The 48,484-nt window shown below is 39.7% G+C and carries 49 protein-coding genes; 23 read left to right on the top strand and 26 right to left on the bottom strand.

Annotated elements, in window-relative coordinates:
- Positions 1–96: 96 nt before the first annotated feature.
- Positions 97–648, bottom strand: coding sequence for a rhodanese-like domain-containing protein (locus JWG41_RS11495; RefSeq protein ID WP_205270074.1), 552 nt, complete (start codon positions 646–648; stop codon positions 97–99).
- A 106-nt stretch (positions 649–754) separates the two neighbouring features.
- On the opposite strand from JWG41_RS11495, the gene JWG41_RS11490 reads away from it, so the two are divergent.
- Together JWG41_RS11490 and JWG41_RS11485 are read left to right on the top strand one after the other, a co-directional pair.
- Positions 755–1,267, top strand: a complete 513-nt coding sequence (locus tag JWG41_RS11490; RefSeq protein WP_205270073.1) for a peptidylprolyl isomerase — start codon at positions 755–757, stop codon at positions 1,265–1,267.
- Positions 1,268–1,306: 39 nt separating this feature from the next.
- Complete coding sequence (locus JWG41_RS11485; protein ID WP_205270072.1) at positions 1,307–1,471, top strand: hypothetical protein; 165 nt, start codon at positions 1,307–1,309, stop codon at positions 1,469–1,471.
- 18 nt (positions 1,472–1,489) lie between these two features.
- Here JWG41_RS11485 and JWG41_RS11480 read toward each other — a convergent pair whose 3' ends face one another.
- Together JWG41_RS11480 and JWG41_RS11475 are read right to left on the bottom strand one after the other, a co-directional pair.
- Positions 1,490–3,343, bottom strand: coding sequence for a monovalent cation:proton antiporter-2 (CPA2) family protein (locus JWG41_RS11480; protein WP_205270071.1), 1,854 nt, complete (start codon positions 3,341–3,343; stop codon positions 1,490–1,492).
- Entirely contained in the window at positions 3,336–3,878 is a 543-nt protein-coding gene (locus JWG41_RS11475; protein WP_205270070.1) for an NAD(P)H-dependent oxidoreductase, read from the bottom strand. The genes JWG41_RS11480 and JWG41_RS11475 overlap by 8 nt, the downstream gene beginning before the upstream one ends.
- Positions 3,879–3,905: 27 nt before the next feature.
- Between JWG41_RS11475 and JWG41_RS11470 the strand changes: the two genes are divergently transcribed.
- Positions 3,906–5,588: a DedA family protein gene (locus JWG41_RS11470; protein ID WP_232373949.1), complete on the top strand. Its 1,683-nt coding sequence runs from the start codon at positions 3,906–3,908 to the stop codon at positions 5,586–5,588.
- Positions 5,589–5,641: 53 nt separating this feature from the next.
- Here JWG41_RS11470 and JWG41_RS11465 read toward each other — a convergent pair whose 3' ends face one another.
- From JWG41_RS11465 to JWG41_RS11455, 3 genes are read right to left on the bottom strand one after another with little or no spacing between them, the layout of a single operon-like run.
- Positions 5,642–6,043, bottom strand: a complete 402-nt coding sequence (locus JWG41_RS11465; protein ID WP_205270069.1) for a DoxX family protein — start codon at positions 6,041–6,043, stop codon at positions 5,642–5,644.
- A complete protein-coding gene (locus JWG41_RS11460) occupies positions 6,044–6,901 on the bottom strand; it encodes an alpha/beta fold hydrolase (protein ID WP_205270068.1) in 858 nt (285 codons plus the stop codon).
- Positions 6,902–6,906: 5 nt separating this feature from the next.
- Positions 6,907–8,181, bottom strand: coding sequence for an adenylate/guanylate cyclase domain-containing protein (locus JWG41_RS11455; protein WP_205270067.1), 1,275 nt, complete (start codon positions 8,179–8,181; stop codon positions 6,907–6,909).
- 126 nt (positions 8,182–8,307) lie between these two features.
- Between JWG41_RS11455 and JWG41_RS11450 the strand changes: the two genes are divergently transcribed.
- On the top strand, positions 8,308–8,679 hold the full coding sequence (locus tag JWG41_RS11450) for a tetratricopeptide repeat protein (RefSeq protein ID WP_205270066.1): 372 nt from the start codon (positions 8,308–8,310) through the stop codon (positions 8,677–8,679).
- 59 nt (positions 8,680–8,738) lie between these two features.
- Here JWG41_RS11450 and JWG41_RS11445 read toward each other — a convergent pair whose 3' ends face one another.
- The 12 genes from JWG41_RS11445 to JWG41_RS11390 form a co-directional block, all read right to left on the bottom strand.
- Positions 8,739–9,614, bottom strand: a complete 876-nt coding sequence (locus JWG41_RS11445) for a ferredoxin reductase domain-containing protein (protein ID WP_205270065.1) — start codon at positions 9,612–9,614, stop codon at positions 8,739–8,741.
- A gap of 101 nt (positions 9,615–9,715) precedes the next feature.
- Positions 9,716–10,270, bottom strand: a complete 555-nt coding sequence (locus tag JWG41_RS11440; protein WP_205270064.1) for a hypothetical protein — start codon at positions 10,268–10,270, stop codon at positions 9,716–9,718.
- Positions 10,271–10,350: 80 nt separating this feature from the next.
- Positions 10,351–11,199 (bottom strand): flagellin N-terminal helical domain-containing protein, encoded by an 849-nt coding sequence (locus tag JWG41_RS11435; protein WP_205270063.1) that lies wholly within the window; start codon positions 11,197–11,199, stop codon positions 10,351–10,353.
- 172 nt (positions 11,200–11,371) lie between these two features.
- Positions 11,372–12,217 (bottom strand): flagellin N-terminal helical domain-containing protein, encoded by an 846-nt coding sequence (locus JWG41_RS11430; RefSeq protein ID WP_135575347.1) that lies wholly within the window; start codon positions 12,215–12,217, stop codon positions 11,372–11,374.
- A 330-nt stretch (positions 12,218–12,547) separates the two neighbouring features.
- Complete coding sequence (locus JWG41_RS11425; RefSeq protein WP_205270062.1) at positions 12,548–13,378, bottom strand: LIC_10740 family protein; 831 nt, start codon at positions 13,376–13,378, stop codon at positions 12,548–12,550.
- On the bottom strand, positions 13,353–14,348 hold the full coding sequence (locus JWG41_RS11420) for an N-acetylmuramoyl-L-alanine amidase family protein (protein WP_408611750.1): 996 nt from the start codon (positions 14,346–14,348) through the stop codon (positions 13,353–13,355). Before JWG41_RS11420 ends, JWG41_RS11425 begins: the two co-directional genes overlap by 26 nt.
- A gap of 80 nt (positions 14,349–14,428) precedes the next feature.
- Positions 14,429–16,045 (bottom strand): DEAD/DEAH box helicase, encoded by a 1,617-nt coding sequence (locus tag JWG41_RS11415; RefSeq protein ID WP_205270060.1) that lies wholly within the window; start codon positions 16,043–16,045, stop codon positions 14,429–14,431.
- Between the two features lie 8 nt (positions 16,046–16,053).
- Positions 16,054–16,857 carry a class I SAM-dependent methyltransferase gene (locus JWG41_RS11410; RefSeq protein ID WP_205270059.1) on the bottom strand — a complete coding sequence of 268 codons (804 nt, stop codon included), beginning with the start codon at positions 16,855–16,857 and terminating at the stop codon, positions 16,054–16,056.
- Complete coding sequence (locus tag JWG41_RS11405) at positions 16,854–18,956, bottom strand: tetratricopeptide repeat protein (RefSeq protein ID WP_205270058.1); 2,103 nt, start codon at positions 18,954–18,956, stop codon at positions 16,854–16,856. The genes JWG41_RS11410 and JWG41_RS11405 overlap by 4 nt, the downstream gene beginning before the upstream one ends.
- A 7-nt stretch (positions 18,957–18,963) precedes the next feature.
- Positions 18,964–19,386: a transcription antitermination factor NusB gene (gene nusB, locus JWG41_RS11400; protein ID WP_084597385.1), complete on the bottom strand. Its 423-nt coding sequence runs from the start codon at positions 19,384–19,386 to the stop codon at positions 18,964–18,966.
- Positions 19,383–19,850 carry a 6,7-dimethyl-8-ribityllumazine synthase gene (ribH, locus tag JWG41_RS11395; protein ID WP_205270057.1) on the bottom strand — a complete coding sequence of 156 codons (468 nt, stop codon included), beginning with the start codon at positions 19,848–19,850 and terminating at the stop codon, positions 19,383–19,385. Before ribH ends, nusB begins: the two co-directional genes overlap by 4 nt.
- A 23-nt stretch (positions 19,851–19,873) precedes the next feature.
- Positions 19,874–20,026: a hypothetical protein gene (locus tag JWG41_RS11390; protein ID WP_205270056.1), complete on the bottom strand. Its 153-nt coding sequence runs from the start codon at positions 20,024–20,026 to the stop codon at positions 19,874–19,876.
- A 106-nt stretch (positions 20,027–20,132) separates the two neighbouring features.
- On the opposite strand from JWG41_RS11390, the gene JWG41_RS11385 reads away from it, so the two are divergent.
- Positions 20,133–20,570 (top strand): SET domain-containing protein, encoded by a 438-nt coding sequence (locus JWG41_RS11385; protein WP_205270055.1) that lies wholly within the window; start codon positions 20,133–20,135, stop codon positions 20,568–20,570.
- A gap of 64 nt (positions 20,571–20,634) precedes the next feature.
- Here JWG41_RS11385 and JWG41_RS11380 read toward each other — a convergent pair whose 3' ends face one another.
- From JWG41_RS11380 to JWG41_RS11370, 3 genes are all read right to left on the bottom strand, one after another.
- Complete coding sequence (locus JWG41_RS11380; protein ID WP_205270054.1) at positions 20,635–20,841, bottom strand: hypothetical protein; 207 nt, start codon at positions 20,839–20,841, stop codon at positions 20,635–20,637.
- Positions 20,842–20,909: 68 nt separating this feature from the next.
- Positions 20,910–22,496: a glycoside hydrolase family 57 protein gene (locus JWG41_RS11375; RefSeq protein ID WP_205270053.1), complete on the bottom strand. Its 1,587-nt coding sequence runs from the start codon at positions 22,494–22,496 to the stop codon at positions 20,910–20,912.
- Positions 22,496–23,239 (bottom strand): DUF4912 domain-containing protein, encoded by a 744-nt coding sequence (locus JWG41_RS11370; protein WP_205270052.1) that lies wholly within the window; start codon positions 23,237–23,239, stop codon positions 22,496–22,498. The genes JWG41_RS11375 and JWG41_RS11370 overlap by 1 nt, the downstream gene beginning before the upstream one ends.
- A 103-nt stretch (positions 23,240–23,342) precedes the next feature.
- On the opposite strand from JWG41_RS11370, the gene hpf reads away from it, so the two are divergent.
- Together hpf and JWG41_RS11360 are read left to right on the top strand one after the other, a co-directional pair.
- Positions 23,343–23,630 (top strand): ribosome hibernation-promoting factor, HPF/YfiA family, encoded by a 288-nt coding sequence (gene hpf, locus JWG41_RS11365; protein ID WP_205270051.1) that lies wholly within the window; start codon positions 23,343–23,345, stop codon positions 23,628–23,630.
- On the top strand, positions 23,566–24,510 hold the full coding sequence (locus JWG41_RS11360) for a hypothetical protein (RefSeq protein ID WP_232373948.1): 945 nt from the start codon (positions 23,566–23,568) through the stop codon (positions 24,508–24,510). Before hpf ends, JWG41_RS11360 begins: the two co-directional genes overlap by 65 nt.
- A 3-nt stretch (positions 24,511–24,513) precedes the next feature.
- Here JWG41_RS11360 and JWG41_RS11355 read toward each other — a convergent pair whose 3' ends face one another.
- From JWG41_RS11355 to JWG41_RS11340, 4 genes are read right to left on the bottom strand one after another with little or no spacing between them, the layout of a single operon-like run.
- Positions 24,514–25,068 (bottom strand): LIMLP_12425 family protein, encoded by a 555-nt coding sequence (locus tag JWG41_RS11355; RefSeq protein WP_205270076.1) that lies wholly within the window; start codon positions 25,066–25,068, stop codon positions 24,514–24,516.
- Between the two features lie 4 nt (positions 25,069–25,072).
- A complete protein-coding gene (locus JWG41_RS11350) occupies positions 25,073–25,678 on the bottom strand; it encodes an RNA polymerase sigma factor (RefSeq protein ID WP_004784002.1) in 606 nt (201 codons plus the stop codon).
- 59 nt (positions 25,679–25,737) lie between these two features.
- Positions 25,738–27,561, bottom strand: a complete 1,824-nt coding sequence (gene mutL, locus JWG41_RS11345) for a DNA mismatch repair endonuclease MutL (protein WP_205270050.1) — start codon at positions 27,559–27,561, stop codon at positions 25,738–25,740.
- Between the two features lie 41 nt (positions 27,562–27,602).
- Positions 27,603–27,977, bottom strand: a complete 375-nt coding sequence (locus JWG41_RS11340; RefSeq protein ID WP_205270049.1) for a Fur family transcriptional regulator — start codon at positions 27,975–27,977, stop codon at positions 27,603–27,605.
- Between the two features lie 104 nt (positions 27,978–28,081).
- On the opposite strand from JWG41_RS11340, the gene JWG41_RS11335 reads away from it, so the two are divergent.
- From JWG41_RS11335 to JWG41_RS11325, 3 genes are read left to right on the top strand one after another with little or no spacing between them, the layout of a single operon-like run.
- The gene (locus JWG41_RS11335; RefSeq protein ID WP_205270048.1) at positions 28,082–28,561 is read left to right on the top strand and encodes a flavin reductase family protein; all 480 of its coding nucleotides are present in this window, start codon (positions 28,082–28,084) and stop codon (positions 28,559–28,561) included.
- 9 nt (positions 28,562–28,570) lie between these two features.
- A complete protein-coding gene (gene purL, locus JWG41_RS11330; RefSeq protein ID WP_205270047.1) occupies positions 28,571–30,817 on the top strand; it encodes a phosphoribosylformylglycinamidine synthase subunit PurL in 2,247 nt (748 codons plus the stop codon).
- Between the two features lie 32 nt (positions 30,818–30,849).
- Positions 30,850–32,136 (top strand): hypothetical protein, encoded by a 1,287-nt coding sequence (locus JWG41_RS11325; protein ID WP_205270046.1) that lies wholly within the window; start codon positions 30,850–30,852, stop codon positions 32,134–32,136.
- Here the strand turns inward: JWG41_RS11325 and JWG41_RS11320 are convergent.
- A complete protein-coding gene (locus JWG41_RS11320; RefSeq protein WP_232373947.1) occupies positions 32,124–32,876 on the bottom strand; it encodes a penicillin-binding protein activator LpoB in 753 nt (250 codons plus the stop codon). The genes JWG41_RS11325 and JWG41_RS11320 overlap by 13 nt on opposite strands.
- A 237-nt stretch (positions 32,877–33,113) precedes the next feature.
- Between JWG41_RS11320 and JWG41_RS11315 the strand changes: the two genes are divergently transcribed.
- From JWG41_RS11315 to JWG41_RS11255, 13 genes are all read left to right on the top strand, one after another.
- On the top strand, positions 33,114–33,491 hold the full coding sequence (locus tag JWG41_RS11315) for a hypothetical protein (RefSeq protein ID WP_135575387.1): 378 nt from the start codon (positions 33,114–33,116) through the stop codon (positions 33,489–33,491).
- A gap of 430 nt (positions 33,492–33,921) precedes the next feature.
- Positions 33,922–34,527 carry a hypothetical protein gene (locus JWG41_RS11310; RefSeq protein ID WP_205270045.1) on the top strand — a complete coding sequence of 202 codons (606 nt, stop codon included), beginning with the start codon at positions 33,922–33,924 and terminating at the stop codon, positions 34,525–34,527.
- 1 nt (position 34,528) lies between these two features.
- A complete protein-coding gene (locus JWG41_RS11305; protein ID WP_205270044.1) occupies positions 34,529–34,786 on the top strand; it encodes a DUF8156 family protein in 258 nt (85 codons plus the stop codon).
- A gap of 16 nt (positions 34,787–34,802) precedes the next feature.
- Complete coding sequence (locus JWG41_RS11300) at positions 34,803–37,094, top strand: DNA polymerase domain-containing protein (protein WP_205270043.1); 2,292 nt, start codon at positions 34,803–34,805, stop codon at positions 37,092–37,094.
- A gap of 545 nt (positions 37,095–37,639) precedes the next feature.
- The gene (locus JWG41_RS11295; RefSeq protein WP_205270042.1) at positions 37,640–38,416 is read left to right on the top strand and encodes a PDDEXK family nuclease; all 777 of its coding nucleotides are present in this window, start codon (positions 37,640–37,642) and stop codon (positions 38,414–38,416) included.
- 195 nt (positions 38,417–38,611) lie between these two features.
- Positions 38,612–39,616 (top strand): nucleoid-associated protein, encoded by a 1,005-nt coding sequence (locus JWG41_RS11290; RefSeq protein WP_205270041.1) that lies wholly within the window; start codon positions 38,612–38,614, stop codon positions 39,614–39,616.
- A gap of 933 nt (positions 39,617–40,549) precedes the next feature.
- The gene (locus JWG41_RS11285) at positions 40,550–41,551 is read left to right on the top strand and encodes a DUF6602 domain-containing protein (RefSeq protein ID WP_205270040.1); all 1,002 of its coding nucleotides are present in this window, start codon (positions 40,550–40,552) and stop codon (positions 41,549–41,551) included.
- Between the two features lie 205 nt (positions 41,552–41,756).
- The gene (locus tag JWG41_RS11280; RefSeq protein WP_205270039.1) at positions 41,757–44,192 is read left to right on the top strand and encodes a hypothetical protein; all 2,436 of its coding nucleotides are present in this window, start codon (positions 41,757–41,759) and stop codon (positions 44,190–44,192) included.
- Between the two features lie 213 nt (positions 44,193–44,405).
- The gene (locus tag JWG41_RS11275) at positions 44,406–45,392 is read left to right on the top strand and encodes a DUF4062 domain-containing protein (RefSeq protein ID WP_205270038.1); all 987 of its coding nucleotides are present in this window, start codon (positions 44,406–44,408) and stop codon (positions 45,390–45,392) included.
- Positions 45,393–45,765: 373 nt separating this feature from the next.
- Positions 45,766–46,248, top strand: a complete 483-nt coding sequence (locus JWG41_RS11270) for a hypothetical protein (protein ID WP_205270037.1) — start codon at positions 45,766–45,768, stop codon at positions 46,246–46,248.
- Positions 46,249–46,455: 207 nt separating this feature from the next.
- The gene (locus JWG41_RS11265; protein ID WP_205270036.1) at positions 46,456–47,064 is read left to right on the top strand and encodes a hypothetical protein; all 609 of its coding nucleotides are present in this window, start codon (positions 46,456–46,458) and stop codon (positions 47,062–47,064) included.
- Between the two features lie 37 nt (positions 47,065–47,101).
- Entirely contained in the window at positions 47,102–47,590 is a 489-nt protein-coding gene (locus tag JWG41_RS11260) for a hypothetical protein (protein ID WP_205270035.1), read from the top strand.
- A gap of 329 nt (positions 47,591–47,919) precedes the next feature.
- Positions 47,920–48,366 carry a hypothetical protein gene (locus JWG41_RS11255; protein WP_205270034.1) on the top strand — a complete coding sequence of 149 codons (447 nt, stop codon included), beginning with the start codon at positions 47,920–47,922 and terminating at the stop codon, positions 48,364–48,366.
- The last annotated feature ends 118 nt before the right edge of the window (positions 48,367–48,484 follow it).

Raw genomic sequence — 48,484 nt, 5'->3', positions numbered from 1 at the left:
ATTGGAAACGGCTTCAATGATATCTGATAGAACTTGGCCTTGGATCATGAGATTGTATTTTTAAAGGGCTCCTAAATTGAAACTAATCATAAAAACTTAAAGGGCTTCCTGTTTTTCCGGTGGATCACTCACAAGCGGAAGGACAGTTTTTTTTACATCCAGTAAGGGGCCTAGTTCATAGATTGATTCGTATCCGTATGCTTTGAGAGAGTTGTAGGTAGAAAGATTCAAAGAGGCCGCAGGACTTTTGGCAGCAAAGGCTTCTTGGTTTCCTTCAAAGTTGTTATTACAATAGATAAGGATTTTTGATTTTTTTTCAGGAATGGCCTCAGCTAAAGATTCTTTTGTGAACTCGGTAAAAGGAAGATTCTTCGCTCCCTTAATATGTAAAAGATGAAACCGGTTTTCGCTACGGGCGTCGAGTAAAACAACACCTTCTTCCGACATTAATTTCAAAAACTGTTCTTCTGTTAGGCGATGAGTTTCTCTCTCCCCTTCGGAACGATTCACTATTCGTTTGAACTCACCGTAATTGATGAGTTTGTTTTCGATTGGTACTGGTTTGGATTTTATTTTCTTCTTTTTAGAAGATTCCGAAACGAGGGGGATTGTGACCAGTACCAGTAAAATCAATACGAACTGCTTCATAAGGGAATCTCCTATTTAACGCATCTCAAAGTATACTATTGGATGGTAAGGAAACTCAAACCTTTTTTCGACTTGCCAGGGGAATTGAGGAAATTGTGATACATCAATGAGCGCATTGAGAGCAATTATCAAAACAAACAAAGGCGATATTCGTATCGATTTGTTCCCAGACAAAACACCAAATACCGTAGCCAACTTCGTCAATTTAGCCCAAAGGAATTATTACAACGGACTTAAATTCCACCGAGTCATTGCAGACTTTATGGTACAAGGTGGATGCCCACAAGGGACTGGAACTGGTGGACCTGGTTATAAATTCAGAGATGAGTTTGATTCTAGTTTGAAACACAACAAACCGGGAATCCTTTCCATGGCCAATGCAGGTCCTGGAACCAATGGAAGTCAATTTTTTATTACCCACGTTCCCACTCCCTGGCTCGATGGAAAACACTCTGTCTTCGGTGCAGTAGTGGATGACTCAGACCAAGAAGTAGTGAACAAAATTAGCCAAGGCGATATCATGGAATCTGTCACCATCGAAGGGGACGTAAGTTCTGTTCTAGCTGTGGCAAAACCATTTTTGGATGATTGGAACCAAATCCTAGATTCTAAAAAATAAAGGTTGATTCTGTCCTTTGGTTTCAAAAGTCTAATTACTATGAAACCAAAAGGAAAAGAAAAACAAGTCACCCAAATCAAATTGGCTTCTAGAATGATTTTTTCTATGAAACCAACGAAAATCAAAGCATCTAAAAAACTCTATTCTCGAAAAAAGAAAGAAGACCATTCGGGAATAGAGTTTCTGCTTTCGCTTCTTTCTTAACCCAAATCCCCAACCTTTTTACCTTTCCATCTCACTCCAAGAATCTCTTTCCAGTTCCTCTTCCTGACCTAAGTCCACAAGCATCAATCGTTCCAGTTCTGCGTTTCTCTGTTTGGCAAGACTCATGTACTGCACACGGTCTCTTCTAAGTTCAAAAAGTTCATCGAAGGTATCATCATCATGTTTGAGAAATAGATTCTTTGCTTTTTCTGCTGTATGGGATCTTGTGCCGAGTAGTTTTAATACATCTCTTCCCATAACGACAGCGGTTTCTCTGGTTTCGCGGTAGATATGTTGCACTCCCATTTCTTTTAAATCATAAGCCCCTTCTCTATCTCCGGCCCTGGCTACAATTTGAATTTTAGGATAGTGTTGACTGACATTGCGAATGAGTTCGGCTTGTTTTTCTGGATTGTCGAGAGCCGCCACAAGGATCTTGACATGTTCTAAACCTGCTGATTCTAATAACTCAAGCCTTGTTGGATCTCCAAAGTAAACTTTAAACCCAAATCGACCAAGCATCTGCACTCGGTCAGCATCATAATCCAAAATGGTGATTCCAATTCCATTGGACCGAAGGAAACGACCGAGCATGTTTCCAAACCGTCCGAACCCACAAATGAGCACCGGGTTTTCTTGTTTATGAATGTCCTGGGCCGTTTGTTTTTTAGGAATTTTGGATTCTAAAAATCCAAAAAAAGTTTTTTCGTATAACAAAAGTAGTATGGGAGTAAGAGCCATACTCACTGCCACAGAAGCCACTAAGATGATAATGGTTTCCTCATCCAAAATTCCAAGTCCTTCCGAATAACCAAAAAGCACAAAGGAGAACTCTCCTACCTGGCATAATGCCAAGGAAAAATAAATGTTTTGGTCCAAGGGAAGACGAAAGACAAGCCCAAGTAAAAATAAAACCAGGGCTTTGATGAGGATGATTCCGAAAACAATTCCTAAAACCTTAGTGGGACTTTGCATCACCACAGGGAGGTCCATCGAAGCACCCACACTTAAAAAAAACAATCCGAGAAGAAGTCCCTTAAAAGGTTCAATGTTACTTTCTAATTCATGACGAAACTCACTACTCGCAAGTACAACCCCGCCAAGAAAGGTGCCTAGGGCCGCCGATACACCCACAGCTCCCATAAGAACAGAGATGGCAATGACGAGTAACAAACTAGCACCGGTAAAAATTTCACGATTTCCTGACTTGGCAAGCAAACGAAAGAATGGGCTTAAAACATATTTACCCACGAGAATGATTCCAATCACAACGGACAATACGACCAATGTTTTGGCATATCCAGGTAAATGTTCGATAAGAGAATGATGTTGTGAAGCATCAACTTGACTGGATTCACTTAACATAGGAAAGATGGCAAGAATCGGAATCACAGCCATGTCTTGGAAAAGAAGGACAGAAAAAGCAGCTTGGCCAGAAACAGATTTCATCAGCCCTTTTTCCTTTAAAGTTTGTAAAACAATGGCTGTGGAAGAGAGAGATAAAATGAGTCCTAGGGCAAGAGCCGGTTTCCATTCGAATCCAAATCCAAAACAAAAAGCGGCTGTGATAACGGTTGTGAGAACAAGTTGTAATCCCCCAAGCCCGAGTAACCAAAACTTGAGTCGCCAAAGTAGATCTAATTCTAATTCCAATCCGATGGCAAAGAGCATCATCACCACACCAAACTCAGCGAAGTGTAACATATCTTTGCCTTCTGTTCCCACAAAACCAAAAACAAAAGGCCCGATGACAATCCCCGCAATCAAATATCCGAGAACCGAGCCAAGACCAAGTCTTGTCGCAATCGGCACCATGATGATGGCACTGGTGAGATAAATCAAAGCCTGAACAAAAAAACTAGACTCACCCATAAATACCACCTAACAAGTTGTTTATAAAATTTAAATACCGATTGGATTCTTTTTGTAGGTCCAGTTCATTCAACTGGAAAGTCCCTTGGACAAGAAATGGTGCCAGATAATCCATACCACATAATTCAGCGGTTCTACGAAACGGAAGTAGGAAATCCTCTGTTGCATATCCATGGAATCCACCTTTCGAATAGGAATCTTTCGATCCTCCTGTGGTTATGACTTGAATCCATTTTTTTCCCACAAGTTGATTCCCATCCACCCCATAAGCCCATCCATCTTCCAAAACCATATCCATCCACAATTTCATGAGTGGAGGACAACTATACCAATACAAAGGATGTTGGAATAAAATAATATCGTGGTCTAAGACCAAATTTTGTTCTACCTTTACATGGATTGAAAAATTAGGATACTCTTCATATAGATCATGTAATGTGATCGCATCAGAACTGGGAATCGAATCCAAAAGCATTTGATTGGCTTTGGATTTCTCCAATGTGGGATGGACAAGCAAAATCAAAATTTTAGGCATACGGGACAAATTCACAAAAACCATAGATTGGTAAAACGTAAAAAAAATAGTTTTCCATTGACTCTCGTTGTAAATTTCTTTCAAATTTCTTCTGTGACAATACTTTCGCTTTTTTTCTCTACCTTTGTTTCAGAAGACCTGACTTGTATTGCCGCAGGACTCCTTACCAAAGAAGGAAAACTATCCTTACACTTAGCCATTTTCGCCACAGGACTTGGCATTTTTGTGGGGGATTGCCTTTTATATTTTGGTGGATACCTTGTTAGGCGAGGAATCGTAAAATGGAATTTTCTTTTAAACCTTCCCCAAAAATGGGAATCCACAAAAGTTATCACGAATTGGAAACTCCATTATAGAAAGTCGATTTTTCTTTCTCGATTTTTCCCAGGGACGAGGCTTCCTCTTTATTTCAGTAGTGGTTTTTTTGCCCTTCCCTTCTTTCCTTTTTTCTATATCAGTTTTTTTGCCGTAACCGTCTGGACAACCGCCTTTGTTTTTTTGGTCTATCTTTATGGAAATTTAGTCAGTTTGTATGGAAGTCCAAGTCCTTCGATTTTTTTCAGTGCCTGTGTTGGTCTTAGTTTTTATCTCCTCTATAAAATCCTAAACATTGCCGCAAATCGTACAAAGATAGAAAACTTTTGGATCAGAATTAAAAAAATCAATCGCTTGGAATTTTGGCCGGCTTCCGTATTCTACCTTCCCTTAATCCCCTATCTCCTCTATTTGGCTCTTCGTTTCAGGGGCTTCCGTTACATCACAGCAGTCAATCCGGGAATCCTTGCTTCAGGAATTGCGGGAGAATCCAAATCAGAAATCCTAAACCTCATTCCTAAGGAAACGGTAGCAAAGTTCCAATACATTTCCCAAAAAGAAACTGACCCTGAAAGTAAAATTCAAAATTGGATCCAAAGAGAGAAACTATCTTTTCCCATTATCGCCAAACCAGACAAAGGTGAAAGAGGATTCTTAGTCAAAAAAATCCATTCCATAGAAGAATGCCGCACCCTCCTCCAAACTTATCCCTTGGATTGGATCTTTCAAGAATATATAGAAGGGCCTTTGGAAGTGGGTGTTTTCTACTACCGCCACCCAAGAGAGAAACAAGGCCATATTTTTTCAGTCACAGATAAAATCTTTCCCGAGGTCACAGGAGACGGTGTGAGCGATCTAAAAACACTGATCGCAAATCATCCCCGATTTAAATTTCAAAAAGAAACTCATTTCAAACACAACAAACAAAAGTTAGATAAAATTTTATCTGTTGGCGAAACCATTTCCATTGGTTCGATAGGAAATCATATCCAAGGTTGTATGTTCCAAGACGGGAGTCACTGGAAAACAAAAGAGATGGAATCAAAACTAATCTCTATCGCCGATTTGATTCCGGGATTTTATTTTGGAAGGTTTGACATTCGGTTTTCGGACTCCCGCAAGTTTCAGTCAGGACTTGGTTTTAAAATCATAGAATTAAATGGGGCCACAAGTGAATCCACAAATCTCTATGATCCGAAGTTTTCAATCCGAGAAAGTTATTCTATTTTATTTCGCCAGTGGAAATTGTTATTCCAGATTGGTTCTGCCAATTACCAAGCAGGCACTCCCTTATTTCCTTTTACAGATCTTTACCGTTTGGTAAAAAACCATAACAAATACCGGGAAACTTTCTCTGACAAAGATGAATTAAACGGATTAGCAAAACTTAAATAGAAATTTTAGAAACAGGATTCGGAACCAAAACTTCTAGGCTGATCAAACAAAACCTAATCAAAAAAATCTTTTAGATAAGGAATCTGTTTTCTTTCTCTATATAAAAGATATGTAGATAAAGATAAGACTACGAGAGCCAAAATAAAAAGAAGTCCACCATCATTTTGTACGACAATTCCCAAAAAAACAAAATGGGACAAAATGGCACCTAACATCAAATTGAATCCCAGTGCGGCCCCAAGCCATACAAAACGGGGAACTAATAAAAACAAAACACAGAATGTCTCCAAAACAGCAAGCCCATACCTTCCCCAAGGTTCCATTCCCATCACGGAAAAAATAAATTTAGATTCTTCGGAACCGGAAAACTTAAAATACAAGGTTTGTCCAATGATAATGACAGCCAACAAACGAGCCCCATGAAAAAGAATACGCTGAATTTCCGGTAATTTCACCTAAAGAACCTCCGATAAAATGATTTCTTTGATTTCTTTAAAATTGGTCCAGGGAATGAAATGGTTTTCTCCCTTTAGAATTCGAATCCTATATTTAATGGCTGGTTTCCATTTCGTAAAGTAATAAACATTCTTTACAGATACTAATTGGTCCTCATCCCCATGTACAGAAATGACTTCTAAATTACGATTTTTGATGGGACTTGCAAATTGGACCAAATCAGATTTTAATGTATACATTTCCTCATTGCTATGGATCCAAGACTCCGGAAGGAACCACTGGATGGCAGAGAGACTCGCCATATGATTGTACCAATGTAACTCTTCTAATTCTGGATCCATAGGTGCCGAAAGTAGAATGCTCTTCCAAACCATTGGATAGGAACTGTCTTTTTCCATCGCAAAAACCAAAGCCACTGGTCCTCCATAGGAATGACCCAGAACCATCCCCTCTTCAAAAACCAATCCTTCCTTTTTCAGATATTGAAGAAGAGCGGAATGGATGGCCTTCCCTTGCAAAAAAATATTGGGAACAGAAGTCTTATGGAAAGAATTTCCATAACCCAACCGGTCCGGTAAAAACATACAGAATTCTTTTTGTAAATCTTTGTCTTTTAAGTAGGATTCAAAATCAGAAGCCGAACCAGGAGAGCCATGAATGAAAAGAAGAAGTTTCCTTTTGTTTTTACATTCATTGGATAAAAAATAAATCTCTCCCTCTACGGAAGGAGATCGGAACTCATAAATTCGCTCCCCTCCTAAAGAAGAGGAGGACCCGCAAAATAGAGAGGAAAGAATCGAAAGATAAATAAAAGAAATTTGTATCCGATACCAAACGAGGTGATTATGGGTGCACATCACACTCAAACAAACAAAGCTCCCGACTCATAAAGGCGTTTAAAAAGATCATTCGGTAATTTTGGATTGATTGTATCTGCATACTCGGGTAAAAAACCTTTGACTAAATACATCTCAATATCGGCCTTATTTTTAATTGAGACAAGTCCGCGAGATTCACATTCAAAGAAAGATTTTACTTCTTCGTACACTTGTGCCGAGATATTTACCTCTCCACTCACCCCTGAACTTTCCAGGCGGCTTGCCGTATTGACAGTATCTCCCCAAACATCATAAGCAAATTTATCAATACCAACCACACCCGCTACGAGTGGGCCCACATGAATTCCCAAGCGAATTTCCCAAAATTCCCTACCACGTAGTGCATGGATTTCCTTTTGTTCGGCCATATAGGATTGGAAAGCAATGCCACATAACACAGAATCAACGGCATTCGTTTTGTTTTCTTTGGGTATTCCACCCACGGCCATATAAGCGTCGCCAATGGTTTTGATTTTTTCTAAATGGTATTTTTTACATAAACGATCGAATTCACGAAAAATTGTGTCTAATTCTCCAACAAGTTCTTCGGCATTCATCTTCTCTGCAATTTTTGTAAACCCAGCCATATCACAAAAAAGAACGGAAGCAGATTCATATCGTTTGGGAATGACCCTTGCTTCCTTTTTTAATTCTTCGGCAATGGGCTCTGGTAAAATATTTAATAGTAAAGATTCTGATTTTTTCCTTTCTACATTTAGGTTTCGACTCAGAATAAAAATCAAAATTCCTGTTAGGATTTGAACAAAAAGGTAATTCCCTCCTGCATCCAAATAACGATCCAAATCGGTTTCATACGTTGTCACCCAATCTCTGTGATAAAACTCAACCGTATACAAAGAGGCTGCTATCAGAATATAAATCGAATAAACAATAAAGACATTGTGGTTTCTAATAAGAATGAGCGCGATGACAAGGGCCGGAATCAAATAATAATGATTTCCTCCGAGAGATCCTCCGTTAAAGAACCACATAGAAGAAAGATAAAAAAGAATGGTTAAATTAAAAGGCCAATACAATGAAAAATAAATACTCTTAACTCGGCTCAAATAATACATAACAAGCATTAGGAGTCCAGAGCCAACATTAAGAGCAATGAGGATCAAATAATTTTCTAAATACAGAACTCCAAATACCCCAAACAAATTGAGAAGGCCATTTACGAGAGAAACCGTATTAAACAACCGGTGTTCTAGAGAGTGTTTTTTAGGATCTCCGAGAAAGAGATATATCCATTTCATTGTAATTGGCTAGTTTCTCCCTTCAAACGAAGGGGATTCAACCTTTTTTCTTGGCCACTCGGATTTCGTTATCATTCTCAGGTTGACATTCTGTCTTTGAGATTAGAATGATTTGAATTATTTATCATGGATGCAAAAGAAATCATCAAAATTCGGGAACAAGCAGAACTTGCAAGAAAAGAAGGCAGAAACGACGAAGCCATCACCCGTATGAAGGAATATTTGAGTTTGGTGCATCCGTCTTTTACTCAGCAAGCATGGTTTTTCATTGCAGAAATCCTTTTTGAAAAAAACCAAATAAAGGAAGCTTTAGCTCATTGCGATGAGTCTTTACGCATTATGAAGGATTTTATCCCTGCAGTAGAACTTAGAATTAAAATTTATAAATCCATGGGGAAGGATTCTGAAGCAAAAATAGACCAAACAACAATTGCCGACTACGAAGCCAAAGAAAAAGCAAAGTGGGATGACCCTGATCATTACTATCATTATAAGTAATCATGACCAAGGTGATTTAAATTCCTTTTCAGAACCTCGAATTGGATTGTAAGGCTTATCTAATAGCCAAACGCATTGACTGGTTCTAATTTACAAGCATCTGCTTGTAAGGAAGCCGTTAGACTAGGATTGACTGCTGCTGCTTGGATGGCTGAACTTGGTTTGTTACAACTACTCACTTCAGTCATAATAGAAGTTAGGTGCCTAGAATACTGGGTCTCTATCACTGCATAGTTCGCAATTTCATTTTTGCATTTTCTAAAAGACTTCATTGTGTAATAAGTATCATCCCCAATATCGGAAATCGATTCAAATATCGAAGGAGTATAAATTAAAGAGATCACCGACTCCAAGGCACTCACACTGACTGTTTCATTGCTGTAACGTCGAAAACGGATGTATGCTGGAGATGTGCATTGAAAGGCAAGACAAGAACCTGCGTCCACTGAAAGAGAAAATCCAACATAGGAAGAGACAACGCTACCGGATAAATCAGCAGTTCCGCAGACAGAGTTTGTTGTAAATTTACAACTGGCACTTGCCGAAGTAGTTTCTGTTTTTAGAATTTTTACAGTATACGATGCGTAGGCAGCAGCCGGATAAGACCGGAAATAATACGTTCCATTAGAAGGAACCGATAAATCCAAATAGGATGTTCCTGTTGGCAAACTGAAATTGGCAGCTGCAGTGGGACTCGTAAACCCAAGAGTAGCTGTGTTTTCAGTAGGGCAAGTATAAGTAGAAGTGGCAGAATTAGAGAAAGCATTCAAAGAAGCAGTCAAAACACTAGACAAACTCACCAAACTTAGATTTGATCGATGTTCCTCGAGTTGCTTCTTCGCTTGTTTTCCCTGAATCCCCGTTGGAGAATAAAAATTTGTACAATGAATCAGAAAAATGAATACAAAAGAAAACAGATTTATTTTTTTCAACATAACGCATATTTGTTGTATCTAGGTTTTTCGTCAACCATTTCTCGTTAGGTGTAAAATCAAAAACTGTTTACTACAACTATATATTTTAATATTAGAAAGAATCAAAGGTGACAATGCCCAATACTCACATCCCGCCATTGCCAAGCATTCATACCCGAAGCTGCTTCCAATTCGACCTCACTCAAACTAAAAGAACTCGCCGATGCATCCAACAATTCGAAACTCCAGGTAAATCTGTCCCCGCTAGAAACAGAAAGAGAATCTGGGCAATTAGAAATCCCCGAATACCCCTTCGGTTTGTATTTTCTTCCATGATTGTCTATCAGTGTAACGTTTTCGATGATCGTACAAACTTGTGACCTTTCCAAAAATTCTAATTCGAAGGTGGTCGTAGATTTATTTTTACAAATTTGGTTGATTCTAACTTTATTTTGATGATCCACTCCCAAATAACAGCAGTTCCCGGGCTTTGTCACCATCTGTTTTTTCGTTGGATTTTTTTTAGGGTTTTGGCCAAATTCGTTGATCGCAAAAATACTAATTTTAGCAAACAATACAAGGATAACAATTGTTAATATTTTGAAATTTTTCATAGAGAACCACTCGATCCTTTTTTTTGGATCTAAAATAGGATTCAATAATAATTTTTGATCCATTCGGAAACAAAAAAGCCCCTCCCCGAAGTGTCCTTCGAGAAGAGGCAACCGTCTTAAGGCAACTCTTGCCTTACTACGACTTAGGCGTTATTCAAAAGTCGTAATACAGAATTTGACCGAAGACTGGCTTGCGCTAGCATTGCCGTACCGCTTTGCACGAGAATTTGTTTCGTCGTGAGCGCTACCATTTCTTCCGCCATATCTGCGTCCCTAATCCTTGATTCGGATGCTTGCATATTTTCGTATGCACCCATGAGGCCTTTTGCAGTACTTTCGAGCCTATTTTGATAAGCTCCCATATCTGCTCTCTGCTTCATGATCTTAGTCAAGGCGAAGTCCGCTTTAGCAATCGCTTCGTCTGCTTTTCCAGGTGTAGAAAGAGCAATCTTAATCGCACCTTCTGACATCTTTAGAGCTTTCGAAGTCATAGTTCCAATGTAGAAACGCTCTCTTTGCTTTGCGTTTGCTCCCATGTGAAACCACATCGACGCCTTCGTTGACTTTCGAGCGAAGTCTCCTTCAAACAGTTTCATTTTATTGAACTCTGCTTGCGAAGCAATTCGATCGATCTCATCCACCAGCGCAGATACTTCTACCTGCACGAGCTGCCTGTCCTCAGGTGTGTAGATTCCGTTCGATGTCTGGATCGCAAGGGTCCGGATTCGTTGGATGATTTCCGCCGACTGGTCGAGGAAACCCTCTGCAGTCTGGATGAAACTCAATCCATCTTCCGTATTCCTTTCGGCCTGACGTAAACCACGAATTTGAGTTCGTAGTTTTTCCGAAACAGCAAGACCAGAAGCATCATCACCGGCAAGGTTAATCCTTTGCCCAGTGGAGAGGTTCCTCATGGTCTTATCTACATCCCATTGTGTAAACTTGAGAGCACGATGTGATTGAATCGCACTCATGTTGTGATTGATAATCATTGGCCTACACTCCTTTGTGTATAACCAAGAACGGTATATGTTTCGTTCTTAGCCGGACAATCCCTGTCCGGTGTCAAGGATGAGCTTTCATTTTGCCACCTGGCAGGGGAAAGCCGGCTGATTATCTAATTACAACTCTTCAGTTACACTAACCACTCACTTCGTTAGGTCATTAACGAAGGAGAGAAAGAACTCCTTGTGGACGAACATTCGCCTGAGCTAACATAGCAGTACCAGATTGAACTAAAATCTGGTTCTTTGTGAAAGCCACAGTTTCTTCTGCCATATCCGCATCACGGATCCTAGACTCGGAGGCTTGGGTATTCTCATAAGCGTTCATGAGCCCTTTTGCAGCATGCTCAAGACGGTTAAAGTAGGCACCTAAGTTTGCTCTTTGTTTGCTAATGCGTGTTAACGCAGCATCCAAAGTTCCGATCGCATCGTTTGACTTGTCAGCTGTTGACAAAGACAAGAGATCTCCACTTTGGCCTTTAAGATTAAGTGCACGTGCAGTCATTGTTGCAATGAACACTCTTTCTCTTTGGTGTTGGTTTGGTCCTAAATGGAACCACATGGAGGTTGCTCTTGATCCGCGAGCAAAATCACCTTGAAGTAAATTCATTTTATTGAATTCTGCTTGAGAAGCAATTCTGTCCACTTCGTCGATAAGTTGTGAAACTTCGACTTGGATCATTTGTCTATCTTCGTCAGTATAAATACCGTTAGACGACTGAATTGCAAGTGTTCGAATTCTTTGAATGATATCATTCGACTCTTGCAAAAACCCTTCCGTTGTTTGGATCAGGCTCATACCGTCTTCGGTATTTCTCTCTGCTTGTCTAAGACCATTCACCTGCGTTCTCATCTTTTCAGAAACGGCGAGTCCGGATGCATCATCACCTGCTCGGTTGATTCGCATACCAGAGGATAGTTTCTCCATATTTTTGGAGACTTCCTCGTTTTGAAACTTGAGGACGCGATGTGAGTTGATCGCGGCTAAATTGTGGTTTATGATCATGGGTTTCCTCCTTGAAACTTGATCTGGCAAACGAGAGAATCCCTTCTCTCGCTTTTTTTTGTGTCTGGCTTTCAGGCCCCATTGGTGCCTAAAATCTCTATTTGTTCCCTTTGTATGTCGGTGATCGGATAAAAGAAATTAATTCGAAGAAATGGGGGTGTTTCGGGCGTTTTTCGCGATTTATTGCGGTTTTTGGAGGGATTTTGTCGACTTTAGCGTTTTATTTTTTTTAAAAAAAAGTTCTACTTTTCCCGTTACGAAGATCGGCAAATTCCCATTTTCCATAAGCGAATTTTGGAAAATGGGAGAAATTGTTCGGGTTACCCCTATTTAGGGGCGGCTTGAGAGGGGGGAGATGGTTTCCCAGTGGTAAACCGAATTGGCTTCCCCGGAAAATTTGTGTTCGATTGTTTTTAGGTCTTTGAAGTTTTCAAATAAACTTGCGTTTAACGCACGTAACGTGGACTCCATTGCCTGGATCCTACGTTTGTTCAAAACTTCTTCTGGTTCTTTAGGGCCTGTTTCTGTTCCACCCGTATAATACGTGATGGTATCGACAGGAGCATTGGCATTTTCGTCTTCTGCGTCAGCATCCGCTTCATCGGATTTCGTACGAGGCAGTCTGTATTTCTCCATAACGTCTTGTAAGATGGAAACATTCCAATCCACAACGAGTTTATTTCCCTTTTCCACAAACCAGGTTTGTTTTAATGCAAACCGAATGTCCAAAAGTTTTTTAGGAGAAAACAACTTTCCATCTTTGGCCAAGGCTTCCACAGAATCAAAGTAAGGTGGGGAACCCACTTCACCAACAAGTTGGTAAATAAAGGCTTCCGTTTCTTCTTGTTTCAAAACCTTTCTATGGATGGGGATTTGTTCCCCTTCTCCATTCGAAATAAAAATCACTACCGGCTCTCTATGATCTAGAGAGGGATAGGAATACAGTTGGAAAGGAAGAAGCAAACGAAATGGGTTTTGTTCGGCTAAAATAAAGAAACTAAAGAAGATAAGAAGAGAAAACCAAGACGCAAACAAAAATATAAAATCGCGTGTGAGTTTGGTTTCTCCGGTTCCGATTTTATAAAATCGAATGATAAGAACTTTTAAGATTTCTTTCAGGGAACGAAGATATTCTTTAATCTTTTGAAGATGCGTATTCATGAATTCCTTTGATAACACTGCGTGCAATTTTCTTTTGGTAGTTTTTATCCCGCAGTCGTTTGCTTTCTTCAGGGTTTGTCAGATACCCCATTTCCACAAGTACCGCAGGCATAAGGCTTCCTCGCAAGACGGAAAAATCTGCCTTTTTCACACCCCGAGAAGGAATGTCAGGGCTTAGGGCTTTTTCATACTGGTCGGCCACAGCCGTCGCCAATTTCCGAGAACGCCTTTGGGTGACACTGGACAACATCTGAGACTGGATCTGGGAGACAACTGGGTTCTTGTGTTTTCCCACATAACGATTTTCCAAAAGGGCCGTCTCCCGAGCGGCTTCCGTACTCGGACTTTGGGAAAGATAATACACTTCAAAACCCGCTGCTTTGTCGGAGAGAGAAGCATTACAATGGAAACTGAGGAAAACCACATCGCGGGTATCATTCAAAACTTGGTTGGCGAGTTTGGAGCGGTCTTCCAATTCCACAAAACTATCGTTTTTGCGAACCATCTGGACTCGGATTTCGGGATAGTATTTGCGAAGGTATAAATAGGTATAACGAGCCACACCGAGACTCACGTCCTTTTCGAAGTAACCGGTAGGGTCAGAGGTGCCAGGATCCTTTCCCCCATGCCCTGCATCGATCACAATGGCTTTCACATTGATATTTCGTTTGGGGACAGGGTCTTTGGGAACGAGAACCCAAAGTTCTGTATCTTTGAACTGGTAACGCACATCATAGGAAATGAGATTGAGCAAAATGGCTTCGACAAGATCCAAAGGAAGATAGACATCTTCCTCCTTTTTCAAAATAGGTTTGGGAATTTTGTAAATTTTACCATCCAGAGTGTAAAAACTGGACCCTAGTCGAAACTGGAGATTCCCTTGGGGAGTGAAGACTGAGCCTACTCTCGTAAACTTTTTTAGTTTGGTGGAAAGTTCGGGCATAATCGATTTGAGATCAGAAAATGCCACATAGTTTCCCTTTCCGTAGAGCGGAAGTTTGGCGACCTCCGCTGTTAAGAAACTAGGGAAAAAACAAAAACAAAAGAGGACTAATCCTTTTTGAAGATAGAAAGAATTCGCTGCCAAATCGATTGTTTCTGTTTTTTAGATTTTTTGACTTCGTTGATATCAAAGAGATTTCGTCTTGGATCATTGTTCTTTTGGTTTGATCTTCCCGACTGATTCTTCTTATGCGGCTGTTTTCCTTTTCCATCTTTCGGATGGTGGCCATGTTTCATTTCATGGTGGGTCATTTTGGCTGGATGTTTGTGATCCTCACCACCGCCTGGATTCTGTGGGTTTCCATGCGGATGAGACATCTTCGCCGGTGGGTGGTGTTTGTCGCCTTTGCCCTTACCGCCACGACCCCGGTCACTGCCGCCAGACCGATCCCCTCGATCTCCCCTGTGTTCGCCACCGCGTGTTGGTTTCCCACCACGACCGCCGCGTTCGCCTCGCCCTTCTCTGTCTTGGTATTTCTTTTCTCCAGGAATGGCTTCATCAGCAAATACAGGAGTGAACTCACCCTTAGGAAATTCTAAATACTCTTCACGAATTTCGGATGTTGGAATTTTAGAATTCAAATACTTTTCAATTCGTTCCAGTTCCGTATAATCGGTTTCGGAACAAAATCCAATGGACTGGCCTTTTCTTCCCGCACGAGCTGTCCTTCCAATCCGGTGCACATAGTTTTCTGCATCTTGGGGAAGGTCATAATTATACACGACATCGATGTTTTCAATGTCGATCCCGCGGGATGCCACATCGGTCGCAATTAGGTATTTGTACTTTCCTGCTTTGAAATCGCGTAGAAGCCTAATTCGTTTCTTTTGGTCGAGTTCCGAAGAAAGGCCAGTGGCTGTAATTCCAAATCTACGAAGAGTAGAAACAATCTTTGGGATATTCATTTTGTAGTTGGTAAAAATGATTCCAAGACCTTCGATCTCATTGTGTAATAATGAATTCACAAGATAAGGGAGTTTTTCCTCTCTTCCCAAATGAAGTAAAGACTGGTCAATCCGTTCTGTAATGACTTTTTCCGGATTGATATGAACTTCAATCGGTTCATTCAAATACTTACTAGCAAGACGAACCACTTCGTAACTGAGAGTGGCACTAAATAACAAAGATTGTTTTCTGTTTTTACATTTGTGGAAGATGTATTTGAGATCTTGAACAAATCCCATATCGAACATTCTGTCCGCTTCATCTAAAATCACTACTTTGATATTTTCCAAGGAGAGGCCATGATTTTTAACAAAGTCAATGAGCCTTCCCGGTGTTGCAACGATGATACAAGCTTTGTTGCCGAGCGCTTGTTCTTGGGATTTGTAATCGGTTCCACCAATGATGGTAGCCACACCGAAGTCTGTGAATTCCAAAAGTTTTTTGGCTTCTTCTGCGATTTGTATGGTCAGTTCTCTTGTAGGGGCAAGGACGAGTGCATAAGGTAATGCTTCCTCTTCTTCTGCCGACAAAAGTCTGTGGAGTGTAGGAAGTAAGAAAGCCATAGTCTTTCCAGTTCCGGTTTGTGCAAGGCCAGTGAGGTCTTTTCCTTCCATCGCGAAAGGAATGGATTTGGCTTGGATGGGTGTGAGCTCTGTGTAGCCGATTTTATCTAAGGCTTTAGTGAGAGACTCATGAAAGGGTAATTCGTTAAATTTCATAATGGATTTCAGTGTTTTAATTTTCTGGCTGTCAGTTCGATGGTATCACCATAAGCAAATGAGTTTGCATACAGTCGATACAGCCATTCGGGGAGTTTGCCACGAGGACTTAAGTCCCGGTAGGAGTGATACGACATTGGTCTAACATAGTTCACCTCGAAGCCGAGGATTGACAAGAGTTTTTTCAAAGAGTGGACAGAGTAGTCAAAAAAGTGGTCAGAAGGATGGGTGGCAAACCACGCACTCGGATTCGTTTGGAAACTAGGTCCAAAACTGGAAGGAACCGCCAAATAGAGAAACCCACCCGGTTTTGTCCAAGCCTGGATCCGCTCCCAGATTCCATCAATTTCCTCGATATGTTCGATCACAAAAAAAGCAGCCACTACATCAAAAGTTTCTTTCCATTCGTTGGTAGGAATAGCGAGAACCGACTTCTTTTCTACATCCAAGGAAAGCTTTGCCTTCGCATATTCCACTTCCTTGGGAGAGAGTTCGAGCCCTTTGGCAAGGTAACCGGCCTTCTTTGCCTCATCCAAAAAAAATCCCGCCGCAGAACCAATCTCTAAAAGGGAAGATCCTTCCGCTTTGGCCCCTACTTTCTCCAGAACCGAAAGCCTACGTTCTGCCATGGCCCGGAGGTTTGGTTCATCTTCGTAATAGGACTTTTTGTATTGGTTGCTGTATTCTTCCATAAAGTAACTGTCCCCATATTCGCGGACTTTAGCGGGAAGATACCGAAGAACGCCTGTAAGCCTGCATTCTTCATAAAAGTCGGGAAATTTTTTATGGGGGAGAAATTGGAATAAACTCAAAAATAAGTTCTCTTTTTGGATTCGAGAGATTTCTCATACTGCGCCCGGGCAGCCCTTTTGTTTTCATAAGCTTCCGATAGACTCGGGTTCAAATCAATGGCTGTTTGGAAACTGGATAGGGCTTTTTTAAATTCCCCATTTTTGAAATAACAAACTCCCAAATAATTATGAGCTTTGGAAGAAACACTCGGTGTGACATCCGAACGAGTGATCACTGTTAATTCTTCGATCGCCTTTTCCCGATCCACAAGGGATCCCGAATCAATGAGGATTTTGGAAAGTACAAGTTTTGACTCCATATCTTCCGGATCCATATGGGTGGCACGAAATGCCTCTTCTTTCGCCCTTTTGGAAAGTCCGGAGTTACCGCTATTGGCGTAACTTAAGGCCAGTTTTCTATGGGCGAGTTTGATTTCTTTAGGGTCCTTACTGTTTTCCAAAACATAAACTAACACCTTTTCTGCGGCTAGATAATTTTTGGTTTGGATGTACACATCAGCCAGTTTCAATCTGGCTTCATAAAGTTCTGGTTTCCAAGCAATGGCCTCTTCGAATTCGGCTATGGCTTCGGAATAAAAACGATTTTCTAAATAGTAATCCGCAATGGCAAGCCTAGACTGCGCATGGTTCGGATCCAGGGCCTGCGACTTTCGAAGAGACTCAATCGCCATAGTTGGTTTTCCGGCATGCAAATAAGCCAGACCTAGATTGTAATAGGCCGATTGGTTTTTCGGATTTAAAGCAAGGGCCCCTTCAAAGGCCGTAATACTTTCGGAATACCTTTCCATTTCATCGAGGATGATTCCAAGATTCACATAAGCGGTTTCTGAATAGCTATCTCCCGGTGTTAGGCGGATGATCCGACGAAATAACCCTTCCGCTTCCACGAGTTCCCCTTTTTTGTAATAGAGTTCTGACAAAGCAAAAAGGGAATCCACGTCTGAGGGTTTTAATAACAAAGCTTTTTGTAAGGCAGTGATGGCCATATTAGTTTGGCCCATGGAAAGAAAGGCATCCGCAATGTACCGGTAGACTTCTGGTTCATTGGCATTGGAATCAAGGGCTTTTTGGAAGTATTTGGCTGCCTCTTCTGGAACTTTTTTCTTTAAATACACCAAACCTAAGTTATAGTAGGATTTGGCATCGTTTGTTTTCAAACGAATCACTTCTCGGAAATAATACTCGGCACGGTCATAGTCTTCTCTTTGGTAGAAGATGGTTCCGAGGTGGCCATAGGACAAAACGGCCGTTTGGGAATTGGGAGCTGTCTGTACTACCTTTTGAAACTCGGAAATGGCCTCGGCCATATTTCCTTGTTTTAAATAACTAATCGCTAAGTTATAAGTGAGTGTCACATCACTTGGCGCAAGCGACTGCCCTTCTTTATAGGCGTCAATGGCGCTTGCCGGATCTCCAATCTCTTGGAACAAATTCCCTTGCAAAAGAGAAACTCGGTAGTCATTCGGGGCAATCTCTTTGGCTCTCTGGGCTGCACGCCTTGCTTCTTCAAACTTTCCGGCATGTTTGAAAGCGAGAGATAAATTGTAATAAGCAAAATAGTTTTTGGAATCGTATTGGATGGCTTTTTCCAATCGTTCAATGGAATTCACATAACGACCGGCTTCATCATACATCACACCAAGCACAGTTAAGGCGATCGATTTGTCTTCGTCGCTTCCCGGAGAATTCAGGAATTCTTCACAAACCGTTCCCACTCGGTTCACATAGCGGTTGTGGTAGGCATTCAGGCAAGCCGCGAGTTTGGGATTTACGGAATCATCAGGAAGGTAAGGTTTATCAACAAGTAAGTCGAGGGCTTTTTTATCACGAGGAAGGTTTCCGATTGCTCTTGCGATCTCTTCGGGATTCTTTTTTTTCTCTAGATACCACCAGTAACCGGCGGTTAAAAATCCAAGGACGAGGAAAACAAGAAAACTCCAAAATAGAAACGACAAAACCGGACGGCGCGCCGTGGTCTCTGATTCGTAAGTTGTTTCTTTTTCTCGACCCAGGTTCCGTAAGTATGGATCTTCCTGGTAATAACTTGGCTGTGAGGATTGTTCCTCAATGCGAAACCGGTTTTTTTGGATGGGATCCATGATGCTCTTACTGGGGTTTGTTCGCTACGATCTCCTTCTTATAGAAGGCATCAAGTAATCCGTTGATAAACTGTGCTGATTCTTCAGTTTCAAATTCTTTGGTAAGTTCCACCGCTTCATTGATGACAACGGGGGCAGCAAGGAAAGGTTCCTTTTGCAAACTAAGAATTGATAAACGCAAAATACAGCGGTTGACAACGGAAATACGCGAAAGTTCCCAATTCTCCGAATACTTCTTGATTAGAGTATCGATGTTTTTTCGATTTTCGACCACTCCTTTCACAAGAAAGACAGCATAATCCTTTTCTTCTCTAGTGATTTTTTTATCGTACCAATCGAATTTCATAGCCCGGTCCGGATCGGTTCCGACCAGGTCGATTTGGTAGAGGCACATCAGGGCAAGACTTCGCCCGCGGTGTCTAGAACTCATCCGATCTCTTTGAAAAGATTGGCCATTTCGATGGCAGTGGTAGCGGCTTCATACCCTTTGTTTCCAGCCTTGGTTCCGGCTCTTTCGATGGCTTGTTCGATGGATTCAGTGGTGATGACCCCAAAAATCACAGGAACCGATCCATCGGCAACGGATCCTACTTTGGCGGCTTCCCCAGAAACCAAATCATAATGAGAAGTGGCCCCGCGAATCACAGCACCTAAGCAAACGATTGCAGAGAATTGGTATTTTTTAGATTGTAAGACACGTTTTACGGTTTGTGGGAGTTCGAAAGCACCGGGCACATAGATGACGGTGACATCACTTTCAGCGATCCCATGTTGTCTGTACGCGTCTTTTGCCCCTTTCAGTAGGGACTCAGTAATAAATTCATTGAACTTCGAAACGATGACACAGTGTTTTTGTCCGTTTCCAATTCTTGAGCCTTCCAATGTAGCTGTCATGTATCCAAATTCCTAGGGGGTTGTTATTTCGCAAGACGAATGACAAGGGTAATCTTTCCGTCTGGATTTTCCACGACTTCGAACCCGTCTCTTTCCAAAGCTTTTTTCGCTCGGTAGATGGCCAGATTCACAACATTGGATTTCTCATCCGTCGGTTTTTGTGGTTCTTGGATCATAAGCCCCCCTCTTACCTTTAAAGTTCGGAGTGCGGACTATACAATCTTAAATGCCAATGGCTTTACAAGGTAGAATTGTTTTCCTCTTATGTCATATAGGAAGAAAATGAAGAAAAAGAAATCCGTAAAGAAGGTCAAAAAAAGAAAACCGGTAGTGTATACCGAGAGTGACTTTATTGTGAAACCTTCCTCTGTTCCCAATATCGGAATGGGACTATTCACCAAACAAACATTATACAAGGGAGATACCGTAGGTTTTTACATGGGTAAAATCATTACCGATGAACAAGCGGAATCGAACAAATACGTAGATTCAAAATACCTACTTTGGATTTGTAAAGACTGGTGGATTTATGGTGAAGGTCGCGAGTCCAATTACACCCGTTATATCAACCACTCCTCAAAACCCAATGCGGAACTTGTCACCTCTGTGAGATGGAAAACGGCTAGGTTTAAAGTTTTAAAAACCATCCCGGATGGCGCGGAAATTTTCTTTGATTATGGAAAGGACTACTGGGACAACGTCGACTTCAAACCGAAGTGATGAGTGGACAAGCCAAAGGAATTCTTTGGCTAAAAACCAAATAAAAAACGAGAAATACGGCCTCTTAGAGGAGACCGTGATCTGAGAAGGATGATTTGGAAGTGGACTTGCCGGTCTCGGCAGCTTCCAAAGCGTCCATGTACTGAATGACCGAATCATCCATACGGAAGACCCCTTCCGTGTTTTCTTTGTGCATCACCCGGCAAACCAAAAAGTTCACAGCAAAGAAAAGGAGTGTAAGAACCAAGGGAAAACGATACCTTCGTGACATAGAAACCCTCCGATTAGGACAAGCCTCTTACCGGGAACTCCCTAGGCAAGAAATTTACGAAAAGAATTCTAGTAGAAATCTTCGATTCGGATGTCAGGGAACGCATTGTTCTCTGTTTCGGCCGCCAAAAGGACTCCTTCGTCCACAGCCCCTAGAAGCATCTCCTCCAAAGCCAAAAAGAGATTGGTGTGAACATTCGTACGCCGGACCGCATAGTCCACCATGGTTCCTGTTTTCATAATAAAAGCCCAATCACTGCTTTGCAAAAGAAGGAGTTCCCGACCCATTTGTTTTAGGATCCGTTTTTGCACGTCCGTTCCCGACCCAAATTCATGGGCCCTTTTGTGCATCCGGATGCTCATTCCATGGATGAGAGGATAGATCCAATCGTTGGTTGGATTCAGCCACACTTCCCCATACCCATTTTCTCCCCAACTACTCATCTTCATCTCTACAGACTGGACACGTGGGAGAGAACGGGCAGCCTCCATAGGATGAGAGAGCTTAATTGTGTTTTGGTTGAAGTGGATTTTTTTAAATAGGAATTCGATAAACTGCGGGCCTTCATACCACCAGTGTCCATAGAGCTCAGCATCATAAGGCGAAACAATCACCGCCTGTTGTTTGTTTGTTTCGTACAAACTTTCCGCTTGGTGGATGCGGTTTCGTAAAAAATCTTCGGCATGGCTTCCGGCCGCTTCCATCGCCCAGTCCGGATGGTAGTACCCTTTGTCCGAGGTTTTTCCTGTGATTCGAAAGTATTTGATACCAGTATTGATCCGCACTCCATTCGAGTTTAGGTAGGGAGAGATTTCTTCCCAAGGCAGATCATGTCCAATGTCACGGTAGTACTCTCTGTACCGAAAGTCTCCCGGATACCCATCAATCGAACTCCAAACCTGTTTGCTACTTTCGGGATCGCGACCAAAAGCAAAGACCCCATGTCCCACTTCAACCGGAGCATAAACTCCGAACTTAGGCCTGGGGCTTCCATGAGTGATCCCGTGAGTGTCGACAAAGAAGTACCGAAAACCTTCCCGGTCGAGCTCCTCTTCGAGTTTTTGTGTGTATCCACATTCCGAAAGCCAAATCCCTTTTGGGTCACGTCCCCAAATCCGCCGAAAGGTCCTTCTCCCATTTTTTAATTGGGAACGAAAGATCGAACTTTCTGAATCATAAAAAGGAAGAAAGGCGTGAGTGGCCGGGCTTGTCATCACTTCCAGCTCCCCTGATTCCACAAAGGGCAAAAACAGTTTGGTTAAGTCCCCACCCTCTTCTTCAAAGATAGATTCCGTATCTAAAAAATGGTCTAAGTATCTTTTCGAAAGATAATTCAAATGGGGATCTTTTAGGGTGCGTTTGGTTTCGCTTCTGGCAAGAGTGATTAGATTTTTAATGTACTTACGAAACCCATTTTGCAAATAAGAGTCGGTTAGCATAAGCGAAAGTGTCGGAGTAAAGGACATGGTGATCCGAAACCGAACCGATTCCTTTTTTAAATTCCGAAAGACTCGGATCAGAGGGATATAAGTTTCGAGGATGGCTTCGTTCAGCCAATTTTCTTCGATAAAGGGTGTAGGATACCCGGGATGTCTAACAAATGGTAGGTGGGCATGCAAAACAAATACCAAATGCCCTTTGACTAAATGATGCATTACAAAAGTCCCTTTCCTGACCCCGATCCGTTCCCCCACCGCGACTGCGATTGGTTTGGGTCTGCATTGGGTTCGCCAGAAGTTACCTTACGTGGGTTCACATAGAACTCGGAGGAGTCCCCATCTTTAAAATAATACTCATCACTTCCAACAGACTTGGCAACAATCCCCATCTCAATCCATTTGGGATGGATCCACTCTTTGTCCAAACGAAAGGATTCGGTCCCCCCGGGGAGATCCTTTCCGGAAGAATGGAGAGTTGAGATTTCTCTTTTATCAAAAGAAACAAGGATTGAGGTTTGGATATCTCTCACGGGGAACATAAATTTCAAATAATAAGATTCTGTATAAGGAGCTAAATCGTAAAAATCGGTACGTTCACTTCCGAAAATATTTTTGTATTCTACCTTCAGTCGAAAATGCAAACCATCCGTCGAATTGGTTTCTAAATCATGTAAAAGATTCTTTATGGTTTTTGCAGAAAATTTCCAAAACACAAAGGCTTCTTTGGGAGTGCGGACAAGAACGCGGATCAAATCTTCCTGTGGGAATTCTGGATGTTTGGTGAATTTGGAATCGTTGTAAAGGGATTTTAGAGCTGTAAGTGGTGGAGACGGACTTGTTTTTTCGGCGACTTTTTTTTCCGCCTTGTTTACCGATTTCTTTTTTGCAGCGACAACTGATGTTTTCTTTTTAGGGGCAGATTTTTTTTTGGGCCCCACTTTCTTTTCTTCACTTGCCATCCTCCAAGCTTAAAGACGAGAAAGATCCACCTTCAATTCTTTTTTATTTGACGTTTGCTTTTTTTCCAAAATACTATATATCCATACCAAATTGGGACAAACTATGAAAATCAATTACACCTGGAAACACTTAGACCGTTCAGAAGCTGCCGAAAAACATGCTGATGAAAAACTAGAACGAGTTACAAAATACGTTCAAAAGATCGTATCCTGTGAAGTATCATTTGAAGCCATTCATGGGGAAATCCACTCTAACATGAAGTTACACGCCGACGGCAACAATTTCAACGCACACAACCAAGACAAAGATGTATATGTTTGTATTGATGGATTGGAAGATAAAATCCTCTCCCAAGTCAGCAAACACCACGACAAAAAAAGCCAACACTAACACACTCATGATTCAGAAGTCGGAAGAAGCACTCACCTACCTTTCTAATGGTGAGTTTGAAACTGCTAAATCACTTTATTCCGTACTTCTGGATCGAGATCCGGAGGACATTGCTTCCATCAGCGGATATTATATTTCCAGCTTTTGGGATCATAGACTTGATTTAATTCTAAAAACAAGGGAAGGAAAAGAAAGAGGGAAACTCCTCCTCGAACTCTTCTCTGACTTTGAATCCGAGATCCGCAAACGTGGGTTTCAAACCACAGATAGTTTTTTTGCCACCCAAGACTGCATTTTAAAAGAAGCCAGAGACCACTTAAAACTTGCCTACCAATGGGAAGGAGCCAATGCTCTCGACAAAGATTTGTTACGTGATCTTGCGGCCGGTCTCATCAAAATCAAAGATTACACAATGGCTTTAGAAGTATTACTTTATGGAGGAAACAAACAATCTCCAGTCCTACTCTATTTTTTAGCAGAGACCCAAGTGATGACGGGAAACGAAAAAGAAGGGATGGAAAACTACCGGAATGCTTTTTTGAATGATCCCCAACTCTTTCCCCATACCATGGTTCGTTGGCCACCGCTTCTCACTCTCATCCAAAAGGCAAGTGAGATCACGGAAAGAGAAGAAGAGATGAAAGAACTCGTTCCTGTCCTTGCTTGGCGAGAAGGTGTCTTTCGTCCTTCTATCAAAAAGGATGAGGCCACCATTCAAATCTGGTTTTCGGAACTGAAACGATTGGCTGATAGTAAAGAAAGAAGTGGTGGGTCGTTTCGCCTGGATGCAAGGATCGAACAGTTGGCACTGGCCATCTTACATTCTGCTGACGACATCCGTTCTCGGGATGCCGTCCAATTTGCAAAAGGATTTGTTTAGGATCTATCTTTCGACAGATTCAATGAGGAGTCGAAGTTCGTCTGCAGCAGACTCCCTTCCTGTTTTTTCATAATACAATTCTAATTCACGAAGCCCATACACTGCCCCTGGAGCAGAACGCAAATGATCGAGTAACACTCGTTTTTGGTAGGATTCACCGAGGTCGATGCTTGTTGGTTCGTTTTGGTAGTTGTTTTGTTCGATGACAACTCCCGCAGTATCGTTACCAGCAAGAGATGGTTCTTGAGAACTGCGGCTTACCAGCACAAACACTAGGCTTAAGGCCATCACAGCAGAAAAGGAATACTGAACCGTTCGGTTTTCGATTAAATCTCGGAAAGTGAAGGAGATCTTTTGGTTGGGTTTGTCGATGGAGACAGATTCTAGGAGGTTCAGAAGGCGGGTGTCGAAGTCGTTTGACATTCGCGGAAGGATGGTGTCTTCCTTTACCTTCACATGTTGGAAAAGGGAACAAATCTTATTTTCCAGAACCACGGTGTCCGTCTCTTCTGGAAAGAGACCTGGATATTGTGAACGAAACCAATCTTTTAAACTCATAAACTTATTTTTCAAAGAACCCTTCTCCCTTTTCGTCTTTCTGGATGAGGTGCTTCAAAAACTCCTTGGCCTTGAAGAGACGACTCTTAACCGTACCTACATTACATTCCATGATCTCAGCAATTTCGTTATACGAAAGATTTTCGAAATAACGAAGTTCCAAAACCTGTTTGTAGGAATCTTCTAAGAGTGCGATCTTATCCATTAGATAACGAGACTCTTCAGAAAGTTCCAATTTTTTTTCATATCCGACACGAGAATCCACAAATTGGTTATCTCCCGAGTCATCCATGGGTTTTTCCCTACCTCTTTTCTTCTTGGCGAGCAAATCCTTGGACTTATTCACCACAATGCGGTAGAGCCAGGTATAAACCCCTGCTTCGGCACGGAAGTTTTGGATGGATTTATAACCGGAAATGAGAGCGTCTTGGACAATGTCTTCCGCATCGTCTCCATCTTTTACCATGGAAACGGCCTTACGGAACAATCGTTCCCGAAATGGAGACACTAAGGTCATGTAGGCAGTAGGATCCCCTGCTTTGATTTTTTGGAGGAGGATTTTTTCCTTCTCCCGCAGGGTCATATTTTTGCCTTCTAGGGGGCGTGGCATCAGGCCTAGAATTTCGAATCCTAGAATTCTATCAATGTTTTTCGGTGCTTTCTTGCGATCTAGATCCGGTGAAACATAGTTTCTAGATCTTTTCTTGTGAGTTTGATGAGAGTGGGCCTGCCATGAGGACAAAGGGATGGATTTTCGCAGTACGACAATCGTTGCAAAAGTTCCCCAATGATGGGGTCAGAGACCTGGTCTCCTTTTTTAATCGCAGACCGACAAGCCACGCATTTGGCCATTTCATCATAGAGTTCTCTTTCTTCCGGGTCTTTGTGTTTGAACCTTTCCCATAAATCCAAAATGGTTTCTGTTTCTTTCCCCGGATCAATATAAGACGGCACTTCTCGTATGAGAACTGTCCCTCCAGAAAATGGTTCCAGGGCGATTCCCAGTTCTAAAAACCGATGCCTTTCTTCTATCATCTCTTCTGCTTCTTCTTTGGTGAGTTCCAATCGGATAGGAGTGAGAAGGCTTTGTGATTTGTAGGCTTTTGATTTTAGATCCCGAAGGACTTCTTCATACCGAATCCTTTCGTGGGCCGTATGTTGGTCGATGATATAGAGTCCGTCTTCCGCTTCGGCAAGGATAAAGGTTTCAAACAAAACCCCATAATGTTTTTTGGGAACAAACAGATTGTGTTTGGTGAGATTTTCACCTAATAAGTGCAAGTTGGTTCCAGCCCCAACTCCTTCGAGAGAAAATCCTTCTCTCCCTTCAATGGTGGTAGGACCAATGAGCGAGTCCCCATCGGTCTGCTGGCTCCCAAACTGACTCCCCTGCCCAAATCCAAAACCAGGGCCCCCATACCGGTTCCCAAGTCCTGAAGTTTCCCCTTCTCGTCCATAAGGGATAGGCATCGAAAGCCTTCGACGCATTTCCAAAAATTCTACCGGAGTGGAAGTTCGCAAAACTTCTGTGATTCCTTGGAAAAGAATTCCCGTGATGGTTTCTTCTGATAAAAACCGAACTTCTTTTTTTTGAGGATGGACATTCACATCCACAAACTCACGAGGGAGATCAAAAAATAGATAGGCATAAGGAAAAGCCCCACCCGGAAGGAGTTCCCCATAACAACGTTTTAGGATTTGGGCCGAAAACTTCAGTTCCACCGAACGGTTGTTCACAAAGAAAAATTGTCCCGTGCGGGAAGATTTATAAAAATCGGGATGAGAGATCCATCCCCGAAGTGTCATTCCATTCCGGCTGGAATGAATGGGCAAAAGATGGTCGCGTAAATTTTCCCCATAAACAGATAACACACGTTCTAGGCCATCTTCCGGAACGACATTCAAAACTTCCTTTCCATTCTGCAAATACCGAAACCCAATATTTGGCTCCGACACCGCCATCGTTTGAACTCGGGTTCTATTTTTTTTCTCTTCCCCGGTTTCAGTTTTTAAGAATTTCCGCCTAACTGGCGTATTATAAAATAAATCTTTGATTTCAATTTTGGTTCCCTGAAAAAATGGGATCTCAATTTCTTCCACCACCTTTCCTTCTTCTACTGTCACACGGTAAGCCGTGCGGTTTCCCGATGTTCCTGATTCCAAAACCATTCGCGAAACAGAAGCAATGGATGCGAGAGCTTCCCCTCGAAACCCAAAAGTGAAAAGATGTTCTAAGTCATGGAAGTCTTGGATTTTGGAAGTGGCATACCGTTTGATGGCAAGAGGCAAATCCTCTTTTTGGATTCCATGTCCATTGTCGGAAACAAGGATCCGGCCGAAACCTGCGGAGTCAGTGGCGATTTCAATCTTTGTGGCACCCGCATCGACGGAATTTTCGATGAGTTCCTTAAGAATCGAATGGGTGGATTCAATCACCTCTCCGGCGGCAATTTGATTGATCAGGTCCGCCGAAAGTGAATGAATGATGCCCATAGGACAATCATTGGATAGGGAAGATCCCTATCCAGAAAAAATTACAGCGAATGGCAGGAAGAACAGGTTCCGGAAACCACAATGTCTACGTGGTTTGCTTGGAATCCTAAACCTTCCCAATCCGTGTCGGCGCTGAGTTTTAGGGGAGCAACATCCAAAACTTTTCCGCATCCACTACAAAGTAAATGGGAGTGGTCTTCCAAAAAGGCATCATAACGAACTGAGTCCGATTCGATATTCAGTTTGTTTACCATTTGATTGGCGACCAGATATTCCAAAGAATTGTAGACCGTTGCGAAACTAATTTTGTCTGCTTTCCCGCGAACCGATTCAAAAACCATCTTTGCTGTGGGGTGGTCTTTTCTTTCTTTTAAGTCGTTAAAAATAAGTTCTCTGTGTTTGGTGAGTGCTTTCATACGATTCCCTTACCTCTACCTCACTTGCAAATAATCACAGGGTCAAATGGAAATTGGTTTTTAGAATCTTTCGAGAAATTGATATTTGTCAATAAGGAGGCTTTATGCCCGCATCAATCGACCAGTTCAAATCCTCTCTCTCTGTTTGGGCGAGTGGAGTTTGCGTAATTACTTATGCATCTTCTAGTAAAAAAGGAGGAGTCACTGTTTCTAGTTTTTCCTCTGTTTCCTTAGAACCGCCGTTAGTTTTATTCTGTTTGGCCAAAGACTCTCACGCCAAAGAGGCCATCGAAAATGCCGGAAACTTTGCCGTGAATATTCTTTCTGTCGAACAAAAACAAATTTCCGCTGATTTTGCTTCTGGTTCCCTGGACAAAGCGGCTGTTTTGGAGGGATTAAACCCCGAAACACTCACCACAGGTGCCCCCATTTTGCGGGATTCATTGGCCTCACTCGACTGTAAGGTGAACCAATGCATCGAGGCTGGAGACCATTGGATCTTCATTGGTCTTGTGGAAGCAGTGGTCACGAAGGAAGGTTCTCCCCTCCTCTACTTCAATCGCAATTATAGGGAACTCGTTTAAGGAAACAGTATGGAAAAAGAGAAAGTGAATCTGGAAGATGCCAAAGAACATGGACTTACAGAAACTGAATTTGTAGAGATCCAAAAAATCTTAGGAAGAATGCCCAACTCCACAGAACTGGGGATTTTCTCGGCCATGTGGTCGGAACACTGCTCTTATAAAAATTCAATTTTAAAATTAAAAACCCTTCCTACGAAATCGGACAAACTCCTTGCTGCGGCCGGAGAAGAAAATGCCGGAGCTATGGACATCGGTGACGGCCTTGCTGTTGTATTCAAAATCGAAAGCCACAACCACCCCACCGCTGTAGAACCATACCAAGGGGCAGCCACTGGAGTGGGTGGAATTATGCGAGATATCTTTACTATGGGTGCTCGCCCCATCACATCCCTCAACTCACTTCGGTTTGGTGATCCAAAAGAACCACGTAACAAATATTTGCTGACTCGTGCTGTCAAAGGGATTGGTGATTATGGTAACTCTCTCGGGATTGCTGTGGGTGGGGGGGAATTATTCATCCATCCTACATTCACAAAAAACCCTCTAGTGAATGCCATGACAGTGGGAATTGCCCGCCACGACCAAATGGCTTCTGCTTCTACCAAAGGAATGGTGGGAAACAAAGTTTATATCGTAGGAGCGACAACAGGCCGAGACGGAATCCACGGTGCAAGTTTCGCCTCCAAAGACCTAACGAAAGAATCCGAAGAAAAAAGATCTGCTGTGCAAGTGGGAGATCCCTTTATGGAAAAACTTCTGATGGAAGCCTCCCTCGAAGCCATCCAAAAGAATCTCCTTGTGGGCATCCAAGATATGGGGGCTGCAGGAATTTCTTGTGCTACTTCGGAGATGAGTGCCAAAGGAAAAACCGGAATGGATGTGGACTTAAACAAAGTTCCGCTCCGCGAATCCGATATGAACGCTTATGAAATTATGTTATCTGAATCCCAAGAACGGATGCTTGTCATTCCAGAAACGGGAAAGGAAGAGGAACTGGTATCCATCTTCCACAAGTGGGGACTGAACGCTGTAGAAATTGGAACAGTGACAGATGACGGAATCCTTCGGATCAGAAAAGATGGATCCCTCAAAGCAGAAATTCCAGCAGACTCCCTCGTTCTTGGTGGTGGGGCTCCGCGGTATGTGAGAGAAGAAAAAAGACCAGCTTACCTAGATGAGGTGGTGAAGTTTGATCCCAAAAAAATCCCAGACTTACAAGCAGATACTGTCTCCCAAACCTTAAACAACCTTCTCTCTTCTCTCAACATCACTTCCCGTAGACCACTCTACGAACAGTATGATACCGAAGTTGGCCTTGTGAAAGTGGTCGAACCCGGCGAAGACGGGGGACTTGTTCGGATTCCTGGAACCAAAAAAGGAATCGCTGTTGCCACAGACTGTAACTCTCGTTATACGTATCTAAACCCTTATGAAGGGGCACAAATTGCCGTTTGTGAATCCGCAAGAAACGTAGCCTCCACAGGGGCCGAACCTTATGGGGTTACAAACAACCTAAATTTTGGAAACCCCTACATCCCAGAAAACTATTACATCTTCAGTGAATGTGTGCGTGGACTTGGGGATGCGTGCCGTTTCCTTGGGCTTCCTGTCACTGGTGGTAACGTATCCTTTTACAATGAATCACCCGAAGGACCCGTTTTCCCGACACCTACCATTGGTATGGTGGGAGTGATTGATGATGTTGCCAAAGGCCTCCACACCTACCCTCGCACAAAAGAAACGGTAAATTATGCCCTAGTTGGAGAATTCAAACCTTCCATCTCGGCATCGGAATACCTCTATCGTTTCCATGGTTTGGATACTGGTAAAATCCCAGAAATTTCCCTCGCCAAAGAAAAGGCAACCATTGATACCCTTATTGATTGTAGAAAAGAAGGACTTCTCACTTCCGCCAAAGATCTGTCACTCGGTGGCCTCCTAGTAGCACTTGCAAAGATTGTGATCTCAGGAACCCAAGGATTGGAAGTCAACCTAGAAGGATTACAAACAAAGTTCCCACGTTTCGACGAACTTTGTTTTGGTGAAACAGGAGCTTCTTTTGTTGTGAGTTTCCTTGCTAAGGATGAAGAAAAAGTAAAAGCCAAATACGAAAAGGCGGGACTTTCTTTTTATCAATTAGGTAAGTCCAATTCCAAATCTTCCCTTTCCGTCAAAGGAAATGGATTTCAATGGGAATGGACAACTAAGTCTTTAGAAACAGAATTTGAAGTGGGACTTAAAAGTTATTTCGAATAGACAAAACTAAAATTACAGAGAGGATAGGCCGGATGCGCCTGTCCTTTCTTTTCCTTGTTTTTACTTTATTTTGCATTCAGTGTACAAGTATCGCCAAACGACAGGAATATGAAGACTCCCTCCGAGCCTACAAAAAAGCCAACCTAGACAAAGCCATCGAGTATCTCCCGACAGAGGAACGAAAAGGATTTATTTCCGTTTTAGAAAGGGCCCATTTGGAATTTCTAAAAGGGGGATCCGATTACAAAAATCTTGAAAAAATTGCGAATGAGAGTAAGGAACGCCTTCGTTTCAGTGCCTCACGTTCTCTAAAGTCCTTTTTCTATATGGAAACCGAAGAAGGATACTATGCCTCCGAAGCAGAAATCATTTACTTACACATCCTACTTGGACTTTATTATGTAAGAGCCGGGGATTATGAAAAAGGAAAAATCCAAGCACGTTATGCGGGGAATCTCTTAAGTGGGGAATGGAGTGCGGAAGGACAATTTGATGACCCCACCTTACGTCTATTACTTGCCTCCCTCTGGCTTACCACGGACTCTATTGAAGAAGCAAAAGTAGACTTTCGAAGAGCAAGCCAACTAAAACCTCATTCGGCTACCTTACGGGCGATGGCAAACGATAGGTACGCACCGAACGAAGAATTCATGCTTATCTTTGGTGGACCCGGTGCGGAACCAGAAATGGATCCTTCAGCCCACTTAAATTTTATCCGAGGCTTACGAAATCTAAAATTCCGACAAACAGGCAAACAATCTCAACTAACACTCATAGATGTTTCAGGAAAAACCTCTCTCGTTTTAGAAAAAGACACTTTAGGTTGGTATGAACGCCACCTCATCCGAGACAATGAAATCTCAGAACTCATCCAAGACTCCAAATACTTCCAATTGGTATCAGCCAGTGCTTTAAAAGAAGGAACCAAAGGAACGGTCAAGGTCACAGGTGCCATACTTGCGAGCGGCACCATTGTAGCACTCGGTGCGGGGGTTGTGTATGGAGGGGCAGAAATACAATCTAAAGAACTGGCGGGAGTCGGAGTTGCAATCATGATCGCCGGTTTTAAATTGGGTGCGAAATGGATCGAAACTTCCTATGATGATGCCAGAAGGAATATTAGAAAGGATTTAGATATTTCCGATGAATACCGTTATGTTCGATTCTTTCCCGAATATGTTTGGATTGGAAAATCGAAAGCGGCACTCACCAACCCCCAACTCATACTGAGCCAAGAAACCCTTCCCTATGTTTTAAGTCCTGCGATGGGAAAACGCAAAGTTCGGTTTGGTTTTTTCCCGGACAATCAAAGGCCATAACCTTCCACCCGACTCGTTTTTAAAAAATTGGTTTGTTCCGACCAAACGATTTGGTTTGTTTCCAAACTCACAAGAAATAGTGTGACTGTGATGTATTGGATGCGAGACCCTGCTTCATAATTCACAACTTCATTGATCTCACCTTTAATTCGGTGCGACGGTGATTTGAACTTTCCAACCGCCAAACGAGAATCAGCTGATACCATTCCCGTTTTCCCAAAGGCCATCTCTGTTGCCGCCTCTTCTCTGATAGATGTATCCACAAAAGGAACCTTATCTTTTGTGAGTTGGTTTAAAATTTCATTGGTAATGAGTTTGGTATCAATATGTTCTGATGTGGAATTTTGCAAAGACTTCCATTCCAAATACCCGACCTTCAAATCCTTTTTGTAGTAAGTGGATAAAGAATGACTCATATTCCGAACCGTTTCTTTAACCTCTACAACTCCCCACTGTTTGGTGGCCTTGGCCTGGTCTGTTTTCTGATAGGAAACGGTAGAACAACTAACAAATAAAAACGAAATTAAGAACGAGAGGAATAAAATACGCATTGGGGAGAGTTTGGTGGGGGTTCGGGAGTTTGGCAAGAAAGAATGTGGGTATGGTGCTCCCCGCCCGATTTGAGGGTGGGGAACTAGACCCGCCACCCAATGGTTTTCCTTTACCACGAATGCCCAAAACTTGCCACCACCAATCCAAATCTTCCGATTTTTATTTGAAAAATGTTCATACTTTCGCATGGTTTTCTTTTTTTCAGGGCGCCTCCGATCTGTTAGCGGGCGAAACATTAAACCTATCGGGACCGGGCCACTCCGGGATCCGCTTTTCGCTCCCGTCCTCCGGCGCTTCCCGCCAAAGGACCAAGCCCTTCGTCTCCCTGGCGCGGAACTTAGGTCGTTATTTCAAAATTTGGCAGTCGCTCGTCAAAATATTGTCTTGAAACTTTCTCTTTTCTTTCCAAACTACTGGATTAACTTATGGGTAAATTTTTAATTCGATTCAGCTTTCTCCTCGTCCTCCTCGCCATTTTGTTCGCGGGTTACACTTGGCTCACACTCCAATGGAGTTATTCCGAAGGAGACCGTGCGGGTTACATCCAAAAACTTTCTAAAAAAGGTTGGGTTTGCAAAACTTGGGAAGGGGAAATGGCCCTTGTCACAATGCCAGGAACAATGACTGAAAAGTTCTACTTCAGCATTCGGGACGAAGCCATTGCAGACCAATTGAATGGATCCATTGGCAAACGAGTGGTTTTAGAATACGAAGAACATGTCGGAGTTCCCTTTAGCTGTTTTGCGGAAACCAGTTATTTTGTAACCGGTGTCAAAACCGTCCAAGAAGTCCCTCCTCTATAACTCGATAAGTTCCTTCCTATCTAGATATTTCCCTGTAATGTCTAGATAGGCCATCTTCCCCCAGTCCAACTTTCTTTTTCGAAATCATCACATCCGTGGATAGGAGCCCTTCACTCGAAAGTCTTACGCGTTTTTAAAGGCCTAGGGCATCCGACCAATTTCTCTGTTTGCATCGATCCCCCCACACTCATTCCAGAACTCCCTTCCTAAATACCCGCACCACACCGATAGTTTTTGTGACCCAAGCATTTTAAAAGAAGCCAGAGACCACCCTTCCCTCTCCAAGACGAAAACCCAGTTTCGAATTCCCTAACATCACTATATCCTCCCTATTGAAAAGGTAAGTGAGTTTCCTTTTTCAGTGGGTAAAAAAGGAAACTCGGGTGCAAATTCCACTTTACATATTTTTACTATACATATAATTAGTATAATGATTCTCGCGGAACAAACCCATACTTCTACGAATGTCTATGAACCCATCCAAAACTGGAATGGGAAAGATCTCGGCCTCCTCACTGGAAACAGAGGAATGTATCGGATTGCTCATTTTTGGCAGTATGCCTTAGTTTGTTCGGGTTTTCAGGTTTTTAATTTGGATTGTGCCATTCGTTTCAATCCCTTTACCATCGCAGAGGAAACACGAAAACAGAATTTGGCCCCAGAACCATTTTTGGAACAAATCCAAATTCAAAGGGCCTTCACTCCCTATCAGATTTTGGATGCACTCCAAAAGATGCTAAGTTCAAAAGAAGAAAATACCGTCTATTTCTTACTCGCTCCCTGCAAACAATTTTTAGATGGAGATGTCAAGGATGACGAAGGTTTGTTTTTATTGAATTTAATGTTAGAGTTCATCAAACAATTTCCTTCTGAAAATGTTCCACTACTCATTATTGAATCTTGGAAATATTCACATAAAAATTTTCAAATCTTTTTTCCAAAACTATTACGGACAACACAGAATCTATGGGAACTTAAAATGGAAAAAGATTTTTCTCGCATTCGTACAAGAAAAACTTCCATTACAGGACATTGATATGGGAAGAACCATAACACCCTACTCTCGCCAGATGTCACAGATAGAAGAAAACCTATCTGACTTTCGCAAAGCACTTCGAAAATCTGACCAAGAAATATTTGATGGCCTAATCCGAACGGCCAAATTACAGGTGCAAGCTGGTGTTATGGCATCCCTACCTTACCCCATTGATTCGATGATGTTATCCATGCTCATTGAACTAAAAAAAGATATTACAGAACTAAAGAAACGTCTAGAAAAAATTCCAGATCAGTAAGGCACATATAAATGTTATGGAAACATTCAAAGGTTACTTGTTTGATATCTACCACTCGGAACAAAAAATTTACCTTTGGATAAAGTCAGATTCAGGAGAACTCAAACTATTTTTTGACGAATTTTACCCTATTATTTATGCAGATGCTTCCCCTAGCATTCTAAAAAAACTAGTTAAGAGGTTCTATGAACTAGATGCACTAGCAGAAATACCAACCGTCACAGAAAAACGTCTTTTTTATGAAAACAAAAGCATCCCTGTTCTCAAGTTAGTAATTTCCAAACCACAACTTTTACCAAAAATCACAAACAAATTATTTCATCTGTATGGAAAATATGATATCTATCACTCCGATATAGAAATCACGACAGGTTATATGGTAGAAAAGGATATTTACCCCCTTTGCTACTTAGAAATTGGTTACGAAAGTACAAAAAATGATCTCGCCCGTATTAAAACCATTCAATCTCTTACAGATATCCATGAGTTAGATTACAAAATTCCTAATTTAACTACGATATCGCTTAGTTTGGAAAAAAGCCACAGAATCCCTCTCGAAAAGAATGCATTGCTGGTAAAAACGAGTAATGGTAATTACAGAATCCCAACAAACAATTCATCAGAACTCATTCATGAGCTAAACAGTATATTTAAAAAACATGATCCAGATATGATTCTATCTGAATTTGGGGACCAAATTATATTCCCATATCTTTTTAAAACCGCCCAAGACAATCACATAACAACAGAATTTGACAGAGACAAAACAAGCACAATACGACGTTCGATACAAACAAAAGGAACTAGTTTTAATACTTATGGAACCATCGTATACAGAGCTCCATCTTACCCACTTTTTGGGAGATGGCACATAGATTCAAAAAACGGCTTTGTTTATAAAGAAGCAGATCTTATGGGAGTGATAGAGTTAGCACGTATCTCTCGTTTGCCCATTCAGAAAATGGCACGAGCTTCCACAGGAAAAGCGCTCACCTACATAGAAGTAGATGTTGCCTTACGAATGGACTACTTAGTACCTTGGCAAAAAAGTGCTTTAGAAGCACCCAAAACCGCCTTAGAACTGCTAAATGCCGATAAAGGAGGACTTGTCTTTCAAGCAGACACTCGAAATGGATTCGTATTGGAGAATGTAGCCCAACTGGATTTTTCACAAATGTATCCCAAAGTTATGGTCTTACATAATATTTCTCCAGAAACCATCAACTGCTTATGTTGTAGAGATGATCCAACAACGGAGACAGTGCCTTCTCTTGGATACCGAATTTGCAAAAAAAGAAAGGGAGTCGTCTCCGAAGCATTATCTCACATTGTAGAAAGAAGAACCTATTATAAAAAACAAAGTAAAGAAATAAACCATCCAGACAAATCCAACATAGACCAAAAACAATCTAGCTTAAAATGGATGCTCGTCACTTCATTTGGTTATTTGGGTTACAGGAATGCAAAATTTGGAAAATTAGAAAGTCATGAATCAGTAACTGCCTTTGGAAGAGAAAAATTAATCATAGCAAAAGAAGTAGCCGAAGATTATGGATACAATCTTATACATGCAATTACTGATTGTATTTTTATACAAAAGGAAGATAGGTCTCCTATACAAACAGAAAACCTAGAAGAAGTTTGTCGGCTCATCCAACAGAAAACAAAGATAGCAATGGATATCGAAGGTATCTTTTCTTGGGTCTCTTTTCCGCCATCCACCACAGATCAAAAAATGCCTGTTGCCAATCGTTATATGGGGCGTTTTATGGATGGAAAATTTAAAGGAAGAGGAATCATTTTAAGGCGAAAAGACTATCCCATTTATATAAAAAATGCACAAGCAGAAATGGTTCGATGGATGTGTAGATTTGAAAGCATCAAAGAAATGCAGTCACACGAATCAGAAATTTTAGAAATATTCAAAAAATGTGATGAACCACTTTCACGAGGATCTGCCAACTGGAAAGATCTCCTCTTACAAAGATCAACATCCCAAGATCCAGAAGGTTATACAGTAGATGCACCCAGTGCCGTCGCAGTCAAAGACTTATTAGAAATGGGAGTCCGTGTTCAAGCGGGAGAAAAGGTTAGATACTTAGTAGTGAATCAAAAATCTCATCAAAAAGGGGAAAGATATAGAACTGAGGAAAGAATCGAAAACAAAGACCTTCTAAATATCATAAGATATGATAAAAATTACTATAGAAAACTACTCCTCAGATCATTCAAAGAAATATGGTCAAGCCTAGCCAGCTTCAAAAATTTCGAAGACTTAATTAGCGACGAACAGCTATTACCATTCTAAATATTAAAAAAACTAAATTAAAATTTAAAATTATCAATATATACAAATTTTCTTTTATTGCATAAAACCAAAAAAAATATATTAAATCGCAATAAAAAAATACCTGTTAGATGCGAATTTCTAGCACTGATTCAAAAAACGTTTGCGTAAACGCTTACAGAAAAAAGACTCAGATTCGTTTTTCACCAAATGGGACTCAGGGGGCGAAGCTATGCCCACTGCCCCAGGAAAAACCGAATTCTTTTCTCCAAGAAAAAGAGAAGCGAAAAACTATTATGTCTCATTAGAAGCTTGGGCGAAAGCAGATAACAACCAGAACGGGCTAAATAAACGAATAGCGCATAAATGGGAAAAAAGTGAAATAAACGCTATTCGGGTACGAATCAAGTTTTGAGCAATAAACGCACAACGTTAAGGCTACTTGGGGAAAGTAATAGCCGAACTTCTATACAAGAAGAAACCAGAATTGAGACGATAAACGAAGGACGCTTCAATTATAGTTCGTTATGCGAAATTCTTTAAACTATTAATAAAGGAAAAAATTAATGAACCCTATTGAAACAGAGTATAAAGGTTACCTATTTAGATCTCGTTTAGAAGCTAGATGGGCTGTATTCTTTGATCATTTTGGTTTTCCTTTTGAATATGAAAAAGAAGGATATAATTTAGATGGAAGATGGTACCTCCCAGATTTTTGGTTACCTAATTGGGATTGCTGGTTAGAAATTAAACCAGATATTCCAGACCTAAGAGGACCAGAGAAAGAAGAATATATTCTATGTAGCAAATTAGCTCAAAAGAATAAGAAAAATGTTATACTAATAGGTGGTAATCCTTGGTCTAACGACGAATCTATAGGCGATTATCAAATGCATAATCTTGAATACGGTATTGCATTATTTACAATTCCGGAACTTGTTTCAGAAAAATTCAATTTCGATACTAGTATATACAAAAAAAACGTTATAAACATAGTTGACCAAGGTATCGAATCATCAATAAATGAAACTTTTTACAATGATGATGACTATTTATATGGAGTATTATTGAGAGCAAAAGAACAATATCCTGAAATTTTTCCTCAAGGTTTGCCAAAAAAAGGAGACATTAAAAATATGATCGAATCTGATAAGAAATATTACTTAAAGAAATATGGCGATCATAATCCTAATTGGAAATACGGAATTGCAGAGCAAAAACTAGGATTTTCTGTTATAAATAACAATCTTTTAATATCCTCTCTTCCTACTCATGTAAAACCAGACGAGCAATTATTAAAAGCATTTAAAAAAGCAAGACAAGAGCGGTTTGAAAGAAAATAAAGAACTTCGCATAACAGCGCCTTAACGCTTCGCTTCGGCACAAGGCCTCGCTCGGTCTGCGACACATAGGCTTCTGGCACTCCCCTTGCAGTCGCAAGTGTCGTTCCAGTCCCTAACGTCCCGTTACCGGGACTCAGGGCCAGCCTACGTCGTTAAGGCTAGTTCGTTATACGTCAGTATCAGCAAAATAAATTTATGAAACTAGAATCTGCAATAATCCACTGGGTTCCCAATAAAAATAGTGATAGCTCTTTCGAATTATCAGAAAATCGGTCAATACTTTTTGATGCGAAATTCTGGGGAAAAAGAATCGAAGAGTCATTGTTAAAGAATTATACAATAGAAGTACAAGATATTCCAGAAACACCAAGCACAGTTATTCAAAATATAAGACTTATTAAATCTGCAAATGATAAAGGATTTATAGAATATTCTCAAAGAATTGCATCAATTCTCTATGATGCACAAAATAAAGCGGGAATTTCAGATGGTTTCCTAATTATTTTTACAGGAGAAAGAAACGGAAAAGATTTTGTATGTATGTTAAAATTAGAAGGAATGCAAGGCAGCGAAGCTGATTTCAATAAACAGAGGAAAGCATATGAAATGAAATCACTTGAAAAAGTATTAATAACAAATAAAACAAAAGTTTTTAAGATGGCTTTTTTCGAGTTTGATAATGGCAATTTAATGCATACATACGTAATGGATGATCAGATAAATAGGCAAGAAGTTTCAAAATTTTGGTTAGTTAGATTCCTTGGATGTCGTTTTCCTCACACTACCGAATATTATACTCGTTCTTTCTACGAATTCATAAGCAAATTTGCCGGAAACAAAAGAATCGATAGCGTAGAATCACTGAAAATTCTGAGCGGATTATATGCAGAATTGACGAGCAATAATAAAACTTTATCCCTCGCAAAATTCGCTGAAGAATATATCCCAGATACAGCACTAGAAGAATTTAATAAAGAGAGTGACAAAACAGATATCCCTAAAGCAAAGTTTCCCAAATCAGTTAATGAGAAATTACGCAAACTAATTAAAATAAGAAAATTCACATTAGAAGAAGGAATTACAATCCAAATCCCACAAGCATCCTTAGATTCGAAAGTAATAGTCAGAATAGAGGAAGTTAAGGGGGAAAGAATTCTTATTCTCAAATCTAAGATAATTAAAGAGTCCCCTTCTAAGTAATATAGCTGAAACCGACGTATAACAACGGGGAAACGCTTCGCTTCGGCACGAGGCCTCGCTTGGCCTGCGGCACATTCCTCTCCGTCACGCTTCTCGCTCCGCAAGAAGTCGCGCCGACGCTAACGCCTACTACGTAGGCTCAGCTACGAGGAACGTCGTCTCCCCTAGTTCGTTAATTGCAATTGGTAAAATCAGAAAAGAAAAGACGCGCGCAAATTTTCTAAAGAAAAATATAGCCATTATTCTGCATTGAAATCATTTCCTTATCACTAAATATTAATTTTCATAATGACAAATCAAAAAGAAAAGAAGAAGAAATTGAAGAAAGTTTATCTCACTTTTCCTCTTATAATTTCCAAGTTCCGTAATATATCAATTATCATTAATTTTAAGAAATAGAAAGAACTCAAATTCTTAATTAAAGCACTTTCTCAGTCATTTAGCTTTAGTTTAAAAAAATAAATAAAGAAAGTAGAAAATGAATGAAAAACTATTTGTATATTTTTCATCCTATTAATTCTAAGTTTCGTTTTAAATCTTTTTTCATTATTTTTAAGATAAAAAGATAAACTCCGAATTTAAATTATAATAACTTCTATTTCAATTTACATTAATTTTTGAAATATAACATGAAGAGAAAGAAAAAAAATTCGGCTTTTCATCTTATTAAATTATTTCTTCGCTTTAAATCTTTTATCATTAATTTTAAGAAAAGGAAAATGATCGAAAATTTGCGCACTAGATTCTATATTCTTCGTATCGGATTAAGTTTTGGTTCGTTACCAACTGCAATTAACAACGGCTTACCGCTTCGCTGCGGGACTGCCGCCCTTGCTCGGCCTACGGCAAATTTCCCGCTTTTCCTAACGCCTCTTTCAGAGGCTCAGGGCGGGAAACTTCGGAAAGCCTATTTCGTTATGCGAAATCGAAAACATGAATAACCCAATCCGAATAAAATTCGAAACCGATATAAGACGCCTACTAGAAGATTATCAATTCACTTCTTTTAGTGGACATCCGTATTATACGGGGAAAGCGAGAGAATCTCTTCTATCGTCATTCCTATCAAACTATCTGCCAGAAGATTTTTCAATCGCCAATAATTGTTTTCTAATTGATAGTTATGGAAATTTCTCTAATGAATGTGATATTATAATCTATTCTAAAAAAGCTATAAAACAGATTTTAACTAATCTTGAATATATACCGATTGAAAGTGTTTTTTTTGTTATTGAAGTAAAAACCATTTCAACACCCGAAGAAATTAGGAAAAGCCTCGAATCTGCACAAAAGATAAAATCTTTAAAAAAATCAAAGGCTACCAAGAATAACCATAAAATAACATTTTGTTATTTCGCTTATAATTCTAAATCTGAAAGAATAAAATCCGATTTCCAAAAATTAATCGAGCTATCAGGGGGTTTTTCTCCGTTTTGTCCAATTGATGTTCTCTGCATTGCTAATAAAGGATATTACTATTTAAGTCTCGAAAACCATCATGACTATGGATTATTAAATTATGCTTGGTCGATGGTCGAAGCTGAAATTGCCTTCAATATTAAAATTTTCTTTATAGGTATATTAAACTCTATTAATCAAGATTTTCAAATTGGTTATTATGCAACTGAATATGGACGTTTTAATTTTATCTATTACAACGATATTTTCAATAAGATTGAAATTAAAGAGGACAGAATTGAAGCTTTTAATTCGATACAAATAGCTTCCGAGAACGGAGATCACCTGAAATGTATTAAAATATTTGAGGAAAATTTCTCCGATGAAGAAATAAAAAGAATTCTTCCACCATTAATCAAGAATTTCTATTCATTTAATCTTCAAAATTCAGCAATCTATTGCATAAGATATATATTGCAAAAATATTCAACAGATATTAATTATATTGAAAAAATCAAGAAAATTTTCAATGTATAAATTCGACTTCGCATAACAGCGCCTTAACGCTTCGCTTCGGGTCTTCGCCCTCGCTCGGTCTGCGACACATAGGCTTCTGGCACTCCCCTTGCTTACGCAAGTGTCGTTCCAGTCCCTAACGTCCCATTCGGGACTCAGGGCCAGCCTACGTCGTTAAGGCTATTTCGTTATACGCCATAGACAAAATAATTACAAGGACCAAATAATGGACAAAAATGATTTCGCACATAATTCTGAAAACTTTGATGAAATAAAAAAATATATCGGAATCAAAGATATTCTTAGTGAAAATGAAGCCCAAACGAGATTTGATACAATAGATAGAATAATAAAGGAATTTCTTAATTGGCGCCATGGAACAATAAAAGTAGAGGAATATACAACTGGAAAAAAAAATGGATTTATAGACTATACACTTCAGTCGGGAGACAATTTATTAATTATTGAAGCAAAAAAAATTGGCGCATCTTTTCCCTCACCAACTCATAAAGAAAAGTTAAAACTCGCCGGAACCCTTCTATCTCAGGGGGAAATAGCTGACGCCTTAGAACAAGCACATCAATATGCGCTAAATAAATCAGCAACGCTTGCGATCGTCACAAATGGGCTATGCTGGTGTTTCTATCCATTAATTGGTTACAATGAAGATACACAGGCAACTTTACTTTTTCCATTTACAATACAAGGTCATGCTGAAAAACTTTTTAATACTCTATCAATTTATGCAGTAGAAAACGGGTCTCTATTAAATTTAAATCAATCAATTGAAAATATAGATAATCGATTAATTTCTGTAGTTACAAACGGAGACCATCGAATTGAAAGAAACAATTTAGCAGACCACATTGCCCCTGCATTAGATCGCGCCCTTCATTCAGAATCAGTTCTAAACAATCCTTATTCTCTTGAATGGATATTTGTATCAACTGAAGCTAGAACAAAATTCGATAAGACTCTTGGCATACATTTATCAGATATAAAATCAGCTTCAATATCGCCAGCGAAAAGAATCAATAGAGAAAAAAACAACGACCACCTTTCAAATATCTTAAAAACTTCTCAAACAATTAACACCCCACCTCTAACTTTAATTATAGGTCCAGTAGGAGCAGGGAAGACAACTTATTTAAAGCATTTTGAATATGTTTCTGGCAGAAGCCAAATAGTAGAAAACAATATAATTTGGCTATATATCGATTTTGAAGAAATGGGACCAAGTAAATCTCCAAAAGATTTCATTTATGCCAAGCTTAAAGACTTTTTGGATATAAAATTTTCAACGAATGAATTCACTTACAAAACATTGGTCGAACCAGCTTACAAAACCAAAATAGATTCATTATTAAAATCTGTATTTGCGCCTATAAAAGAAAACAAAGCACTTGTAGATGAAAAAATTTCAAATTTAATTCAAGAAGATTATGAAAAAGTAGAACCCTACATAGAAAAATTATTTACTTATTTATCGTCAATCAAATCAGTCTTTATCATATTAGATAATACCGACCTATATGAAAATGATGAACTTGAAACGAATGTATTTGCAGAAGGCTTGTCGCTTTCAAAAAGAATCAAAAGCAATATTATAGTAAGCATAAGAGACAAAACATATATTAAACATAGTTCAGACTCTACATTCGATGCATACGAACTTCGAAAACTTTGGCTTGATCCACCACCATTAAAGTCAGTCCTAAAAAAAAGACTAAGTTATGCTAGATATGTATTAAGGGAAAAACCTGTAAAAATCACATTTGCTAATGGCATGCAATTAGATGTTCCAGATCTGGGTGATTTCTTTGAAGTTGTTCAATCAGGAATACTAAGCGGAGATGCTGGCGATTTCATTGAATCATTATCTGATATGAATATACGACGTGGGATTTCTTTAATCATGAATTTCCTAACATCTGGACATATTAATGCAGACAAGGCGATCCGTGTTTATTTAGACGGCAACAAGTTTATTTTCCCATTTCAAGAAATATTTAAAGGCACTGTTTTAGGTCAATGGAAATTCTATAAAGAAGAAAGAGCAGAGGCAATAAATCTTTTTAATTCAGTAAACCAATCAAAAAAATTAAAACTCATTAGAAAATTCATATTAAATTTCATGTATTTAAAATCTCAAAGCGAAAAAACAATGGAATTTAAAGTAGCAGAAATGCATCAGTTCTTTCAACCTGCAGGTTTATCAGAAATGGCGTGTGTAAAAGAACTTAATTTTCTATATAAAAAATCACTTATAAGAAATATAACACCAAAAGAAATTGAAATAGACTCAATTATAACTCTAACGAAAACAGGTGGATATTACATTAACAACTTAATAAATAGATTTCAGTATACAGAATGCTGCATTTATGACACGCCAATCGAAAACAAAGTAGTTTGGGAGAACTTAATTTCTGTTACTCATTTGATTCATAATGAAACAAATATTTATGATAGAATGCTTAAAAGAAGAGAACGGATAATCATTTTTTTAGACTATGTAATTCAACTAGAAAATGAATTTTTACAAGACTTTTCTAATAATTCAAATTTACTCACACTCAACAAAACAAAGCAATTGCTCATTGATGAAATTGATTTTGCATTGCGAAAAATAAAAGGCCACGAAACACGCCACCAACACTGAAAATAGTCTACGGCGTATAACAACGTGGAAACGCTTCGCTTCGGCACGAGGCCTCGCTTGGGCTGCGCCACATTCCCCTTCTGGCACTCGCTTGCATACGCAAGCTACGTGACCAGTCCCTAACGTCCCGTTCGGGACTCAGGGTCGGGGAACGTCGTCTCCACTAATTCGTTATGCGCTATGCTTTGAAATTAACAGGATAAAATAAATATAATGGAAAAGAGATATCAAGTATTCGTTAGTTCAACATATGCAGATTTAAAAAATGAAAGATCTGCAGTGATTCAAACAATTATGGAGATGGATTGCATTCCTGCTGGTATGGAATTATTTCCAGCAACAGATGAGGAGCAATGGGAATTTATAAAAAAAGTAATAAATGATTGCGACTACTATATAATCATTATCGGCGGAAGATATGGATCAATTGGATCAGAAGGCTTAAGTTACACCGAAATGGAGTATGATTATGCAATTGAGGCAGGCCTGAAAGTAATAGCGTTTGTTCATGAAGAACCAGATTCATTACCTTTAGGAAAAATGGAGTCAGATCCTGAATTCAAGGAGAAACTTATTGCATTTAGAAATAAAGTATCAACAGGAAGATTAGTGAAAATGTGGTCTAATCCTGAACATCTACCAGGAATGGTATCCTTATCATTACAACGAACTATCAGAATTTTTCCAGCATTAGGATGGGTACGGGCTAGCAAAACTAACAATGAAGATATTTTAAAAGAAATTAATGAGTTACGAAAGGAAAATCAGATATTTAAAAACCAAATCGACGACTATAAAAAAAATTCAAAACCAAAGTTAGAAAACCTAGCAACACTAGATGAAAAAGTAACTCTAAATCTAAATCGATGGTCAAAAATGGATAAAAAATATAATAGTTTCGAGAAAGAAATTACTTGGAAACGATTAGCACTATGCTTTCTACCATACTTACTAAATTGTCCAAGCGAACAAGCTGCTCGACGTAATTTAGAAAATGCTCTTTCTGAAGAATTTCAAACCAGCGTAGATGGAATATTTGATCAAGATTTTTTAACAATTAAAATTCAATTCAAGGCATTAAACTATATTCAAACAGAATACAGCAAAACTACCAAGGGAGATGCTGCTTGGTTTTGGACGTTGACGAATCTTGGACAACAATTTTTACTAAAAGAAAGAACAATAAAAACAAGTAGATAAACAAAGCACAGCGCATAACAGCAGCTAACCGCTTCGCTTCGGGACGAGCCCTCGCTCGGTCTGCGACACATAGGCTTCTGGCACTCCCCTTGCCTGCGCAAGTGTCGTGGCCAGTCCCTAACGTCCCGTTCCGGGACTCAGGGCCAGCCTACGTCGGTTAGCCTAGTTCGTTAGCCGCAATGATTTAAAAATTGATTTAATTTAGAAACAAGTTTAAATTTCATTACTTTGAATTTAGAAAAAAATCTATATTAATAATCTTACACTAATTAATTTACTAGAAAGAAAAATTTCCAATTAACGTTTCCTAATAAAAAATGCAAACTTTAAAATGCGGAATACATAACATATTTATTAAAATAACGAGGAGCTTATGCTAAAAAAAACATTACAAATCTCAATCTTATTTTTTTTCCTATCCTGTCTGGAAAGTAAATATGAATTACCGTATTCAAACAGAGATTTAGACCTTACAAAAAAAACATTTCAATGTTTTACTGAACTTTCTAGCACCGCTTTTACACCAGAGCCGTCTTATGAACCAATTAAAAAGAAAAGTATATCGATAAGTAAGACTGATAAAACTACTTTTAGCTTTTATGCAGATTTATCAAAAAATAATATTATTGTTAATTACCAAGGTACCGAAAACCCAATTACTCTAGTAGGATATGATATCGGCGAAAATTCTAGATTAGTCTTTTATGAAGATTTACAGAGAAATAGCAAAAATATAAATAATGGATTGTTTCAAATCTATATAATTACCGGAAAGGGTGATTTTCTTTTCTTTCAAAATAAAATATCCGCATTCTCAGGATATGTCTCTGGCATAAATACCGGTTATTGTGAATAAAAAATCAAATTACTTCAATAAATCACTGCGGCTAACTGCAGCTAACCGCTTCGCTTCGGGACTTCGCCCTCGCTCGGTCTACGACACATAGGCTTTTGTCACTCCTCTTGCTTACGCAAGCCTCGTGCCAATCCCTAACGTCCCTCCGGGACTCAGGGCCAGCCTACGTCGGTTAGCTTGTTCGTTATGCGCAATAATCCAAAATATATGAATAACATAAAAAAACTTTTAATATTATTCTCTCTTTTAGCAAATTGTTCATCATATCAAATTACTGAGAACAAAGGTATAAATCAGAAGGAAATTATTTGGATCTCTGCTTCGATAGGATCAGACAATATACGAAATTATACACATCCAAATGACTCAGCAAATCTTTCTTTAAGAATTGCAAATCAGCTCAATAATTTAGATAATAAAAAGGATTATCGAGTTGCTTATAATAAAGATCAAAAATATTCAAATTTTCTTACGGATATTCAAATAAGGATACTTTCTTCAAAGACAGAAATTTCAGAGAAATCACTACTTCCAACTATCTTCACGGCTGGACTATTTTTGCTATTCGGCGGAGATTCTTTCGAAGATACCCTTTTTGCTAAAATTGAAATTTCTATCTTCGACGAAAATAAAAACAAAATAGAATCTAAATCTATGAATTTTTTACACAAAAAACAATACAACATTTATTCATATATTTTTCCCTTTATTAACTATCGAGTTATGAATTTATCGGATTACAACCCAAGGAACTCATTGGTTTTTTCCGATTTTATTTGCGATAATATTCTTACTTTAATTAAACATGAAAATTAAACTATTAATTCTACTTTCGCTAAATTTCTTTTCATGTTTGCTTCTAACAAAACAAATAGAAATAAACAATATAAATGAGAATAAACAACATGTAAATGTCATACTAAGTTTTGATTATGCTCACGAAATAAACGGTTCGCAAATAGAAATAACTTCAGAAGAAATCGAAGGAATATTTAGTTCGATAATTACCGGCCTAGAAAAAAATAATATTAAAACAGAAGGGAACGATTTCGAACAAATTATTGAAGTTAAAATAAGAATCAATGAAAGAAAAAATACTTATATCTCCAGAATTTCTGCATACACATATAGTTTGATACCTCACTACGTTTTAGTTGACTTAGAATACATATTAACGGTAAAAAATATAAATGGAGAAAAAATCAGATCTCATACATTCTTCTCAGAATCAAAAGGAATAAACTCCATAATTTTCTTTCCAATATCGCTTTTTTATAATCCAAAAAAAGCATTTTCCAATCATTTAATTGATGCTACTGACCTATTAGTAAATCAAAGGTAAAGTTGGATTACTGCGTATAACAGCATGGAAACGCTGCGCTTCGGCACGAGGCCTCGCTTGGGCTACGCCACATTTCCCTTCTGTCACTCGTTTGCAACCGCAAACTCCGTGCCAGTCCCTAACGTCCCGTTAACGGGACTCAGGGTCGGGAAACGTCGTCTCCACTAGTTCGTTATGCGAAATTTCTTAAATATTAATTATGAAATTTTTATTGAGATATAAAATAAAAAACACAAAAACAATGTATTTTTTATCATTAAAATTTTAATAAAAATTTTAGCAAAATAAATAAAATTCCAACATAGGAAATAGAAAAAAGAGGAAATAAAATGAGAAAGTCCAGAAAATTAATATTCATTTTTGTCATAACATTAATATACCAATGTTCTGAGCAAATCAAACCAATTTTTGACGTTAACCAATTAGTCAATGTAGACGCCAATAAAGTAACGCAAGTTTTAGGACAACCAGAAAAATCTGAAAAGTTTACGCAACAACCATGTGGAAAAGATAATTGTTTTCTCAACGTATATCTAAACAATCAACTTGAAATCATATTCTTAAATGATAAAGTAGGAAGAATAACTTTTACTCCTAGAAACAAAATTAAATTTAACGAAGATTCAATTGAATTTTTAGGATTGAAGCCGCTGAATCCAACGACCGAAACTAAGAATGTTTTGAGATGGGATAATTTCCACAATTTACAAGAAGTAGCAATCTTTAAATTAAATAATGAATATATTGACTATTATCTAATTAGAGTAACATTCTAGAAAATATTTCTTAAATCAATTATTCTTTACATGAGACACTACGCATAACAGCGGGGAAACGCTTCGCTTCGGCACAAGGCCTCGCTTGGGCTGCGCCACATTCCTCTCCGTCACGCTT

The sequence above is a fragment of the Leptospira chreensis genome (genome assembly GCF_016919165.1).
In the GTDB taxonomy this organism is placed as follows: Bacteria; Spirochaetota; Leptospiria; order Leptospirales; family Leptospiraceae; genus Leptospira_A; species Leptospira_A chreensis.
Note: the sequence above shows the minus strand (reverse complement) of the source record. Positions and strands in the feature narration are given on the sequence as shown.

What these genes read in the sequence shown, in the direction of transcription:
- JWG41_RS11495 (WP_205270074.1), bottom strand. Translation starts at nt 648, where the DNA reads ATGAAGCAGTTCGTATTGATTTTACTGGTACTGGTCACAATCCCCCTC.
- JWG41_RS11490 (WP_205270073.1), top strand. Translation starts at nt 755, where the DNA reads ATGAGCGCATTGAGAGCAATTATCAAAACAAACAAAGGCGATATTCGT.
- JWG41_RS11485 (WP_205270072.1), top strand. Translation starts at nt 1,307, where the DNA reads ATGAAACCAAAAGGAAAAGAAAAACAAGTCACCCAAATCAAATTGGCT.
- JWG41_RS11480 (WP_205270071.1), bottom strand. Translation starts at nt 3,343, where the DNA reads ATGGGTGAGTCTAGTTTTTTTGTTCAGGCTTTGATTTATCTCACCAGT.
- JWG41_RS11475 (WP_205270070.1), bottom strand. Translation starts at nt 3,878, where the DNA reads ATGCCTAAAATTTTGATTTTGCTTGTCCATCCCACATTGGAGAAATCC.
- JWG41_RS11460 (WP_205270068.1), bottom strand. Translation starts at nt 6,901, where the DNA reads ATGTGCACCCATAATCACCTCGTTTGGTATCGGATACAAATTTCTTTT.
- JWG41_RS11455 (WP_205270067.1), bottom strand. Translation starts at nt 8,181, where the DNA reads ATGAAATGGATATATCTCTTTCTCGGAGATCCTAAAAAACACTCTCTA.
- JWG41_RS11450 (WP_205270066.1), top strand. Translation starts at nt 8,308, where the DNA reads ATGGATGCAAAAGAAATCATCAAAATTCGGGAACAAGCAGAACTTGCA.
- JWG41_RS11445 (WP_205270065.1), bottom strand. Translation starts at nt 9,614, where the DNA reads ATGTTGAAAAAAATAAATCTGTTTTCTTTTGTATTCATTTTTCTGATT.
- JWG41_RS11440 (WP_205270064.1), bottom strand. Translation starts at nt 10,270, where the DNA reads ATGGATCAAAAATTATTATTGAATCCTATTTTAGATCCAAAAAAAAGG.
- JWG41_RS11435 (WP_205270063.1), bottom strand. Translation starts at nt 11,199, where the DNA reads ATGATTATCAATCACAACATGAGTGCGATTCAATCACATCGTGCTCTC.
- JWG41_RS11430 (WP_135575347.1), bottom strand. Translation starts at nt 12,217, where the DNA reads ATGATCATAAACCACAATTTAGCCGCGATCAACTCACATCGCGTCCTC.
- JWG41_RS11425 (WP_205270062.1), bottom strand. Translation starts at nt 13,378, where the DNA reads ATGAATACGCATCTTCAAAAGATTAAAGAATATCTTCGTTCCCTGAAA.
- JWG41_RS11415 (WP_205270060.1), bottom strand. Translation starts at nt 16,045, where the DNA reads ATGAAATTTAACGAATTACCCTTTCATGAGTCTCTCACTAAAGCCTTA.
- JWG41_RS11405 (WP_205270058.1), bottom strand. Translation starts at nt 18,956, where the DNA reads ATGGATCCCATCCAAAAAAACCGGTTTCGCATTGAGGAACAATCCTCA.
- nusB (WP_084597385.1), bottom strand. Translation starts at nt 19,386, where the DNA reads ATGAGTTCTAGACACCGCGGGCGAAGTCTTGCCCTGATGTGCCTCTAC.
- ribH (WP_205270057.1), bottom strand. Translation starts at nt 19,850, where the DNA reads ATGACAGCTACATTGGAAGGCTCAAGAATTGGAAACGGACAAAAACAC.
- JWG41_RS11390 (WP_205270056.1), bottom strand. Translation starts at nt 20,026, where the DNA reads ATGATCCAAGAACCACAAAAACCGACGGATGAGAAATCCAATGTTGTG.
- JWG41_RS11385 (WP_205270055.1), top strand. Translation starts at nt 20,133, where the DNA reads ATGAAGAAAAAGAAATCCGTAAAGAAGGTCAAAAAAAGAAAACCGGTA.
- JWG41_RS11380 (WP_205270054.1), bottom strand. Translation starts at nt 20,841, where the DNA reads ATGTCACGAAGGTATCGTTTTCCCTTGGTTCTTACACTCCTTTTCTTT.
- JWG41_RS11375 (WP_205270053.1), bottom strand. Translation starts at nt 22,496, where the DNA reads ATGCATCATTTAGTCAAAGGGCATTTGGTATTTGTTTTGCATGCCCAC.
- JWG41_RS11370 (WP_205270052.1), bottom strand. Translation starts at nt 23,239, where the DNA reads ATGGCAAGTGAAGAAAAGAAAGTGGGGCCCAAAAAAAAATCTGCCCCT.
- hpf (WP_205270051.1), top strand. Translation starts at nt 23,343, where the DNA reads ATGAAAATCAATTACACCTGGAAACACTTAGACCGTTCAGAAGCTGCC.
- JWG41_RS11360 (WP_232373948.1), top strand. Translation starts at nt 23,566, where the DNA reads ATGGATTGGAAGATAAAATCCTCTCCCAAGTCAGCAAACACCACGACA.
- JWG41_RS11355 (WP_205270076.1), bottom strand. Translation starts at nt 25,068, where the DNA reads ATGAGTTTAAAAGATTGGTTTCGTTCACAATATCCAGGTCTCTTTCCA.
- JWG41_RS11350 (WP_004784002.1), bottom strand. Translation starts at nt 25,678, where the DNA reads ATGCCACGCCCCCTAGAAGGCAAAAATATGACCCTGCGGGAGAAGGAA.
- mutL (WP_205270050.1), bottom strand. Translation starts at nt 27,561, where the DNA reads ATGGGCATCATTCATTCACTTTCGGCGGACCTGATCAATCAAATTGCC.
- JWG41_RS11340 (WP_205270049.1), bottom strand. Translation starts at nt 27,977, where the DNA reads ATGAAAGCACTCACCAAACACAGAGAACTTATTTTTAACGACTTAAAA.
- JWG41_RS11335 (WP_205270048.1), top strand. Translation starts at nt 28,082, where the DNA reads ATGCCCGCATCAATCGACCAGTTCAAATCCTCTCTCTCTGTTTGGGCG.
- purL (WP_205270047.1), top strand. Translation starts at nt 28,571, where the DNA reads ATGGAAAAAGAGAAAGTGAATCTGGAAGATGCCAAAGAACATGGACTT.
- JWG41_RS11325 (WP_205270046.1), top strand. Translation starts at nt 30,850, where the DNA reads ATGCGCCTGTCCTTTCTTTTCCTTGTTTTTACTTTATTTTGCATTCAG.
- JWG41_RS11320 (WP_232373947.1), bottom strand. Translation starts at nt 32,876, where the DNA reads ATGCGAAAGTATGAACATTTTTCAAATAAAAATCGGAAGATTTGGATT.
- JWG41_RS11315 (WP_135575387.1), top strand. Translation starts at nt 33,114, where the DNA reads ATGGGTAAATTTTTAATTCGATTCAGCTTTCTCCTCGTCCTCCTCGCC.
- JWG41_RS11310 (WP_205270045.1), top strand. Translation starts at nt 33,922, where the DNA reads ATGATTCTCGCGGAACAAACCCATACTTCTACGAATGTCTATGAACCC.
- JWG41_RS11305 (WP_205270044.1), top strand. Translation starts at nt 34,529, where the DNA reads ATGGGAAGAACCATAACACCCTACTCTCGCCAGATGTCACAGATAGAA.
- JWG41_RS11300 (WP_205270043.1), top strand. Translation starts at nt 34,803, where the DNA reads ATGGAAACATTCAAAGGTTACTTGTTTGATATCTACCACTCGGAACAA.
- JWG41_RS11295 (WP_205270042.1), top strand. Translation starts at nt 37,640, where the DNA reads ATGAACCCTATTGAAACAGAGTATAAAGGTTACCTATTTAGATCTCGT.
- JWG41_RS11290 (WP_205270041.1), top strand. Translation starts at nt 38,612, where the DNA reads ATGAAACTAGAATCTGCAATAATCCACTGGGTTCCCAATAAAAATAGT.
- JWG41_RS11285 (WP_205270040.1), top strand. Translation starts at nt 40,550, where the DNA reads ATGAATAACCCAATCCGAATAAAATTCGAAACCGATATAAGACGCCTA.
- JWG41_RS11280 (WP_205270039.1), top strand. Translation starts at nt 41,757, where the DNA reads ATGGACAAAAATGATTTCGCACATAATTCTGAAAACTTTGATGAAATA.
- JWG41_RS11275 (WP_205270038.1), top strand. Translation starts at nt 44,406, where the DNA reads ATGGAAAAGAGATATCAAGTATTCGTTAGTTCAACATATGCAGATTTA.
- JWG41_RS11270 (WP_205270037.1), top strand. Translation starts at nt 45,766, where the DNA reads ATGCTAAAAAAAACATTACAAATCTCAATCTTATTTTTTTTCCTATCC.
- JWG41_RS11265 (WP_205270036.1), top strand. Translation starts at nt 46,456, where the DNA reads ATGAATAACATAAAAAAACTTTTAATATTATTCTCTCTTTTAGCAAAT.
- JWG41_RS11255 (WP_205270034.1), top strand. Translation starts at nt 47,920, where the DNA reads ATGAGAAAGTCCAGAAAATTAATATTCATTTTTGTCATAACATTAATA.